Raw genomic sequence first — 57,671 nt, 5'->3', positions numbered from 1 at the left:
CAGAACCTGCTGCAGGGTCATAAATTTTATTGACTGATTTTTGTCCGTGCATTGCCAGTTGAGCAATGAGTTTGGAAACGTGTTGAGGTGTGAAAAACTCACCACCAGATTTACCAGCGTTGGCTGCATAATTGCCGATAAGGAATTCGTAAGCATCTCCAAAAAGGTCTATTTGGTTGTCTTCAAATTTTCCAAAGTCTAGTTGTTCCACGCCTTTGATGACTGCTGCTAAACGAGCGTTTTTATTTTCTACATTGTTGCCTAGTCTTGAGCTTGTGGTATCAAAATCTGCAAACAATCCTTTGATGTCTTCTTCCGAAGGATAACCATTGGCGGAACTTTCTATGGCATCAAAAATGGCTTTTAGGTCTGTGTTTAGATTGGGGTTGTTATTGGCATTTTTTGCAATGTTCACAAAAAGCTGGCTTGGATATATGAAGTAGCCTTTTGTTTTTATGGCGTCATCTTTGATTTCGGGTGTGATGACCTCATCGGATAATTGGGAATAATTTATGCTTTCGTCTCCAGCTTCAATGTAATTGGTAAAGTTTTCGCTAATGAAGCGATAAAACAAAGTTCCTAAAACAAATTGTTTGAAATCCCACCCATCTACTGAGCCTCTAACGTCGTTGGCAATCTTCCAAATTTGATTTTGTAATGCCGCTCTTTGTGCTATGCTTGTCATTTTTAAGTAAATAATTCTTTAGAAAAAGTTTATGGTTATTAAATTTCAAATATAACAAAACCGAGTCTTATTAAAAAGGGGCAAACTGTAAAATCTGCAATAAATTACAATAAATTGAAATAAAACTAATTAAATTACTTTCTTTTGTCGGTGGAGTTTTGGTCGTAGCCAAAAAGATTGAACATTTCACGCATTCGGGAGCGAAGCCTGTTTCCGTAGATGGATTCTATTTCTGCTGCAGAAAGATTGGTGGTGAGGTGGGTGATGAGTCCTTTTTCTTTGAACAGGTCATAACGGGTGAGGAGGATTTCTGCCATTACATTGCAGTCGTTTCCGTAATACTTCGATGAGGTTTCAATGCCTAAGTCATCAAAACAATAAACTTTGGCTTTTCGAGCATCGTGGGCGAAGTTTCCTTTGGAGTAGTTCTCTAGGATTTGGTAGCCCGACTGCATGAATTCTGAAACGATTTGGCGTGTGGAGACCATTCCGAATTTGTTTTTGTTTCCTATGAATTTTTGCATGAGCTTGAATAAGGTGGTTTTTCCGCAACCAATAGGACCAGAAAGGAGAATTCCTTTTTGGAGGTCGAAGTCCATTTCTTTGGCCACTAAATCGTCTTGGAGCATCCATGCAATGGTGGCGAAGACTATGGGTTTTTCTTCGTCTGGAATGAGGTAGTTTTTACCGATGTACTGGGAAGCGAATTTTTTGAATTCTGGAATGATTTTGTAATAATCATAACGGGTTTCTATGGGTGGTGTAGGAAAGTTCATAAGTTGTGGTTAAAGTGGTTCTTTGTAGCTTTTGTTGGTGGTGGCTTGGAGATTGTTGCGTTTGCCTTCGGCTCCGCTCAGGCAACGTGGTTTTAAATTATCATTGAATTTTTTGGAGTTTTTGAGCCAATTGCGTGCAGCTGCTTCCCAGTTTTTCATTTTGGATTTACCGCCCACGAGCCAGCCGTTGGATTCGTAGTGGTCAAAAAATCTTTCGGCTTCTGAAAGCGGAGTGTCTTTTTCTTCGAAAAAAAGTTTTACCTCAGCAAAGGTGGGTGGGATTTTTGGAGATTGATTTGGCGAAAGCTGTGCGCTTTTCTTTTTCTTTTCGCGCAACTTTTCTTTTTCTTTAATTTTTTGAGATAATGATTTTGGGATAATTTCTTGGAAAGGAATTGCAGGTAAAAAAGCTTGTTTAAAATTTGAACTGGTCTCGGGTGTGGTAATACAATGTTTATTGTTTATATTGTTTATATAGTTTATAGAAGGCTCCAATGCTTGTCTAATACCTGTATCGATTTTGATATGGTGCTGGTTTATTGCTTGTGCAGAGCTTGTTTGATTTTTAGCATGGTAGCTGTTCAAATTTTGCATTTCTAAATCTTCAAAATTGAATAAATGTACCAGGCTTCCTTTGTAAGGATTGAAAGAGGGTAAATATTCTATATATCCAAAATCTTGAAGGTCTTTGATGCATTTGTGATAAGTTCCGTAGGCTGCAATTTTGCTGAGCTTCATCATTTCATGTCGTGAAATGCTTATTGGGTTCTGGAAGTGGTTGAGGTTCCAGAACTGAAATAAAGCAAGGTATAAACTGATGTGCGTGGGGTTAAGGCGTGAGTCTTCGTGGATTTTTTCGTAAAATCCTGTAAGATGGCGGATGTAGTTCATTTTTTTAAATGCTGGATGTGGGATGATGGGCTGGAGAAATTCTATCCCCAACCCTAAAGGGTGGAATTTCTTTTCTCTGAAGTTTAATTTTTGGATTGGAGAAGCTTTTCAATATCCTCATAGTTGTAGTATAGTGTACCACCTACTTTAGAGTAACGGAGAGTGCCGTTAATCCTCATGTTTTGGAGAGTTCCCGAGGAAATTTTGAGGAGTACTTTTACATCTGCGCTTCTGAGCCATTGTTTTTGGTTGTTTGACTTTGGGAGCAGTAAGTTTTTGAGTTCTTGTAATAAATCATTTTTGAACTCTTGAAGGTCTTCTTTGGTAACAATTTCTAGTGCCATAATTCAATAGGTTAAGGTTAAGGTTAAGGTTAAGTTGGTTTAGAATTCCGGCAATGATTATACATCCCCGGAATTGTTTACGGCGAAATTGTGTTGTTTTGGTAAGATTTATTCACAACGGAGACTGCGTTGTGAATGATTTTTTAGAAATTTTCGTCTGTTTCCTCCATTCTTAACAAGAGTTTATCTTTGAGGGTATTGATAAATTTGGCTCTGTCGTCTTTTCGGGTTCTTATGTCTAGGAACATACGCCTGTATTGTCCTAAGTCTACATTGAAGGTTTCTTGGAATTGGTCTGCAATGTCTTTTACATTTGCAGTTCCGTTATTGAAAACGCCTTCTGTTTGGAGGGCGTAGATGAGTTCAATAAGGGCGACTTTTGAGGCCGTCCATTGGAGTTTGGATGTTTGGGTTGTATAAATCCCGTTTAGTGCTTTTTCAAGCTCTATAATCTTTTTATCTATGTAAATAGACAAAAGGTCGTTCGCCATGATTAAAGCGACTTTGCAATCTTGGGTTGTGGAGAATTTTGGGTCAAATTCGAAATAATAATTATTGAGGTTAATTTTAAAATCTACATTTCCTCGCATAAAATATTTCTCATCTAGAAAAGTACTATTCGTACGGTAGTATTGATAAAAATCTAAATTCTTATCAAAGAAATCTTTAATGTTAGCCTGTTCGGCTTCATAATAATTTTTGAGGATTGATGCACCTCCAATTGGAGCTTGAGAGGCAATTCTATAAATTGCCATGTGATAATATAGCTTGGAAGTGAATTGCGGTTTTATGGATTTAAAAAATAAAATTTCTTCATGCTTAGATTTAAATTTATGTTTAATAATCATTTTTTTCAGCTGCTCTAGAGTTTTGAGAATGACCTTGATAATCTCTTCGGATTTTTGGAGAATGTTATCAAATTCGGATTCTAAAAACTCAATCTGCCCATTAATCTCTCTTAAGAGTTCAATAGATTTCGTTTCCACAGTTAAATTTTGTTTTTAAGGGTGCTAAAAATATAATTTTAACGATAATGCAACAAAAAAAATTAAAAAATATTTTCAACAACTATAAATGGATTTTATTAGCAATTCATTATCAAATGATTATCATTAATTAAATATTAATAACGATATGTTATCAATTTGAGAATATATATCAATTTTGATATAAAACATATTAAAGTTGCTATAAATGGCTTGGATTTATTTGTTTGGATTTTCACCAAAAAGAAAATGAAGATTAAGAAATCTTCATTTTTAGTTCTTTTTGAGCTAATTTTTCTTTTAAGATATTCATGTCGTTGCTGACTTTGGAATCTAGGATTTTGGCGTAGTGTTGGGTGGTTTTTATGCTCTTATGCCCTAACATCTTACTCACGCTTTCTATGGGAACTCCATTTGATAATGTTACAGTGGTTGCGAATGTATGACGAGCAATGTGGAATGTGAGCTCTTTATTAATACCACATAAGTCTGCAATTTCTTTCAGATAAGCATTCATTTTTTGATTGCTCAACACTGGTAATAAACTACCAGTTATTTTACAATATGGGTGGTTTTTGTACTTTTCAATTATTTCCTCCGCCTTTGGCAACAAGGGTATATTTGAGAGTGATTTTGTTTTTTGTCTACATGTAAAAATCCATTTGTTACCATCAATACCTACCCCAATATTAGAATGCTTAAGATTTTTAGTATCTATGTATGCCAAACCTGTATAACAACTGAATAAAAATATATCTCTTACTTGTGAAATTCTTTCTATTTCTAAGTTCTTTTCAGATAGTTTTTGAATTTCATCTTCATCTAAGAAGCTTCTATCTACAACTATAAATTTTGAATTGTAACTTATGAATGGATCATATTTAAGCCATTTATTCGCTAAACATATTCTAATTATTTTTCCAAAATTTTTAATGTATTTCACAGCAGAATTATTAGCACAGGCTTTTTCAGTTCTTAAGTAAAATTCAAAATCTGCTATAAAAGCATGGTCTATTTCCTCAATTTCAATATCTGAAACATTATACTTCCAGTGTAAGAATTCTTTGGTGTGACTTAGGCAAGTTTTATATCTCGTATATGTACCTTTTGCAAACTCTTTTCCAATAAGTGCTTTCATTCTATCATTGTGCTCTTCAAAGATTGGAATGAGTGTTCTTTTTCTTTCATTTACCCCCAAAAGAATGTTTTTTATTACTTGACCATTGACAAGCTTTCCAGAGTGTATTAAATCCTTTTGTATCTCGTAAATTCGAGACTTTAATATATCCAGATAAGTGTTGATTGTTCTTGCTTCTTCGGAATTACCTTTCATTTTGTTTTGAACGGTACTCCATTTCTCTGGCTCGACAAATCTTTTGATGCTAAATTCTGTTCTTTTACCATCAACAGTAATACGTAAATAAATTGGTGATTTTCCGTCTGAATTAGACTTTGCTCTTTTAATATAAAAGAGAATAGATAACTTAGTGTTCATAGTGGTGACTTATAGGTTAAAATTAAACTAGCTCTATTGTACCTACAAGATGTTCAAAATATGAACTCCCATCAATACTGGGATAAAACAAGATTAGGGGTCTGTTATTTTGATAAATTAGGGGTCTCCATATTTGAAAGACACCTATATTTTCCAACAGAAAACCTCTTTCTTTTAAAGTGAAATTTTATAGAAATTTTTCACTAAAAAGATTAGAAATCGGGGTCTTTTGAAAAGGTTCTTAAAAATAGGTGACACCGAAAAAGACACCCACATATTGAGAATTATTAATAAACTTTGAAAGTCCAGATAAACAAAAAACCCTTTAGATCTAAAGATTTAAAGGGTTTTGTTGCAAATTGCATTTTTAAATGCGATCCGGACGGGACTCGAACCCGCGACCTCCGCCGTGACAGGGCGGCATTCTAACCAACTGAACTACCGGATCAATTTTTTGAAAAGTAATTGATAAACTTTTTGCGATCCGGACGGGACTCGAACCCGCGACCTCCGCCGTGACAGGGCGGCATTCTAACCAACTGAACTACCGGATCTTTTAATTAAAGAACATTGCTCTTTTTTCGTGATGGCAAAATTACAACTTTTCTTGAATACTGCAAATATTTTTATAAAAAAAATGCTCTCCAAAACGGAAAGCATTCATTTTCAATTATATTATTTTTACAAGTATGCATTTAATTTCTCTGCAATAGCCGCTTTAGGAGCTACTCCAACGAATTTATCTACTACTTCTCCGTTCTTAAAAATCAAAACAGTAGGGATATTTCTGATTCCGTAATCCATAGATACTTGTTGATTATTATCTACATCTACTTTTCCTACAATCGCTTTTCCTTGGAAATCATCATGAAGTTCTTCAATGATTGGCCCAAGCATTCTACATGGTCCACACCAAGCTGCCCAAAAATCTACTAATACTGGTTTATCTGAATTTAATACCAATTCTTGAAAGTTGCTGTCTGTTAATTCTACTGCCATAATTCTTTAATATTTGTTTCTAATTATTTATTGATTTCAGGTTACAAATTTACAATATTCTTGCCAAATTTTTAAAAGTATTGTCTATGCGAACCATTATCTTTTTCTATAATCGCAAGATTTCCACCAATGCATTAACTAGCGCATCTATTTCTTCTTTTGTGGTTTTATGAGAAAAAGATATTCTAAGCGGAGTGGTGTTTTGCTGGGTTTCTTCACTTAAAATTTTAGAAAGTACAGATGATGGTTTTGCCGCTCCAGAACTACATGCACTTCCTTGTGAAACTGCAATTCCTTTCATATCTAGCTGCAGACCAATCAAAGGATTTTGTGAAGGAAGAGACACACTTAATACTGTGTAAAGACTTTTATCACTTTCTGCACTTCTTCCATTAAAAAGAATTCCCGGAATTTTCTCTGAAAGCCTTTGGATGGCGTAATCCTTGATTTCTTGAATATGAGAAGAGAATTTTTCTAAATTGTCAGTCGCAATTTCAAATGCCTTTCCTAATCCTGCAATTCCTACCACGTTTTCAGTTCCAGCTCTTAAATTTCGTTCTTGAGTTCCACCATGAATTTGAGCTTTTAAGTGCGTAGATTTTCTGATGAAAGCAAAACCTGCACCTTTTGGTCCATGGAATTTGTGAGCACTACAACTCGCAAAATCTACCAAAGTTTTAGAAAAATCCAAAGGTAAATGTGCCATCGTTTGAACCGTATCTGAATGGAAATACGCTCCGTTATCTTTGCAAATATTTGCAACATTATCCAAGTCTAAAAGATTACCAATTTCATTATTGGCGTGCATTAAACTCACCAAAGTCTTTTTATCTGAAGATTTCAAAAGTTCTTGCAATTGGTTTATATCTACATCTCCTTTTTCATTGACATTGAGGTAAATTACTTCTATGTTTTTAGAATTTCTGAGATTTTCTACCGATTCTGCTACACATTTATGTTCTAGTTCTGTGGTAATGATTCTTTCGATTTTTAAATCTTCTACCGCAGATTTCAGAATTAAATTATTAGCTTCCGTTCCGCAAGAAGTGTAGATAATTTCTGCGGGGGAAACATGGAGTTCATGGGCAATTTTTCTACGGGTTTCTTCTAGAATTGTTTTGGCTTCTTGACCAAGGGTATGTGTAGAAGAAGGATTCCCGAAATTGTTTTTCATAACCACTACCATTGCATCTATCACTTCGTCTAAAAGTGGTGTGGTAGCAGCATTATCTAAATATATCTGTGTCATTTTTAGGAAATATTTGTGAGCATTAAGACAGAAAATCTTAATTTCTCCATTTTAGAATTTAACGCAACGAAATTAATGAAAAAATCTGTAATGAGATTCGTGAGCGAGAGAAAGCATAGGCAAATCTCCAGAAGTATCCCCAAAAGCGATGATTTTATCGTACTTTTTGCCTTCTATTTCTCTTTTAATTCGGTTTACTTTTTCTTTACCATTGTTATTTCTAGTTTTGAAATGCCCAGTGAAAATTCCGTTTTCGAAACGGGCTTCTGTAGCCAAAAGTTTCATTCCCATTTTTTTGGCAAAAGGTTTTACCCAAATATCAAGAGAAGCGGTTATTAAGTAACTTTCTGTGTTTTCTTTATCAATATTTTCGATAAATTCTAAAGCGTTTTCTCTGATGATTTCCGGATAAAATTTCTCAGCAAAATCTTGAGAAACTCTATTAATTTTTTCTTCTCTTTCGCCTTTTAGAATAGAACTGATGAAACTTTTCTTCACTTTTTCTGCATTCGCCAAATGCAATTTTACCAAAATAAATAGCGGAATATGTTTCAAAAAATTCCAGAAATATTTTTTTTCATTGTAAAACTGTAGATACAAAAACATGGTGTCTTTGTACGTAAGTGTTCCATCAAAATCAAATAGATATAGTTTTTTCATCAAATTATTATTAAAACATTAAGAATACATTAAATTCTTAAGAAACATTAAGTATTCGCTGGCGAATTTAATAAATTTAGTTGTTAAAGAACACAGCGTTTGATAATCCTGTAATCAAAACTAAAGCTAATATTAAAAACAAAAATGCAGAAATATTTTCAATAAAATATAGAATTCTTGGTAATTTCCAATCTTCTAGTTTACCTTCGCCTGTTTTTAGTTTTCTTATTAATTTTAAAACCTCTTGATATTCATATTTATTCAAGGCATAAGTTTTAATAGACTTTCCGTTTTCTAAATCTATATACGTTTTAAACGAATTTGTAATATGAGTTCCTTCTGAAAAAAGAGTTCCAGAAGTTTTAACCTCTTTTGAAATTTGTCTAATTTGTTTTATATCATCAAACTTTATTTTTATTTTATATGGAAAAAAAAGATATGATAAAACTAAATGTTCATTAGTTAATGTTAAAATTTGAATTTTGAGTAAATAAAATAATGCACCCAAAATAATAACCAAAAAACCAATAATTATTGCTAAAAAAGAATAAAATTCTACTGTGTTGGAAATTTTAAAAACTTCATTATTTTGAGAAATAAATGAATTTAAAGCAAGTTTTATCATTAAACCACAAAAAACAATTCCTATTACGAAAAATACATTCATAATAGAAATTGGATTTGATTTATACAATATTTTTTGTTTCACTTACAGTTTCAATTTCTTAAAAATAAACTCAGGAATATGAATGATGATGAGCATGATTAATCTCCAAATTGGCAAAACATACACTACATTTTTTTGTTTTTTATAGGCTTTATAAATGCATTCTGCCGCTTGTTTTGGTGTTGCAGTAAGTTTTGGATTGAGTGGTAAACCTTCGGTCATTTTGGTTTCCATAAAACCTGGCTTTACCGTCATTACATGAACTTTTTTAGAAAAAAGATAATTTCTCAATCCACTTAAATAGGCGGTAAAAGCAGCTTTTGCACTTCCGTAAATAAAATTGCTCTGTCTACCTCTATCTCCTGCTACAGATGAAAGCGCGATGATGTTTCCGCTTCTTTTGCTTTCCATTTTTTTAGCAAAATAATTGATTACAGGAACCAATTTTGCGTAATTAATATCGATGATTTTCTCGGTGTTTTTATCATCATACAAACCATCTTCGGTTCCCAAACCTAAATAACCAGTGGCACAGAAAAGCAAATCTGAGTCTACATTTTCAAAAACAGAATAATTGATTTCTTGAGTCAAATCCAATTCTATGATTTCTGATGGCTGTAGAAATTTCACATCAATATGTTGAGCAAAACGTTCTGTGGTTTCTCGGCTAGAAGTAACCAGATAAATTTTAGGAAATTTTTCACCAGCAATTAATGCTTTTTCTACAAATGCTTGTGCAACTTCTGATGTGGAACCAAGAATAATCATATGTAATGAATTAGTTATGAATGATTTAGTTTTTTTTATTAAGAACCTCTTTTTATTCTTTTGCTTTGCAGCGAAACAAATTTAGAACTGTCTACATTTTTCAGATAATTGGTGAGTGAAGGTTTACTCATGCTGTCTTTGGTCAAATAAATTCTACCGCCAAATTCTTCTACAATTTTATCTAAATTATCTACCAATTGTCTTAATTCTCTGTTTATTTTAAAGTCTAAAGCAAGCGTGTAGCCTTCAAAAGGGAAAGAATTATACGCTTCTGGATTTCCTTTGCCAAAAAGTTTAAGAACTGCTAAAAAAGAACCTTGCCCACTTCTACCAATGGTTTCTAGTATTTTTTTCATGCCTTCTTTTCCTTTTTCCTTTGGTATTACCATTTGATATTGAATAAAACCACCTTTTCCGTAGATTTTATTCCAGTCATTAATCGCATCAAGAGGATAGAAAAAAGTTTCGTAGTCTATGAAATTTTTAACTACTTTCTGTCTTTGTTTATTGAAATATAAAAAGTTAAAAGCTCTTACGGAAAAACTATTCAATACAAAACTTGGAAAATAAAACGGAATAGTAGGACTTAATTTTTTCTTTAATCTCAATGGATTTTCTTGCCATTTTTGTGGTAACTCTCCTCTCAATGCAAACTCTCCTCTCATTAAAATACTTCTTCCAATGTTTTTACCTTTTTGCAAGCAATCTATCCAAGCTACGGTATACGTCCAGTCTACTGATTCTTCGAAAAGTTGGAAGATTTCGTCTAAATTTTCCGCTTTTATTGACTCTTGACGAATGTAAGCTGATTCTATATTTTTGAGTTTAATTTTTGCCGAAAGAATAATTCCAGTAAGTCCCATTGCTCCGAAAGTAGCCCAAAATTTCTCTGCATTTTCTTCTCTAGAACAGGTAATGATTTCACCATCTTCTACCATCATTTTAAACTCAATCACGCTTTCTACAAAACTTCCTTCTAGATGATGATTTTTCCCATGAATATTAGAAGCAATAGCTCCTCCAAGGGTGATAAATTTAGTTCCTGGGGTAATGATTAAAAAGTAACCTTGCTTAATAATGACTTCTAAAATTTCTGAAATCAGAACGCCAGATTCACACTCTATTATTCCATTTAAACGGTCAAAACTGATGAATTTATTTAATTTCCTTGTAGAAAACATAGCATCTGCCAACGCGGCATCTCCATAACATCTTCCGTTACCATACGCAATAACTTCGTTATTTTGTCTAAGAAATTCTCTTATTTTATGGTAGTCTTCTTCAGCTTTGAAGAGCTTGTTTACTATGGGATGATTGCCCCAAGTAGAAACATTTTTCACGAAATTTGGTTTCATTTTTTTAAATATATTAATAACAAAAATGCTATTAGCCAAATGAGAATGGTTATCTGTATATATCTGTCTTTGTAGACAATTTTAGTAGGAGATTCGGTTTTATTATACACCAAAGTTTGTTGTAAATACCTTAAAAAAGCAAAAACGACGAACAAAACCGTATAAAAAACTCTTACCCCGAATTTTTCTTGAACTTCAGGAGTTAAGGTAAACATAAGATAACAAACAATTGCCAATGTCACCGAAATAGAAAGGGCAATATCTGCAAATTGTACGTTATAGCCGTCTAATGCTTTTCTGGTTTTCCCAGAAATTTCGGCGTTTATTAACTCTCCTCTTCTTTTGCCAATGGCTAGAACTAATGCTAAGACAAATGTTAATAAGATTGCCCATTGTGACACTGCAATTCCTGTAGCATAACCTCCCGCTAAAACTCTAAAAACAAAACCTAATGCTATAATAGAAACATCTATAATGGCCACGTGTTTTAGCTTAAAAGTATAAGCTATATTCATGAAGAAATAGGAAGCAATGATGATAGAAAATTTGGTAAAATTCTTATGAAAATAGTCTGCACCAAAGAAAACCAATAAAACAACAGATAAAATAAGAAGTACAAAAATAATTTTAGCTGCGGTTTTAGAAATGGCGCCACTTGCTAATGGTCTTTTGCATTTTTCTGGATGTTTTTTGTCTGATTCTATGTCTGTATAATCATTCAATATATAAATGGAGCTAGCTGTAAAAGAAAAAACTAGAAAAGCAAATAAACTTTTCAAAGTTAAGTCTACATGCATCACATTCCCTGAAAAAAAAATCGGAGTAAAGACAAAAAGATTTTTTACCCATTGCTCTATCCTTAAAAGCTTAAGAAATTTACTCATTAAAAATATTATCTAGACAAATTTAAGAATAAAAAAATAAAAAATCGCCTTGTAAAAAAGGCGATTTTAGAGTATAAATAAATCTAGTTATTTCGTTTCTGATTGAGCATCTTTAATCATTTCTTCATTTGCGGTAATGGCAAATTCTACTCTACGGTTTTTAGCTCTACCCGCTTCCGTATTATTGTCTGCAACTGGCTCTCTTTCGCCAACTCCCATTGCATATAATCTAGATTTTGCCAACCCCAGAGAAACTAAGTAACTCACTACAGAATTTGCTCTTCTTTCGGATAAGCTCTGGTTGTATTCATCAGTTCCTCTAGAATCCGTATGTCCGTAAATATTGATATTGGTATCAGGATTGTTTTTAAGCACACCAGCTAATTTGTTTAAGTTGGTTTTAGCAACCGAAGTAAGATTAGATGAATCAAAATCAAAGTTTACTGTATTTTCTGATAGTATAACTCTTATTCCTTCATTTACTCTTACTACTTCTGCTCCTGGTAAAGCTTCTTTAATTTCTTTGGCTTGTTTATCCATTTTATTACCGATTACTCCACCAACTACTCCACCCACTACACCGCCTAAAACGGCACCTTGAGGAGCGTTACCGCCTTTTCCTGCATTATTCCCGATTACAGCGCCTAAAACAGCACCTGCTGCCGTACCAATTACGGCACCTTTTTGAGTATTATTAGCATTCTGAATCGCTTCACAACTTGTCAACACCATTGCTGATGATAAAAATAATGCTGCTACGCTTGATTTATTGATAAGTTTCATAATTTTTTTAAATTTTAAAAAGTTATTTTTGTTCCATTCCTGTTCTTACAAAATTGTAATATACTTTAATTACATTTCCTTCAAAAGGAACGCTTTGAACTAAGGTAAAGTTGTCTGTATCTTGTTTTTCGATTTGTAAAATATAACCCGCTGTTACATTTTTAGCTTTAGTATCTGCTACTAATTTCTTGAATTTAAATTCATTATCTCTGGTTACTTCAAATTTAATAGGTTGAGTAACTGTAGGACAGTTTCCACCACCTTTTATGGTATACGCTCCAGAATAATTATTCGGGATAAGTCTCCAATGACTTCCTACGAAACACTGAGCATCTGCTCCTTCATCAAAAGGCTTTATTTGATATCCTTTATCATAATTTACACTGGTAATTTCCCAATCACCTTTCATTTTTAAAAATTCTGCTCTAGAAGTTTGAGCACTTTCTGCTTTTTTCACAGAAGAGCAAGAAACGGCAAATAATGAGCCGAGAGCTAGAGTCAATAGTACTTTTTTCATCTTTTACTTAAATTTCGTTGTTATTTATGAATGTAAAGTTATGAAGTTAATTGTAAAAACTGTGCCAATATGATAATCTTATAAACTTTTCTTAGAATTCGACAAATAAAAAAGGCTGTAAAAAACAGCCTTTCAATTCATTAGTATGATGAATTATTTTTTTCTAACTACTTTTTTCTTTTTCACTACCGCTTTTTTCACTGGCTTTGCAGGAGCCGCTTTGTAGAAATGTGTATAAGCGTATTGTGCTGCTTTGTATAAGTCTATCACTCCTCCAGATTCAGAAATCAAATCAAATCTATTGTTGGTATTGGTAGGCAACATTGCATTTACCTCCGACTTATTCACCGATTTTACTAGAGATTCTATTACTTGTTCTGGTTTCAAATTAGGCATGTAAGCCAATAAAACTGCAGAAGCTCCCGCTACAACAGGCGAAGCCATAGAAGTTCCTTGTAAATATTCATATTTACCCTCTGGAACGGTAGAATAAATTTTATCACCAGGCGCAAAAACATTCACCATTTTTTGGTTAAAATTAGAGAATCCAGCTCTTAAAAATTCATTATTATTGGTACTTGCACCTACTACAATCATATTGTTAATGAAAGGTTTTTCGTCTTTAGTAGATTTAAAATTAGTAGGAAAATAAGGATTTTCTTGAATATCTTCGTTTTCGTTTCCGGCAGCTTTTACCAATAGAACGCCTTTGTCTTTAGCATATTGAAACGCTTCCCAAACCAATTCTTTTTCAGGAGAAACTGCTTTCCCGAAGCTCATATTAATGACTTTAGCACCATTATCTACCGCATAACGAATAGAGTTTGCCACGTCTTTATCACGCTCATCACCGTTTGGAACCGCTCTTACCGTCATAATTTTTGCCACTTTATAGGCAACTCCGTATTGCACTTCATTTCCTTGAGGATAACCTGCGATAATTCCCGCAACGTGAGTTCCGTGTTGTGCATCTGGACCTTCGTAATGGTTATTTCCGTAGAATTTCTCTTTTTTGTCTTGATAATTATCTCCTACAATTGCTCTAGGATCAAAATCTAAGTTATATTGTTTTGTAGCTTGAGGTTCGAAATATTCTAAAGCTCCTTTGATTTCTTTATTTAAAAATTCTTCTACTTCTGCTTGAGATTTCCCAACCATAGCAGGATCATTTACTACTTGACTTAAAATCGAAAGATTTCTCGCTTCTTCTTGTGTAGTTGGTTTGATAGCATCTAAATTTTCTTTAGTCAGGGTTTTCCCTTTTAAAGTAGCTGCTACACTAGGAATCACTTTTGCAAATTCTGAATAAAACTGAAACTGCTGTTTAGCTTCTACACTTTTTTTATTGTACATATCCTTTGCACGAAGATACATCTCAAATTCTGTAGGCATTTTTGCTTGATTGGCTTTATTCACTTCTGAACTCGCCCCTTCAAAAACAGGTTTGTATTGTTTTACAACTCTCGTTATTTCTAAATTGTCAACATCTACATCTCCATCTTTACCTCCGATAAAGTTCCAGCCGTAAACATCATCTATATAACCGTTCCCATCATCATCTTTACCATTATTAGGAACTTCGTTTACGTTTTTCCACATATTTTTTATTAAACCAGGGTGGTCTACTTCTATCCCACTGTCTATTACCCCTACCACTACCGTTTTAGGCTTTAGACCTTTTGATTCAAAAAATTTATATGCGTTTTTTGTATTGACTCCGTAAACATTTGTTGTAGAAAAATCTTTGTGATACCAAGTCATCAAATCTTTATCATCAGTTTTGGCTTCTTGCGAAAAACCAAAATGGAATCCTGCTAAAAATGCAGCTGCAATGATTATTCTTTTCATTATGATATATTTTGTATGGATTGAGTTACTTTTTTAATATACGTAGCAGATTCTGGGCCAATGTTACAAACCACATCTAGTATTGATAAATCTTTAATAAATCCTAATTTATCACTAAATGTTTGGTAATATTCTGGCAAATAATATTCTGAATCTTTTTTGGCTGAAAAACACTCTCTTAAATCTACTGCATTTGGTGTTTTCTCGAATTCCGTGGTGAGAGAATAGTCTTTTTCAACTTTTAAAATTTGAAGAATGATTTTCAAAGCATTGAGATTAAATTCAATAAGAGATGTAGGCTGTACCGAGAAAATCTGCTTCAACTTATCTTCATAATACTCGAAATATGGCGAACTTTGGTAAGCGATTTTAATAGATTTCCAGTGGAGTTTTTGCCAATCTTCGGCATAAGAAAGCTCTAAATCTTTCATCGCACGTTTTCCGTTATGATGAATCGGCAAAATGAGCACCAATTTACCATTTGCACCGTAAATATTGCATCTGCTTCTGTAGGTTTGTTTCGGAAAATTCTCATGCTGCTCCAGAAGAATTTCGTTTTCGTCTTTTAAAAATTCTGCAAACCAAGAAACTGGTGGCAAATAAAATATAGGTAATAACGTTTTCATTTTCATTCTAAAATTGAGTGTCCAAAGTTAAAAAAATAAATGTGATTATATCAAAAAACCCTTTCTGCGTTTTGAACGCAAAAAGGGTATGTCAATTTTTCAAATTTCTATAAAATTCTACTCTTCTTCTTTATTTTTCCCTTTGAAAAGTTTTACAAAAAATTCCCAACCGAAGAATAAGATTAAAATTGCAGCTGCAACCCACCAATAAGACGTTTTTTCTTTTTCACCAGTGTTAGTTGCTTTAAACATACGTTCCCATCTTACTTTTTTAGGACCTTCGTCAAAAGTTCCTTGTAAACTAAGCCAAGTAAACATCGGGCTTCCTACAATATGCGTCTCTGGAACAAAACCAAAGAAACGAGCATCCAGAGAAGCATCTCTGTTATCTCCCATCATAAAATAATAGTCTTGTTTTACGGTATATTTATCGGTTTGAGCACCATTGATATAGAATTTACCCCCTTTGAATTCTAAAATATTCCCTTCAAATTCTGTGATCAGTTTTTTATATTCTGGTAAATTTTCTTGAGTAATGGTAATCACATCTCCTTTTTTAGGAATAGTGAGCGGTCCGTACCAATCTTGGTTCCAAGGTTTATTAATCGGGAAAATAGATTGAGAAATGTCAACTTTTTTAGACATTAAAGCATGTCCCGTTCCATCGTTTACATATTGACCGTTTTCATCTAAAACTGGATAGTAAGAAATTGCTCCTTTTCCTTTTTCGCCTAAAACTTCTTCAGCTTTTACAAATTCTGGAATGGCTTTAATTTGAGCCAATAAATCTTTAGTCAACCCTTGAAACTGATAATAATGCAATCCGTCTTTGGTTTCACCTTCATCAGTAATCGGTAAATAGGCAAGATTTTTCCATAAATAATCGATGTCTATTTCTGAACGTGTATAAATGGTATATGAACGCTGAACTTCGGCATCTGCCATTTGAACTTCTGGTTTGCCATTGATGTATAAATTCCCGGCTCTCATTTCAACCACATCACCACCTACCGCTACACAACGTTTTACGTATGGATCTTTTCTATCTATCGCAGTATGCACGGAATCTCCCGGATAATTGAAAACTACAATATCATTTTTCTTAGGCTTTTTGAATTCACCAATTCTAAAATAAGGCAATTTAACAGCATCTACATAAGATTTCGGATCATTCTTAGGATTTCCATCTTTCTGAGTATCCATAATGGTCCCCTGCAAAAAGGGGAAAGCAACTGGTCTCATTGGCATTCTGTAACCATAACTCCATTTGTTTACGAATAAGAAATCTCCTACCAATAAAGTTCTTTCCATAGAACCTGTAGGAATGGCAAATGGTTGGGTAACAAAAGCGTGAATAATCGTAGCAAAAACCACTGCAAAAGTAATAGAACCTAAGAAAGATTCCTTTTTGGCTTTTGGATCATCTACCGCAAATCTGTCTACTTTATTCAACTGAAAATAAGACGAATACGCCAAATAAATAAAAGGAAGCAACGCAGTAAGAATTTGTTCTAACACTGAAGTTCTTCCAAATTTTTTCATCAAAAACAAATGGAAAACAGTCATCATAATAGGTCCTACAATTGGCAAATAAGCCAAGATAACCCACCATTTTGGTTCGCCTACTTCTTTCTGAATGATGTAGTAATTATAAAAAGGAACAAAAGCTTCCCAGCCTTTGTAACCCATTTTTTGATATAATTTAAAAGACGAAAGTCCTAGTAAAACTGATAAAATCAGTATAAAAATAGAATATTGTAAGATGTAATCCATTTTCTATGATTAATATGTGATGTGTAATTAGTAATGTAATTCGTGATTTGTTACATTAAGGCTCAAGGTTTAAACTCAGATTAAAGTCCTAAAACTTCTTTCATTCCAAAATTTCCTACTTTTCCTGGCAACCATTCTGCAGCAATTACTGCACCTAATGCAAAACCATTTCTATTATAAGCAGTATGTTTTATTTCGATTTCGTCTACTTCTGAACGATAATAAACGCTGTGTGTTCCAGGTACTTCTCCTTCTCTTATTGCCTCAATTCCTAGAGATTCCCCTTCAGTTTCGTCTAATTTCCAAGAATTATAGTCAGAATGTTTGAAGATTCCTTCCGCAATAGAAATTGCAGTTCCACTTGGTGCATCTTTTTTATGAACGTGGTGAATTTCTTCGAGTTGACAGGTATAATCATCACTGAATTTCTGCATCAGTTTCGCTAAATTTTCATTTAATGCAAAGAAAAGATTCACGCCTAAACTAAAATTAGAACCATATAAGAATCCTGTTCCATTTTCTAAAGCTATTTTTTCGATGGCTGGTTTTTGTTCTAGCCAACCTGTAGTTCCACAAACTACTGGAATTTTATTTTCTAAACAGGTTTTTATATTGCTAAAAGCTACTTCTGGCTGCGAAAATTCTATAACTACATCTGGATTGTTCAGATTTTCTTTGGTAGGCGTTTCGTTTAATCTTGCTACAACTTCATGTCCTCTTTTTGTGGCAATTTCATCAATGATTTTGCCCATTTTTCCGTAACCAACTAATGCTATTTTCATTTTTTTAATTTTTAAAATCTAAAACTCAAAGACAATCCAGCTTTACCATTTGCTACCCCTAAATCATCGTAAATAATGGTAGGTTTAATGGCTAAATCTGGGTCTTTCTTTTGGTCGTATAAGTGTGCATCTACTACCGCATCTACAATATTTAAAATATATAAAACTCCGGTAATGGCGATGGCGTAATCTCTTTGTCTTTTGGCTCTGTCTTGTGTATTTCCTAGAACCGTAGCGTCTACATAAGGTAAATCATCAAACTCGTGAGGTTGACCATTTAATTCTGCTAAAAACGCAGTTCTATAACGGCGATATTGCTTATCATTATACACAATAATCCCTACTCCAGTTCCTACAGCTCCCCAAACAATTGGGATTTTCCAATATTTCTTGTTGTAGTACTGACCAAGGCCCGGAAAAACAGCAGAATACAACCCTGCTTTTGTAGGATTGTATTTTTGAATGGTGCTTACGTTGGCTTTTTCTATTTCCTCAACTACCTGTTTTTCGGTTTTGATGGTGTCAAAAGGTTTAATTTCTTGAGAAAAAAACAACCCAAAGAACAACAATAATATGATGGAGTAAACTGCTCTCATTAATTAAAATGTGAAAGGATTTTGTTCAGTTCATCTTCGTTATTGAAATCAAGGATGATTTTCCCTTTTTTTCCTTTTCCTGAAGATTTTATTTCTACCCCAACTTCTAAAACATCGGCCAGTGATTTTTCTACTTTTCTTAAATGATTCGGAAGTTCTTTTTCAGTTTTTTGGATAGATTTTTTAGGATTTTTAAGTTCTGAAGCTGCTTTTTCAGCTTGTCTTACGTTTAATCCTTCTTTGATGATTCTTTTGAAAAGTTCTTGTTGAAGTTCAGCATCTTCTACACTGATGATTGCTCTACCATGGCCTGCAGAAATCTCGCCGCTTCTAATCGCATTTTGTATTTCTGGACTTAACCTCAACAAACGAATAGAATTCGTAATGGTACTTCTTTCTTTCCCTACTCTAGAACTTAAATTTTCTTGAGTAAGACCTATTTCTTCTAATAATCTTTGATAAGTAAGTGCTACTTCTATGGCATCTAAATCTTCGCGCTGGATATTTTCTACCAAAGCCATTTCTAGCAATTCTTGGTCATTTACCAGTCTTATGTAAGCAGGAATAGAAGTAAGACCAGCTATTTTAGAAGCTCTGTAACGTCTTTCCCCAGAGATAATTTCAAATTTATCACCATCTTTTCTTAAAGTGATAGGTTGAATGACTCCAAGATTTTTTATCGATTGAGCCAATTCATTAAGGGCAGTTTCATCAAAATAAGTTCTAGGCTGAGTTGCATTAGGATAAATATCTTCTAATGCTACTTCTACCATATTTCCTACTAATTTTTCGGCTCCTGTATCTGTTGCAGAATTAATGTTACTTTTGCTTTCGGCACTTAAAATAGCACCCAAACCACGTCCCATTGCTCTTTTTTTGTCTTTCATATTGTATGATAAGTCATTAGTCATGAGAACAAACAAAATTTCTTCTCAATTCTAAAAATGTTATGCTTTTTGTAATTTTTCGTTTTTCAGAAGTACTTCTTCTGCGAGTTGAATGTATTGAATTGCACCTTTGCTTTCGGCATCGTACATCAAGATGCTTTCTCCGAAACTTGGCGCTTCAGAAAGTCTTACATTTCTAGAAATTACCGTTTCGAAAACCATTTCTGGGAAATGCGTATTCACTTCTTCTACCACTTGGTTAGAAAGTCTTAATCTAGAATCGTACATCGTAAGTAATAAACCTTCGATGTCTAAATCATAATTGTGAATTTTCTGAACATTTTTCACGGTGTTCAATAATTTGCCTAAACCTTCCAAGGCAAAATATTCACACTGAATTGGGATGATTACAGAATCTGCAGCAGTAAGTGCATTTACCGTAATAAGACCTAAACTCGGTGCACAATCGATGATGATGTAGTCATACTCAGATTTCACCTCTTCTAATGCTTTTTTGAGCATATATTCTCTCTTGTCACGGTCTACTAACTCAATTTCCGCTGCTACCAAATCAATATGAGAAGGTACAAGGTCTAGATTTGGAGATGAAGTTTTCTGGATACAATCTTTCACATCTGCACTGTGCTCCAATAAATTATAGGTAGAAAAATTCACTTCTTCTATTCCTAAACCAGAGGTAGCATTAGCCTGTGGATCTGCATCGATTAATAAAACTTTTTTCTCTAAAACGCCAAGCGCAGCTGCTAAATTCACTGCAGTAGTGGTTTTACCTACGCCTCCTTTCTGATTGGCAACTCCAATAATTTTTCCCATAAAAATGAATTAGTTTCCAAAAATACAATAAATAGTCATTCGGTTGAATGTTAATAACTGTCAAAAATATTAAACTATTGTGAATTAATGGGTTAAAGCATAAAAAAATTATCCACAATTTTTAGAAAATGTGGATAATTAAATGAATTGCTATCGATTAAGACAAAGTAGAAATTAAATATTCTAGATGATTATTCGAACTGCATAGAAATAGGGAATCTAAAATAAGAACGAACATTTTCGCCTTGAAATTTTGCAGGATTCCATTTTCCTTTAATTCCTTTTATCGTTTTTTCTGCTTCTTTATTAAAATCTGTATTCGCTCCAGAAACTTTAATATTAGAAATCGTTCCGTCTCTTTCTACTACGAAAGTTACGACTGCTTTTACCACCTCTCCTGTTTCATTTTCGATGACACTAGAATCAAAATTTTGTAAAACTTTTGTTCTAAAAGCATTAACTCCTCCGATGAAATCTGCTTCTACATCTACATCTCTTATGATGTCATTTGGATTAGGTTTAGTAGTTTCTTTTACAATTTCTTTTCCGTTTTCTGTTCCAGTAGCTATATGCTGATTAGGATTGGTAACAGCAACTCCCGGAGTTGTAGTCGTAGAAATTACGGCATCTTCTACTTTTTGATTAATGGTCTCCTCTTTTACAGCGTCTCTGGTTGGAGTTGGAGGAGTTAAACTTTGCGTTTTTACCTGAACTGGAGCTTTCGGAGGAATAACTCTAGGTTCTGGTTTTTCTATTCTATCGTCTGGTCTATCTACATTTTTTAGATTGATAGGTACAAATACAGGAGTTTCTGCGGCTTTAGGTTTTAGCGTATTAATAAGTAATGGCGTCATTGCTAAAAGACCAAATAATCCAACTCCTATAAATAAAGCCTTTTTTAGAACGACATTAGCTTCGTTTCGTAGAGCATACGCTCCATATTCTTTGTTTCTCTTCTCGAAAACAACTTCGTTCAGCGCTTGATGCGGGTCATAAGTAAAGAAATTTTTGCTCATTGTGTGATTTTTTAGATTAAACAAATTTCAAACACGATTATTAATTTTTTATCTTCTTGCAAAAAGTAATTAGAGTAATTCAATTACCTTGCCAAAAAATTATTTAAAATTCAATGTTTTATTTGTTTTCAATGAAAATAACACAATTTTAAAATAAAAAATCACGCCAAAAGCGTGATTTTCAATATTTTATATCAATTATGATTAGAATAATTCTTTTCTAATAATGTTTTGACTTCTTTCTGGACCTACAGATACCAAGTATACATTAATTCCTAGATATTCCTCGATAAATCCAATATATTTCTTAGCGTTTTCCGGCAATTCATCAAAAGTTCTAGCCGTAGTAATATCTTCTGTCCAACCTGGTAAATCTGTGTAGATTGCTTCGTAATCGTATAATTTCGTAGTAGAAGAAGTGAAATAATCAATAATTTTTCCGTCTTCAGTTTTATAATGCGTAGCAATTTTCAAAGTATCAATTCCTGTAAGAACATCTAATTTAGTAATCACTAAATTATTGATACCATTAATCATACAAGCGTGTTTCAGCGCTACTAAGTCTAACCAACCCGTTCTTCTTGGTCTTCCTGTAGTTGCTCCGTATTCATGCCCCACTTTTCTAATGTGCTCTCCTAAATCATTATCTAATTCTGTTGGAAAAGGACCGTGACCAACTCTAGTAGTATACGCTTTGGAAACCCCAATTAAATTCTGTAAAGAAGTTGGCGGAACTCCTGCTCCTGTACAAACTCCACCTGTAGAAGGCGAAGAAGAAGTTACGTAAGGATAAGTACCGAAATCTATATCAAGCATTAATGCTTGTGCTCCTTCAAAAAGGATATTTTTATTATCACGAATCGCTTCGTTCAATTCTAATTCTGTATCTACAATTCTATCTTGAAGTTGTTTTCCAATTTCTAAAAATTCATTGTAAATTTCGTCAAAACTCATGGCTGGTTTTCCAAAATATTTTTCGAAAAGATTGTTTTTAATTTTAAGATTTTTCTCAATTTTTTCTTTTAAAACTTCTGGATTCAAGAGGTCAATCATTCTGATTCCTACTCTCGCTATTTTGTCTTCATAACAAGGTCCGATTCCTTTCTTGGTAGTTCCAATCTGCGTTCCGCCCAATTCTTCTTCTCTGTAAGTATCGAGCATGATATGATAAGGCATAATTACATGCGCTCTTCTGCTGATAAAGACATGGTCAGTTTTATAACCTTTAGCTTCTAGCTGTCCTATTTCTCGTAAAAAAGCTTTAGGATTTACCACTACTCCATTCGCAATAATACATTTTCCTTTGCATTGTAAAACTCCAGAAGGAAGCAAGTGTAGCACAAACTTATCTTCGCCTACATAAACAGTGTGACCAGCATTGTCACCACCTTGAAAACGAACTACATAATCTGATTTAGCTGAAAGAACATCGGTAATTTTTCCTTTACCTTCATCTCCAAATTGAAGACCAACAACAACGTAAGTTGACATAAATTTTTAGAATTTTTTATTAGATTTTTACAAAGGTAATTGTAAAAAACCGTATCGCCAAATTAAGTTTTCACGAATTTACAACCTGAAAAATTTCATTCCTTTTGATAGCCGCTTTCCGTGAATATTCCTTAAATTTATGCCGCCATTTTTTTGAGTTAAAGAAATTTAGCCTTAAAATTGCTTTCATTACAAATAATAAGATTCTTTATGAAAAAAATAGTTTTAGCTTCCGCATTCGCTTTTTTAGCAAGTTGCGCATCACAAAATACCACAACTCCATCATCGTTTGATTGGAAAGGAGCCAATGTATATTTCGCAGTGACCGATAGATTCAATAATGGAAATCCTGACAATGATGTTAATTTCAATAGAACCGAAAAAGCAGCTGTTTTAAGAGGTTTCGAAGGTGGCGATATAAGAGGTGTTATTCAAAAAATAGATGAAGGTTATTTCAATAAATTAGGAATTAACGCGATTTGGCTTACTCCAATTGTAGAACAAATTCACGGAGCTACAGACGAAGGAACAGGTCTTACTTATGCTTTTCATGGATATTGGACTAAAGATTGGACCGCTCTTGACCCAAACTTTGGAACTGAAGAAGATTTGAAAGAATTGGTAGAAAAAGCGCACCAAAACGGAATAAGAATCGTATTAGACGCCGTGATTAATCACACTGGCCCCGTTACTTATGCAGACCCAGAATATCCTAACAAATGGGTAAGAACAGAACCACAATGTACTTACAATTCTTATGAAATGACCACCGCTTGTACTTTGGTTAAAAATTTACCAGATGTAATTACTGAAAGTGATGAAAATGTAGGACTTCCGCCAATGTTAGAACAAAAATGGAGAAAAGAAGGCCGTTACGAAAAAGAAATGTCTGAACTAAATGTATTTTTCGTGAAAACAGGATTTCCGAGAGCGCCTAAATATTACATTATGAAATGGCTTGCTGATTATATCGTAAAATATGGAATCGATGGTTACAGAATAGACACGCTGAAACACACTAATGAAGACGTTTGGAAAGATTTCAAAAAAGTTTGCGACCTTGCTTTTGCTGAATATAAATTAAACAATCCTAAAAAAATTCTAGACAACTCACCATTCTTCACCATTGGAGAACTTTATGGTTACGGAATTTCTCAGAAAAGATTGTATGATTTTGGAGACAAAAAAGTCAATTATTACCAAAACGGATTGAATTCTTTAATTAATTTCGATTTCAAAGGAGATGCCAATAAATCTTATGAAGAAATCTTCAGCAATTATGATCAAATTTTGCACACAGACCTTTCTGGAAACACCGTAATGAACTATATTTCTTCTCACGATGATGGCGGACCTTTTGACAAAGAAAGAAAAAGAAATTACGAAGCGGGAACAAAACTTCTACTCGCTCCAGGAATTTCGCAAGTTTATTACGGCGACGAAACCGCTAGAAAATTAATCGTGGAAGGTGCAATTGGTGATGCCAACCTAAGAAGCAATATGAATTGGGACGAGGTGAAAAACAATCCTGAAACCCAAAAAGTATTAACACATTGGCAAAAACTAGGTCAGTTCCGTAGAAATCACGCAGCAGTAGGCGCTGGAAAACATCAGATGGTTTCTAACTCACCGTATTGGTTTACCAGAACTTATAAAGACGACAAAGTTTTAGTTGGTTTGGACTTAAATCCTGGCGTAAAAGAAATTTCTGTAGCAGGAATTTTCGAGAACGGAACGAGATTAAGAGACGCTTATAGTGGAAAAACCGCAAAAGTTACCAACGGAAAAGTTTCTATAGATTCAGAATTTGGCATAGTTTTGTATGAAAAGTTATAATTAAAATTCTGTTTTTAAAAAAATATGAAAAAGTTTATCCTATTGTTTGCGCTTCTTATATTTGGTTGGGGAGTCTCGCAACAAGTTCCAAAAGTTTTGAAAACCAAGTTTTCTAAAGAAGCTTTGGCTCAAAAAGTAACCGATATTAATGGTAAAACCATCAGTATTTCTAAAATTTTAGACCAAAATAAAGGAAAAATTGTGGTACTCGATTTATGGGCAAGTTGGTGTAGAGATTGTCTAAAAGCAATGCCAAAAGCCAAAGAATTAGAAGATAAAAATCCGAATGTGAAGTTTATTTTCCTTTCTCTAGACCGAAACGAAGAAGCTTGGAAGAAAGGATTAGAAAAACATGAAATGACTCAAAAAGAAAATTATTGGTTTCATGTAGGATGGAAAAATGATTTTAATAATTACATAGACCTCAACTGGATTCCGAGATACTTAATTGTAAATCAAAAATCTGGAATTGCAAAATATTATGCGATTTCTCCAGAAGATCCAGAAATTCAGAAAACGATAGATGAGTTATCAAAATAAAAAAAGTCAGAGTTTATAAACTCTGACTTTTTCTTTACATAAAAGGCGTTTGTAAAAAATCATTGAGCGGTTTCATGGCTTTGAAAATTTTAGCAAATTTCTTAACCGCATTTTCACTGAGCAATTGTTCATCAGACACAGGGTGTGTTACAATAAAATGCTTGAGTTTTAAATATTCAGCCATTTTATCATCTTTTTCAAAACCTTGAGGCACTTTTTTCAGTTTATCTTCTACACTTAATCCTCGAAAATAATTTCTGAATTCGTCTTGTCCTAAAATCGCTTTGAACTCATCACCAAAAGCAGAAATTTCTTGTCTTATCGTCTTTAAAACCGATGGTTCTGGCTTATAAACACCACCTGCCAAAAAAGATTTTCCGGGTTCTATATGCAAATAATATCCTGAAATTTTATTTCCTTTACCCATTCCTAAACCCGCTCCGAAATTGGTTTTATATGGTGTTTTATCTTTAGAAAACCTTGTATCTCTATAAATTCTAAAAACAGATTTTTTAGCCTCTAGTTTTTCCATTTCTTCATCAAAATCCGCCATTTCTTCTATTAATTTCTCCACAAAAGAAATCACATCTTGTTGCGCTTCTTGATAAAGCGTTTTATTTTCATTAAACCATTCTCTATTGTTATTCTTTTCTAAATTTCTAAGAAATTGAAGGATGGATGATTGCATATCAAATGTTTTATTTTCAAAATTAGTGAATTTTAGAAAACTATATGCATGAGTAAAATGAAAAACCACATAAAAATTTCCTTAAATAGCCATCAATAATTTCCAACGGTTAATTAAAATAAAAAGCTTCACAACTAAAATTGTGAAGCTTTTTTATAATGTATTTAGTAAAATTTATCCTAATACTTTAGCAATAGTTTTACCGATATCAGCTGGAGAAGCTACAACGTTGATTCCGCATTCTTCCATGATTTGCATTTTTGCTTGAGCAGTATCTTCTGCACCACCTACGATTGCACCAGCGTGTCCCATTGTTCTACCTTTAGGAGCAGTTTGACCAGCGATGAAACCTACTACTGGTTTTTTAGAACCAGAATCTCTGTACCATCTTGCTGCTTCAGCTTCTAATGAACCACCAATTTCACCAATCATCACTACTGCATCAGTTTCTGGGTCGTTGATGAATAATTCTAAAGCTTCTTTAGTAGTTGTTCCGATGATTGGGTCACCACCAATACCAATTGCTGTAGAAACACCAAAACCAGCTCTTACCACTTGGTCTGCAGCTTCGTAAGTTAAAGTACCAGATTTTGAAACAATACCTACTCTACCTTTTTTGAAAACGAAACCTGGCATAATACCGATTTTAGCTTCGTCTGAGGTGATAATTCCTGGGCAGTTTGGACCGATTAATCTAGCACCTTTATCTTTAATATATTCTTTTACTTTTACCATATCAGCTACCGGAATTCCTTCAGTAATACAAACGATTACTTTAATTCCAGCTTCTGCAGCTTCCATTACAGCATCTGCAGCAAATGCAGGTGGTACAAAAATAATAGAAACATTAGCTCCTGCTTTAGCAACTGCGTCTGCAACGGTGTTGAAAACTGGCTTACCAAGATGTTCAGTTCCTCCTTTTCCTGGAGTTACACCACCTACTACGTTGGTTCCGTATTCAATCATTTGAGTTGCGTGGAAAGTTCCTTCGTTTCCTGTAAATCCTTGTACGATTACCTTTGAATCTTTATTTACTAATACTGACATGATTTATTTTTTAATTTTTGTAAAAATACTATTTTTATGATTTCACACAAAGTAAAGACCTATAAATTTTTTAATTTGACTTCTTTTTTTAGATATTCTCTAAATTCTTCGGCTAAGCTACCGAAATAAGTTTTGCCTCCTTCTAAGTCTCTGTTCACTCCAGTTTTACCTAAAAGCACCGCTCCTTTTCCTACTCTTTTGCCAGAAGCCATGCCAACTTGTCCCCAAACTTGTACATCATCTTCTATGATACAACAACCTGCAATCATCGCTCCAGAAGCTACTAAAGTTCTTTCGCCAAGTACAGTATCGTGACCTATTTGGATTAAATTATCAAGTTTTGAGCCTTTTTTGATAATGGTAGAATCTGTAACACCACGGTCTATACAGCAGTTTACCCCGATTTCTACATCGTCTTCTAAAATCACATTTCCTACGGAAAGCATTTTTCTGTAACCTTCAGCATTTTTGTTGTAATAGAAAGCATCGCCACCTAAAACAGTTCCTGCCTGAATGATACAATTATTGCCAATGACCGTTCTGTCACCTATCACTACATTCGGGAAAATCATACAATTATCCCCAATTTTCACATCATTTCCGATGATTACAGAAGGGTGAATTCTACAATTTTCGCCAATAGAAAGATTGTTCCCAGTAGTTTCAAAAGTTTGAATACCGGTAAAATGTTCATTGATTTTATTGAAGTCTCTGAAAGGATCATCAGAAACTAAAAGTGCTTTTCCTTCTGGACAAGCTACTTCTTTGTCTATCAAAATGATGGTAGCTTCGGAATGAAGCGCTTTATCATAATATTTAGGATGATTGACAAAGACTATTTCTCCTTTTTTTACGCGATGAATTTCATTGGTTCCAAAAATTTGAAAATTTTCGTCGCCTACATATTTCGCACCGATGAGTTCGGCAATGGTTTTAAGGGTTTGTGGAGATTTGAAAGTCATATTTTATAGAGATACGAGATGCGAGATACGAGATACGAGAAAAACTCGCAACTCGTTTCCCATTTCTCAAATTATTTTACTCTTTCTAGGTAAGAACCGTCTTCTGTGTTTACTTTAATTTTGTCACCAGCTTCAATGAAAAGTGGAACCAAAACTCTAGCGCCAGTTTCTACGATGGCGTTTTTAAGTGCATTCGTTGCAGTGTTTCCTTTTACACCTGGATCTGCTTCTATTACTTCTAGGTAAACAGTTGGTGGAATTTCCGCTGAAAGTGGAGTTTCATCTGCTTCTTTCATAATGATGGTTACTTCTTCCCCAGCTTTCATGAATTGAGCGTTTTCAATCATTTCTTTGTTCAAATACATTTGAGAGAAATCTTCGTTATTCATGAAGTGGAAACCATTCTCATCATCATATAAGTATTGAAATTTACGAGTAATTACTTTTACCTCATCAATTTTATGACCTGCAGAAAAAGTATTATCAATTACTTTTCCATTGGTTACAGATTTAAGTTTAGTTCTTACGAAAGCAGGACCTTTTCCTGGTTTTACGTGTAAAAATTCGATTACTTTATAAATGTCATTGCTGAATTCTATACAAAGACCTTTTTTAATATCATTACTTGTTGCCATTAATATTTATTATTTTTTAAAATATGTTTTTATTCTTTTCCTGTCCCGTATCCTTTTACGATTCCACGAGGTGAATTTTTAATAAATTCTAAAATCTCGTCTCTTTCTTCCGTAGGTGGCATTTCGTTTTCGATGAATCTTGTTGCTTGAGAAACATTCATTTTAGATTGAAAAAGATATTTGTAGATTTTTTGAATTTCGAAAATTCTATCATTACTGAAACCTCTTCTTCTTAATCCCACAGAATTAATTCCTGCATAAGACATAGGTTCTCTCGCTACTTTTACATAAGGTGGAATATCTTTTCTTACGAGTGTTCCTCCAGAAATCATCACGTGTTTCCCGATTTTACCAAACTGGTGCACCGCAGAAAGACCTCCCATTACAGTGAAATCTCCTATTTCTACGTGTCCAGCTATTCCGCAACCGTTTACAATGATGACATGGTTTCCTAAAACACAGTCGTGAGCAATGTGAGAAGTAGCCATGATAAGACAATCATTCCCTACTTTGGTATAGCCTAATGCTTTGGTGCCTCTGTTGATGGTTACACATTCTCTGATGGTAGTATTATCTCCAATAATGGTCAATGTTTGTTCACCATCAAATTTCAAATCTTGTGGAATTGCAGAAATTACCGTTCCAGGAAAAATTCTACAGTTTTTACCAATTCTTGCACCATCCATAATGGTAACATTGGGACCAATCCAAGTTCCTTCTCCTATTTCTACATCTGCAGCAATGGTGGTAAAAGGTTCTATGGTAACATCTTTGCCAATTTTGGCACGTCTGTCTACAGCGGCTAATTGATGAATCATGAGTCTAATTTGGTTTTAGCAACTTGAGCCATCAATTCTGCTTCTACTACTACGCTGTCTCCTACGTAACCGTAACCTTGCATATGAACAATGCCTCTTCTTATAGGTTCTATTAGTTCTATTTTAAAAATAAGAGTATCTCCAGGAATTACTTTTTTCTTGAACTTTACCTTATCTATTTTAACAAAATAAGTGGAATAATTTTCTGGGTCTGGAACATTTGCCAAGACTAAAATACCTCCAGCTTGAGCCATCGCTTCGATTTGTAAAACACCAGGCATTACTGGTTCTTTAGGAAAATGACCTACAAAGAAAGGTTCATTCATCGAAACATTTTTAAGACCTACCACATGAGAATCTGATAATTCTAAAATTTTATCAATCAATAAAAATGGTGGTCTATGCGGTAAAAGACGCATAATCCCGTTAATATCAAAAACAGGTTCTGCTTTTAAATCAAAATCTGGCACGTTTTTCTTTTTTTGTAATTTCCACTGTCTATTCAGTTTTTTCGCAAATTGTGTATTCACGAAATGTCCAGGCTTAGTAGCAATTACTTTTCCTTTAATTTTTACACCTGTTAACGCTAAATCGCCGATTACATCTAGCAATTTATGACGAGCTGCTTCATTAGGATAATTAAGGGTAAGATTATCTAAAATACCATTAGGTCTAATCGTAACTTCTTCTTTACCGAAAGCTTTTTTAAGTTTTTCAGCGGTTTCTGGAGTTAATTCTTTGTCTACGTAAACAATAGCGTTAGAAATATCTCCCCCTTTAATAAGACCACTGTCTAAAAGCATTTCTAATTCGTGCAAGAAACTGAAAGTTCTCGCCGAAGATATTTCTTTTTTAAAATCTGTAATATTTTTAAGAGAAGCATTCTGAGTTCCTAAAATTTTAGTCCCGAAATCTACCATTGTAGTAATTTCGTAATTTTCAGAAGGAATAATGGTAATTTCTGAGCCAGTATTAGGATCTACATAGTTCATCACTTCTTTGATGACTAAATATTCTCTATTTTGCTCTTGTTCTACCACTCCAGCTTCTTCTATTGCTTCTACGAAAAATTTAGAAGAACCATCCATAATTGGTGGTTCTGCACTGTTCATTTCTAAGATAGCATTATCAATATCCATTCCTACTAAAGCAGCTAATAAATGTTCGCAAGTATGGATTTTAACACCTAATTTTTCTAACGTAGTACCTCTTTCTGTAGTCGTTACATAATTTACATCTGCTTCCACTTGAGGATGACCTTCTAAGTCTGTTCTTACAAATACAAAACCTGTATTTTCTTTAGCAGGTTTCATGGTAAGGTTTACTTGTCTTCCTGTGTGAAGTCCAATCCCAGAAAGTGATACTTCTTTACCTAAAGTCTTCTGTTTTTCACTCATTAGTATTTTCTTTTGAGTTTTTTTCTAGATTATTTATTCGTTCAACAATTTCAGGGAATTTTCTGAAAAGCACATAGCTTCTTCTGTAATCACCAGCGTTGAAAGCAGGTGTTCCGAAGAGTGTTTCACCGTCTTGTACATCTCTATTTATTCCGCTCTGAGCTTGTACTCTAATCTGGTTACCTATTTTGAGATGACCAGCAACACCAGTTTGTCCGCCAATCATATTCCAATCTCCTATAACGGTAGAACCAGCAATACCAGCTTGTGCTGCGATAACGTTATTTTTACCAATTTTCACGTTATGAGCAATCTGAATTAGATTATCTATTTTGGTTCCTTCGCCAATAACAGTAGAACCGATAGTTCCTCTGTCTATACTGCAATTAGAACCTATTTCTACATTATTTTCTATAACTACATTCCCTAATTGTGGGATTTTTTGATAGCCATCTTTTGTAGGTTGGAAACCGAAACCATCACTTCCTACCACTGTATTAGAATGGATGATGCAATTATCGCCAATCACACAGTAATCATAAATTCTAGCACCGCTATAAATAATAGAGTTTTCGCCAATTTTTACATTTTTCCCGATGTAAACTTGAGGAAAAATCTGTGTTCCGTTACCGATTTTTGATTTATCTGAGATATAAGAATGGGCACCGACGTAGACATTCTCTCCTATTGTTGCACTGTCTGCAATAGTAGAAGGCTGTTCAATTCCTGATTTTTTTTCTTCTCTCATCTGTTGATAGAGATTCATTAAAACCTGAAAAGCCAAATAAGCGTCTTCTACTACAATAAGTGTAGGTTTATAGTTTTCTTCTTTAACAAATTTTTCAGAAACAATGATCACAGAGGCTTCTGAAAGTGAAATAAATTCTGCAAATTTTTCTTGAGAAACAAAAGAGAGTTGACCATTTTGCGCATTCTCTATGGGCGAAACACCTGTAATTGAGGCATTTTCGTCTCCCAAGATTTTTCCATTGATAAAACTTGCAATTTGAGCTGCAGTAAATTCCATATCGTGCAAAGATACGAAAATCTTATTACACTCATACAATTTTTAGTTTTTTGAAAACTTAAATTTCTCTCGGGAAAAACAGAATGTTTTTGGTGGTTGGTTGGTTGATATGCGCTGATAGAATTTGAGTTTCTGCGTCTTCCAACTTTATCTTTCTTCCGTCTCTTTTGAGCAAAAAAATCGGTTGTTTTTGATTATCATAAGGAAGCAAAGTTCTGCTGATTTGTTCCACCAATTGGTCTCCATTTTCGATGCCAAATTTCTGATTAGCTCGTTCTATTTTTTCTAAAATTTCTGATTCTTCAAATTTTTGAGAAGAAAATACCGTTTTTGGGAATTTTCTCTGAACCACCGCTTTACAGAAATAACTCAACACAAAATCATCCGCATTTTGCCAAGTTTTTATCGCGCTCAGTACATCTGTATCATCCAGTTGTGTAAAACGATTCACATCTTCTTCTGTCGCTTTTTCGAAATCAGTTTTGTACAAGAAATATTTTAAATTTCCGTAAGCTTCCACTTGTTTTCCTTCAGAAATGAGCTGTTTTGCTCTGCTCAAGATTTTCACCAAAAGATGTTCTGCCAAAGCCGAAGTTTTATGATAGTAAACTTGCCAATACATAAACATTCTTGCAGTAAGGAAATTTTCAATGGAATAAACCCCTTTTTCATCAATCAGAAGTTCATCATCTTTTACATTCATCATCGAAATAATTCTCTGCGTGTTCACACTTCCTTCTGAAACTCCCGTAAAGAAACTGTCTCGCTTCAAATAATCTAACCTATCTACATCTAACTGCGAAGTAATCAATTGGTTAAAGAATTTACGATGGTATTTTCCTTGAAACATTTCTATCGCCAAATCTAATTCACCATTAAACTCATCATTCAATTTTTTCATCAATAAAATCGAAAGTTTCTCGTGATGCCAATCTTCCATCAAAAGACTTTCTAAAGCGTGAGAATACGGACCATGACCTACATCGTGCAATAAAATAGCGAGAAGCGCCGCTTTTTCTTCTTCGTCTGAAATTTTTACATTTTTCAGTTTCAAAGTTTCTAGCGCTGTAAACATCAAGTGCATTGCGCCTAAAGCATGATGAAATCTGGTATGGGTAGCTCCCGGAAAGACCAAACTCAATAATCCTGTCTGAGAAATTCTGCGCAATCTCTGAAAATAACGATGCTCTAACACATCATACAAAATTTCGTAAGGAATTTTTATAAAACCATGAACTGGGTCGTTGATAATTTTGAGTTTATTGGTGCTCATTTGAATAGATAAATGATGATTGATAAATGATTCTTCAAATTTACGGAAATTTAGTTTAACAGATTTTTAATTCATCTCATGCTTTACGACTTCTTCTGTGACAAAAAATAAAATAAGTTTTTTTGGTTATAAAACTTAGAGTTCTCACGATGAAAGTTTACACTATTATTACGCATCAATTAGCTTAATTATTTCGCCTTTTTTTGTCTTTTTTGAGACATTTGTTCGAGTCTTGTTCGAATCAAGTTCGAATCAGCTTCGGAAAAAGGGTACTTTTTGCGAACAAAACTCGAGTTTGACTGCCACTTGATTCAACTCAAACCCTTATTTGTTTTCTTCAAAACGCCATATAAAGTTCTGGGTATCATAAGAAGCAAGTATCTTGCCTATGTCCTGCAAGTAAAGTGCAAGCAGACATTAACTACCCTTTCCTTATACATTCCTTTGACTTTCCTTTGACATTGCTTTGGATAGGGTTAAGGTTTTTTAATAAGCTTTTGAGCATCAAAAATACTTTTGTATATTTGGTGGTGTGCAAAATCCCAAGAACGGAAGTAAGCTTCCTTCTCGGAACTTCGCAAATCCGCCGAACCGTTAGCTGTAATGTTATCACAAAAGTGCATATTAAATTAACGTTAAATCAAAAAACACTTATGACGAAAAAAATACTATTATCATGTTTGAAAGTATCATTCCTTACTTTTTTATTTTTATTTTCATGTCGTTCTGAAGATGAAGTAACAACATTTCAAAAACAAGAATTGTTAACTAAAGAATATGTTAATAAAAGCTTTTGGAAAGAAGATGAAATATTTATTAAAAATGTACAGAAAATTTTTAATGAAAACCTAGACAACTCTTATTTCTCTAACAAATAGGGAAACGTTTATTGGAATTATGCAATGACTTTTGACAAATTTGACGAAAGCTTTCTCGAAGTTCCCATCATTAAAAATAATAAAGTAGAACACGTCATGTTTGTCAAAAGAATTGACAATACAATATATTTCCGTAGAAAAACGGATGATGCATCTTCTATAAAATTCTTTCAAGCTCTAATTTTCAAAGACAGAGATCATCTAAAACCAAAATTTCAAAATACAAATTCTCAATTAGCCAGAGGAATGACCTGTATAACAAGAGAAGTAATTTGGACATGGACAGACACCGTTACAGGTGAGGTTTTATATACTCAATCATATTATACAACAACTTGTGTCCAAACTGGTTTTGAAATCCCTTCAACCTGTCTTGATCCTTCTGGAGACTGCACTGGAGGAAGCGGAACTCCACCTGTCGGCGGCGGATACACCTATCCCATTGATGAACAACCAACTGAACCACAACCTTGTGAAAAAATACAGGCTGTTGGTAAAGATTCTGTAACTAAAAATAGTATGAAAAATCTTAAAACTAAAACTAATGATAATAAAGAGCATGCTTATTTTCTTTGGCAAGATAATAGTGGGAACATCCAAAACGACATTTACGGAACAGGACCTGTTGGAGAAGCTGGAGTAAGAGTTCAATTTAATGCCGGTGATAAATTTGCTGCATTTATACACTCTCATTATCAAGCTTCCCAAATTCTTTCTACATTTTCATTTGATGATTTTATTACCTTATGTACAATGATTCAACATAACGCAATTAAAGATGTAAATACTTTTATAGCTGGAGTAGTGACACCTTACGGCAGCCCACAAGGAAACCAATACTATATGGTAATTGATGATCCAAGCAAATTTGCCAACTTCGCTTCGCAGTTTTTTATAAATGGGGTGTATGATAAAAGTACTGGTGAATTCTTTAATAATATTTATGACCAAAGGGTAAACTACAAAAATACAGCTACAGAAAACGAAAAAAACTTAGTTAATTTTTTACAACTTTTTGATACAGGTCTCCAATTAATGAAAGGCGATAACGAAATGAACAATTGGTCTTTGCTTACTAAAAACAACAATGGTACAATTGTTCCTATTAACTGTAATAATTAAACTTTAAAATCATGAAAAATATACTATTTAAAATTTTAGCTTTTTTAACAATCCAATTGTTTATATCAAATACTTGTATGGCACAAGAACTTAATTTCACTCCTGGAGCAGTTAACCCTAATCCTAACCTTGATAAATTCATAGGAACATGGAAATGGCAAAGTGGGAATAAAAGCTTTACCATTGTATTAAAAAAACAAAATATTACACTCCCGCCGATTAATAAAAATGTGACTGCAGATATTATTTATGGTTTTCATCAATACAATAATGGAAATGAAATTTTTGAAAGCTCTATGAGCTTTCAAAGTACAAATTTTAATGATAAAAAATCAACAATTCTTAGTTTGGGTACGATTTCAACAAACTATAATGAACTTAATGGGACAATATCTCACCTTTCAAAAAATAAAAGTGTGAATTTTGAAATAGAATATATTAATGCTACACAAATTAAATTGGTTTCTTTAAAGAATCCACCGGGTATAAAGCTAGTAATAGGCAACCAACCAGATTATGATTGGGAAATCATACTTCCACAGAATATTATATTGACAAAACAGTAAAATTAAAAACACTACAGCTAACATTGGTAACTGTTGCACACTGTTGCACAACTCCCATTTTTAGAAATACTATTTCAAAAACATAAAATTTTGACCTCTTTAGAAGCAATTTTAGAGAGGTTTGTTTTTTAGTTAACGGTCAAAATTCTAAAATTTGGGGTGCTTAAAATTGAGTTGTTGATGCTTTGAAAGACTGTTTTCATAAAAGCAAAGTTCTTTCTTTGTTTTAGAGATAAAATTTGAGCTAAAATGGTTTTATTCGTCTCTATTTCATATTTTTGAAAAAAAACATCATGAGAAACTTAATTTTCATTTTTAGTATAATATTGGTGAGTTCATGCGTTTCAAAAAAGAAAATATCTGAATCTGAAAAAGAAAACATTAAAAAAGAACTTTCTGAAATGATAGAAATTGACCAAAAATATGCTGGAATTCCTTTTGGTTCGTACATAACTAACACTGAAAAATTCTTTACTGATAGAGATAGCATCAATAAAGTAAACAAAGAAAAGATTGATAACTACATCAAAAAATATGGTTTTCTTGGGTTTGATAAAGTTGGAGAAGAAGGTTCTAACCATTTTTGGTTAATCGTTCAGCATTCTGACAATTTTCCAGATTTTCAGAAAAAAGTTTTGAAAATGATGAAAAAGGAAGTTGACAAAAATAATGCTCACAAATCTAATTACGCTTATCTATTTGATAGAATAAGGGCTAATAAAAAACAAAAACAATATTTTGGAACTCAATGCAGCTATAATAAATTGGGACAAGCTACACCAAAATACGGATTAGAAGACAGCATAAATGTAGATGAACGAAGAAAAAAATATGAGCTAGAACCTTTAAAAAAATACTTAAATGAAAGGACAAAAGCTCATTTTGAAATGAATAAAACAGTTTTAATTTCTCAAGGCATAAAAGAACCTCAGCTATATCAATAAACTCAAGACTCATTTTCAGTTTAACAGATTTTTAACCATATTCCAATTATTTTATACAATATTTAAGACAGTTTTGGCGTATTTTTGGGAGAGATAATTTGGAGCAGGAAGTCAAAAGATGTAAGATGAAACTTCTTAACCTTATCCTTTACCTCAACCTATATCTTAACCTAAAAAATAATTTATGTCAAAAATAATTTGGATTGATGATGAAGTAGATTTACTCAAACCACATATCGTTTTTCTAGAAAACAAAGGCTATAACGTAACGCCAGTTAACAATGTGAACGAAGCGCTAGAATTAATAGAAAACGAAAAATTTCAACTCGCACTTTTAGACGAAAACATGCCCGGAATTTCTGGCCTGGAAGCCATTCCCATGCTTAAGGATTTAGATTCTTCTATAAAAATCGTGATGGTAACCAAAAACGAAGAAGAACACATCATGGAACAAGCCATCGGTTCACAAATTTCTGATTATATTCTAAAACCTGTAAATCCTAATCAGGTTTTGCTTTCGCTGAAGAAAAATCTTCAAGAAGACGATTTGGTAGAGCAAAAAACCAAGTTAGAATATCAACAAGGTTTTCGTAACCTTTCGATGGAACTCAGCTATGTAAATACTTACCAAGAATGGGCAGAATATTATAAGAAAATCTTGAATTGGGAAATCAAATTCGATAAAGTTTTTGACAATGAGTTTGCAGATTTATTACAATCTCAAAAAGAAGAAGCCAACATTCAGTTTTCTAAATTTATAGAAAAAAATTACGAAGAATGGCTTCACAGCACCGAAAAACCCATCATGTCTCACACTGCTTTTAAGGAAAAAGTAAAACCCGTTTTAGAGAAAGACAAAGTTTTACTTCTGATGGTTGACAATTTGAGATATGACCAATGGAAAGTGATAGAACCGCTTTTCGCAAGGTTTTACAACAAGGTTTCAGAAGACGAATATTTCAGTATTTTACCCACTGCCACTCAATACGCCAGAAATTCATTTTTTGCAGGTTTAATGCCTTCGGAAATCGAAAAACGTTTTCCAGATAAATGGTTTAATGACAATGAAGAAGGCAATAAAAACGAGCATGAACGCGAATTTTTAGAAGACCAAATGAAAAGAATTGGACTCCAAAACAAGTCCATGAAATATTTGAAAGTTCTGAATGCAGATTTTGAGCGCAAGATTTTAGATGATTTTAACCAACATAAAAACAATGATTTATTGGTGATTGTCTATAATTTCATCGATATTCTTTCGCATGCTAAAACGGATAATCACATTGTAGACCAATTGATTAGAGATGACAAAACTTTCAGAAGTCTTACCGTAAATTGGTTTGAAAATTCTTCAATTTTAAAAATCATCAAACTCGCAGCGGAACAAGGTTTCAAACTGGTGATTACAACTGACCACGGAATGGTTTATGTAAAAAAACCTTCGCAAGTTGTAGGCGATAGAGAAACCAGCACCAACATTCGTTATAAAACAGGAAAATCTCTCACTTATGACGAAAAAGATGTTTGGGCAATTACGAATCCAGAAAAATTATTTTTACCCAAAGGAAATCTCAGCAGCAAGTATATTTTTGCGAAAAACAACATCTTTTTGGCTTATCCCAAAAATTACAACCACTTTGTGAATTATTACAAAGACACCTATCAACATGGCGGAATTTCACTAGAAGAAATCATTATACCTATCAGTATTTTAGAACCTAAGTAGTTTTTTCATAGTTTATTTATACTTAGGCATGGAGCGGAAAAAATCAATTGATTTTTTCCGCTTTTTTACACCATAACAATTCCGTATTTTTGAAAAAATTTTCAAAAAACATGTCTCAAACATTCCAAATAGAAAAAATTGAAGATTGGCAAAAAGTAGTAGATGAAATTTTGCCCAATTTAAAACACAATATCCTTTTGCTCAAAGGAAACTTAGGTGCTGGCAAAACAACATTTTCTCAGTTTTTGATGAAAAGTTTAGGAAGCACAGACGAAGTTTCTTCGCCTACTTACGCTATTGTAAATGAATACCATTCACCGAAAGGAAAAGTTTTTCATTTTGATCTTTATCGACTCAAAAAAATAGAAGAAGCCTATGATTTTGGGATTGAAGAATATCTAGACAATGCTTTTCTCTGCATTATAGAATGGCCAGAAATCTACGAAGAAGAATTGGCAGATTTACCTCATCATGAAATGACAATTACCAATTATGGTGATTATAGAGAAATTGTTTTCCACTAAAATTTTTCTTAGAAAGAATCCATGATTTCTAAGGTTTTACCTATCCCATTTTTCGCTATCTTTGTAGATTAAAATTTAAAACAATGAGTTCTACCATATTTACACCTTTTACTGAAGAACAACTCATTCCTAAAGAGGAAAAATTAGAGGTTCTCAAAAAAGGGAAAAAATTTAGCATTGGTATTCCAAAAGAAACCTGTTTACACGAAAAAAGACTGTGTATTACGCCAGATGCAGTACAAGTTTTGGTAGAACATGGTCATGATATTATTTTAGAAGCTGGCGCTGGTGAAGGTTCGTTCTTTACAGATTTACAGTTTTCTGAAGCAGGAGCTCAGATTACAACCAGTCAAGCAGAAGTGTACGGACAAGATTTGGTTCTTAAAATCAATCCACCAACCGAAGAAGAAATGGAATTTCTAAAACCAAATGCTTATTTGGTTTCTGCACTTCAAATTAACTTAAGAGACAAAGATTATTTTAAAAAATTAGCAGAAAAAAAGGTAAATGCCATCGCTTTTGAATTCATTATGGACGAATACCGCCAATTGTCACTTATCAGACTCATTGGCGAAATCGCAGGTGGAATTTCCATTTTGTACGCTTCAGAATTATTGGCTAAATCAAATGGTTTAATGCTCGGTGGAATTACCGGAGTTCGTCCTACAGAAGTAGTAGTTCTAGGAGCTGGAATTGTAGGAGAATTTGCGACGAAAGCAGCCATCGGTTTAGGGGCAAGTGTAAGAGTTTTTGACAATTCTTTATCTAAATTAAGAAGATTACATACACTAATAGACAGTAGAGTCCCAACTTCAATTATAGACCCAAAAGAATTAAAAAAAGCATTGAGAAGAGCTGATGTAGTAATTGGTGCATTACCTAGACTCAATATGCCTTATGTAGTGACAGAAGACATGGTAAAAGCCATGAAAAAAGGCTCTGTAATTATAGATTTGACCATAGATTACGGCGGCTGTATAGAAACTACAGAAGTAACCACTCACGAAAATCCTGTTATCATTAAACACGAAGTTCTTCATTGTGGATTGCCTAATTTATCTTCTAGAATGCCGAGAACCACTACGAAAGCTATTTCTAATTTCTTCCTAAGTTATCTCCTGAACTATGACGAAGAAGGTGGTTTCGAAAATATGCTTTTGAAAAGAAACGAAATGAAACAATCGCTTTACATGTATAAAGGCAGACATACCAAAAAAGTGATTTGCGACAAATTCGACCTTACTTATCACGACATCAACCTTTTAATTTTTTAAATTTTCAACTTACTTTTTACATCATATTCAATGAGAAAACTGAAATTCTTTTTCATCGGGTTAATTCCAGGATTACTAATTGTATTCTTTATTTTGAACAAAAAAGGGGTAAGTTGTAGCGGTTATCTTCCCAATTCTAGAGTAATTGCCGAAACTTTATCGAAAGATTTTACCTATTCTGAAACTTTTCAAGCAGAAATGAAAACCATGAAAATCGACGAAAAATTTCTGAAAGACAGCATTATTACTAATGGAGAAATTAACTTTGATAAAAGTGATGCACAGAAAAAACCTTGTCCAAGTTATTTACTTACAGCGCCAGAAGGAAATCCTAAGTATGAAATTACTTTTGAAAAATGCAAAGAAAATGCTCATTTCATCAGTCTTAAAAAACTAAAATAACAACTTATGCAAAAGAAAAAATACACAGACCTGAGTGTTCCCCAATTAAAAAAATTACAAAAAGTTTTCTTAGGAATCTTTTTAGGATTGGTTATTCTTTGGATTATTGTACTCAGCATGATGTATTACAACGGAAAATCTTTTGCAACCTTTATAGCAGTAGCAGTGGCTACGTTGATTCCCAATTTTATTAATATTCTGAATATTTCTAATCAAATCAAACAAAAGGAAAAAGAACTCTAAAAAATTAATTTCAAAATGAAGATTGCTATTATTGGTGTAGGTTTAATTGGTGGTTCTATCGCCCTAAAGCTCCGCGAAAAAAATTTCGGAGCAGAATTTATAGGAATTGACAAATCAGAAACTCACCTTCAAGAAGCCCAAGAACTTGGAATTATAGACCGTTTCGAAGATTTTGAAAACGGTATTAAAAACGCAGACCTTATCATTACCGCAATTCCTGTAGATGCTACGGTTAAAATTTTACCACAAGTTCTAGATTTAATCACCGATAAACAAACGGTAATGGATACTGGTTCTACCAAATCTGGAATTGTAGAAGCCATCAAAAATCATCCGAACCGAAAAAGATTTGTAGCATTTCACCCAATGTGGGGAACCGAAAATTCTGGACCTAAAGCCGCTCAAAAAGAAAGTTTCGCAGGAAGAGCTGCTGTAATTTGCGACCGTGAAGATTCTGACCAAGACGCATTAGCATTGGTAGAAAATATCGCCAAAAACCTAGAAATGCACCTGATTTATATGAATTCAGATGCTCATGACGTTCACACTGCGTACATTTCTCACATTTCTCACATCACTTCTTACGCTTTGGCAAACACGGTTTTAGAAAAAGAACGAGAAGAAGATACCATTTTCCAACTGGCGAGTTCTGGTTTTTCGAGTACGGTTCGTTTGGCAAAATCGCATCCAGAAATGTGGGTTCCTATCTTCAAACAAAACAAAGAAAATGTGTTAGACGTACTGAATGAACACATTACACAGCTCAGAAAATTCAAATCTGCTCTAGAAAAAGAGAATTTTGAACTTCTGGAAGAACTCATCAAAAACGCCAACAAAATCCGAGGCATCTTAAAATAATTCGTCATGAAAAATCTCTTTCGCTTTCTGTTTATCCTCAGTTGTACTTTTTTATGGAGTCAAGAAAAGAAAAGTACGGCGACAGAAAATGTGAAGATTATTTCTGAAAATTTCGACGTTCCTCAACTTAAAACCACACGAAGAATTTGGATTTATTTGCCTAAAGATTACGAAACTTCTCGCAAAAAATATGAAGTGATGTATCTTCAAGATGCGCAAAATCTCTTTGACGACGCTACTTCTTACGCTGGTGAATGGCAAGCAGATGAAACACTGAACAAAATTTTTGAAAAAACCGGAAAATCTGTAATTGTTGTAGGAATAGATAACGGTGGCGAAAAACGAATTGAAGAACTTTCTCCCTTCAAAAATGCAAAATACGGCGGTGGAAATGGCGAAAACTATGTAAAATTCATCGTGGAAACATTGAAACCTTATATCGATAAAAATTATAGAACAAAAACGGGTAAAAAACACACCACGATTGGTGGAAGTTCACTCGGAGCGCTGATTTCTGTTTATGCCGCGGTGAAATATCCTGAAACTTTCGGGAAAGTATTGGCTTTTTCGTCTGCTTTTTGGTTTAATGCCGAAGATTTGAATGCATTTATTAGCCATTCTAAAGTCAATTTAAAGCATCAGAAATATTATTTTGTTCAAGGAAAGCACGAAGATGAAGACATGGAAGTTCAAACTAAACGCGTCATCGAAAATCTTAAATCTAAAAACGTGAAATCTAAAAATATTTTCCTAAAAATAGACGAAGACGGAAAACACAACGAAATGTATTGGCGAAGAGAATTTGAAGCGGCTGTTTTGTGGTTAGATTAGATTTATTTCCCACAGATTACGCAGATTTACACAGATTTTTTAGAAGTTTATTTGTCTTTCATCAAAAAAATAAATTTGTTTACCGCAGATTACGCAGATTTGCACAGATTTTTTTAAACAATTTTCTTCAAACTTCTTTGTCATTGACTTCGTCGAATCTTCGATTTCCGTAGGAATCAAAAAATCAAAATTTTACAAATAGTAATTATAGACAAAAGCCAAAAATATATTTTTCTTATTCTGATTGATTCGCTTCTTCAACAATAGCTTTTTCAGAAAAAATTCTCACTACAACGGTATTTGCAATTAAATCTTCAATTGTTCTATACTTTTTATTAGAGAAAATTTGAATTAAATTAACTACTAACCAAGACACCCCTAAACCTCCTGTTATATATTCATTTGAGACAAAAAGAATTAAAATTAAAAAAATAATATCTACTAAATTTCTCAAAAGTGCTTGATAAAAAGAGATTTTATTTTCTTCATTAAAACTCAATACTTTAACAGAAACTATCATTTTTCCAATTGTCTGTCCTCCAAAATAATGAAACAATACAAAATAAATAATTAAAACTAAACTTTTAACTGCTTCAGAATAATGAATCCAAAAATCTCTCATAGGATTAGGAATTTCTTTAATTCCGTGCGCAACATCAAATCCTACTATTGTGTATTGAGTCTCTGGAATAAATATTGTAAAAATCTTCAAAACTAGAATAACAAAAAAATAATCTATTATTCTAGCAAAAAATCTCCTGTAAAATGTGTCATATTTAAGATTTTCCATAATGTTAATCAAATTGATTCGGATGTTCTTTTTTGATTTCTTCGATGGTAGAAAGCACTTTTTCTTTCAGGCTCAATTGATAAATTTCCAATTTTGTAGAAATTTCTTCGTCTGAACTTCCTAAAATTTTAGCAGCCAAAATCCCAGCATTGTTAGCCCCATTCAAAGCAACTGTAGCCACAGGAATTCCTGAAGGCATTTGCAAAATAGACAAAACAGAATCCCAACCATCAATAGAATTAGACGACAAAATAGGCACACCAATCACTGGTAAAGTAGTACAACTCGCCACCATTCCTGGTAAATGTGCAGCACCTCCTGCTCCTGCAATGATGACTTTTACGCCTCTGTTTTTGGCAGATTTTGCAAAATCGAACATGCGCTCTGGCGTTCTGTGCGCAGAAACTACGGTGAGTTCGTAAGGAATTTCTAGAGATTTAAGAAAATCAGCAGCTTGTTGCATAATTGGCAAATCGCTCTGACTGCCCATGATAATTGAAACCATTTTTACATTTTTACTCCTTCAAAGATAGAAAAAAATACGTTTCCTTTTGAAGAGAATGCTTCTATTATTATCAATGCTTAATACAAAGAAATTGTGAATAAGATAAAACGCAAAGACGCTAATTCACTTTACCAGCAAAAACGTTTTTAAGACGCAAGAAAATCAAAGATTTTCAATTTTAACGAAGTTAAAAGTTGCGTCTTAAAAGCATAAAGATTTAAAAATTTAGATTTGCGCCATTGCGATGAAAAAATTTTGGTGAAAGATTAAGTTTTTTTCATAAAATTAAAAATTTAGAAAGACTCTTTGTTCAGAATTAAATATCTTCGTACCGCGAAAATCATTATGAACACAGAAAAAGATTTCAAACTTATTTTAGCCATTATCACGGTTGCAATAGTTTGGGGAACTACATATTTAGGAATTAGAGTTGCTGTAGAAACCATACCACCTTGGTTTGTTACCGGAATCAGACAAAGCATTGCTGCACTTTTATTGTTATGTTTTTTGGTCTATAAAAAACAACTGAAATGGATTGGTTTGAAAAATCTGAAAACTCAAATCATTCTTTCTACGCTCATGATTATCATTGCTAACGGAATGACAACCATTGCAGAGAAACACATCAATAGCAGCCTTGCTTCTGTTCTTACTGCTACTTCACCGATTATTGTATTTCTGGGAAGTGTTCTCATTGGTTTAGAACAATTTAAACTGAAATCTGTTTTAGGATTAATTCTAGGTTTTAGTGGTGTTTTGCTCATTTTTTCTGATGGTTTACAAGAATTGCTAAATCCTGATTATAGATTGGGACTTATTGTTTTATTCATTGGGATTTTAGGTTGGGCTTCTGGAACACTTTTCACCAAAAAAATAACGATTCATTCTGATAATATTTTATTGAATTTATTCTATCAATTTGCTTTTGCTGGAATTCTGCAACTTATTTTCGCCTTTGCTTTTACTAAAAATTATGATTTCGAAAAATGGAGTGCAGAATCTTTTGCTTACGTAGTTTATTTGGGCGTTTTTGGTTCAGTGATTACTTATTATGCATTTCTTTATGCCCTAAAAAGGGTAAATCCATCACAAATTTCAATGCTGAACTACGTGAATACGATTATCGCCATTTTCTTAGGTTGGCTGATTTTAGATGAAAAAATAACCACAAAATTTATTTTTGCGGCTATTCTTATTATTTCTGGAGTCTTTATTATGAACCTAAAAAAGGAAATGTTTAAAAAGTCGGAAGCTAGAAGTCTGAAGTCCCAAGATTAATGACGAAAGTTTTAAAACTCTACAACTCTCCCACTCTAAAACTCTCCCACTCTACAATTCTCCCATTCTAAAACTCTCCCACTTAAGCAATCACTCTTACCAAAGTTTTAATATGATTCAGTTTTTCTAGTAATTCTTCTCTGGAATTGGCTAAAACATTGATGTGTCCCATTTTTCTACCCGGTTTGGTTTCTGTTTTTCCGTAGAGATGAACATAAGTTTTTGGAAGTTTTAAAACCTCCTCTAAACCTTCATATTTTACTTTTCCGCTGTAGTTTTGTTCTCCAACCAAATTCAGCATTCCTGAAAATCCAAAAGCGTCTGTATCTGCCAATGGTACATTTTTCAAAACTCTGTAAAATTGTTCAAATTGAGAATTCGCGTTTCCTTCTTGTGCTTGATGACCAGAATTGTGTAATCTTGGCGCTGTTTCATTTACCCAAACTTTTCCGTTTTTATCAAGGAATAATTCGATAGCAAAAAGTCCAGCAGAATTGGCTGCGGAAATAAATTTTTCTGCAATGGCATCAATTTGAGATTGAACTTCTGATGAAATATCGGCAGGACAAATATTGAAATCCAACAAATTCAGTTTTTCATCGGCCACCATTTCTGTTACGGGAAAAGTTTTGGTTTCTCCATTTTCGTTTTTGGCAATGATAATGGAAAGTTCTTTGTCGATATCCACCAAATTTTCTAAAACCGAATCTTCTGTCCAAAGATTTTTTAAGTCATCGGCATTTTTGATGATTTGCACACCTTTTCCATCATAACCACCAGTATTGAGTTTTTGAACGAAAGGAAATTCAATCTTAATTTCTTCTGAAGTTCCATCAAAAATTTCGAAATCAGGACTTGGAATGTTGTGTTTTTTATAAAACTCTTTTTGTAGAATTTTTTGTTGGATGGTTTTGATGATTTCCGCATTGGGAATCACTTTTTTCCCTTGTTTTTCCAATTCGAAAAGCGCATCTACATTCACATGTTCTATTTCTATGGAAATCACATCTTTATCTTGACCGAAAGCCAAAACATCTTCATAATTATTAAAATTTCCTTGGGAAAAATGTGAAATATTAGCACAAGAACAATCAGAGTTGGGGTCTAAAACGTGAAATTCATCGTCGTAGTTTAATGCATTTTGAATGAACATTCTTCCGAGTTGGCCTCCACCAAGAATTCCAATTTTCATAATTTACTTTTTATTTTATTAGATTTTCAGATTTACTGCGTAAAAATACGGAAAATGAATAATTTAGCATAAACTTTAAAGGCAAATGATAGAACTTCTCTGTTTTCTCTCAATCTTTCTTTTGATATTGAGCGTTTTACCGTTCAGTAAAAACCAGCATTGGATTTTTAGAGTTCCTGAATTTTTGATGCTTCAAATCACCATTTTACAAGTCATTGTTTTTGGGATTTCTTGGTTTTGGGCAAAAGGAGAAACCTTACTTTTTGTTTTACAAATTTTTCAATTAGGATTTATCATTTATCACGTTTTTACTCTTATTCGATTTACTAAATTTTATAAAAACAAAGACCATCGCAGACCAAAACACGCTTCAGAATTGGTGAGAGGAATTGCTGTAAATGTTTATCAATTCAATACTCAATTTCAAAAAATAATTGATTTAATTACCAAAGAACAACCCGATTTTTTCATTACGATGGAGAGTAACACGGATTGGGAAAAAGCAATGCGAGTAGTAGAAAAAGATTATCCATTTTCTGAAAAAGTGACCTTAGAAAACACTTACGGAATGCATTTTTATTCAAAATTGGAAATTCTAGAAGTAAAAACGCATTATTTTGTTGCCGATGATTTACCGAGTATTGAAGCAAAATTAAAAACCAAAGATGGATATGAATTTGTATTTTTTGGTGTTCATCCTCCTCCACCAAGTCCTACTGAAGAAAAAACTTCTAAAGAAAGAGATGGCGATTTATTAAGTATTGCCAAAAAAGTGAAGAGTCATAAAATTCCTGTTTTGGTTTCGGGAGATTTCAATAATGTTGCTTGGGCATATTCTTCGCAATTATTTAGAAAAACCAGCGAACTCATAGATGCGAGAATTGGAAGAGGAATTTTCGCCACTTTTCATGCCAAACATTGGTTTTTCAGAGTTCCGCTTGATTTATTATATCACAGCAAAGAGATTTTTGTGAAAGAAATTTTCACTTATCCTAGCATTGGTTCAGACCATTTTCCATTGGGATTCAGTTTTTTTATTGACCGTGAAAATGATGAACAAAAAGAGGAAATTAAAACTTTAGAAAATGGCGAGATTCACGAAGTAAACCAACTGATTGAAGAAGGCAAAAAAGAAAAAAGCGACAACCGAGAAGAAGTCGCTACAGAAGATGAAATCTAATCACATTTTTTTCTTCTAGTATCAATGATATATTGAATTTTCCATTCATTATTGATTTTCGCGAGTTGAAAACTATTGACACCGCAATGCGAAAAATTACCTTTATAATAAAACTGATACGGAACCCAAACCGAAGCCATATTTCCATCAACCAAAATTTTAGAAATAGTGAATCTTTCGTCTAAATCGCCAGCTTGAGATGCGGCAACTTGTTTGGCAAAATCTTCTACTTTATCCGTTCTTATTTCTTGATTTTTACCAAAAGTCTGCATAATTGCAGAACCAGAAAAAGCGTTTTTCACTCCAAGAGAATCTGCAGATTTCATTGCATTGAAAAGGTTTTCAATCGGCTTTACGATTTCTTTTTCTGATACGTTTTGAGCAAAAGAAAAACTGGAAATCAGGAGAAAGAAGATTTTTTTCATATCAAAAATTATTAGATATTATTTTTATATAAACGCAAAGAAGATAAAAAATTTAAATCTATTTTAAGGAAGCAAAGAAGCGAAATAATTCGCTTGAAGCTTACGCTTAAAAATTCGCAAAGCGAAAAAACTTTGCTTTCTTTTTTTGATTGCTGTTAAAATAAAACTTTGCGTTTCAGAAATATTTGTTCAAAAATCACAAAAATTTCTTAAAAATTCAATAAATAAGTCTTTTGAGATTTTAAAAAGTTACATTTCGTAAAATTCTAAAGGCAAATCATCTGGATCTGCGATGAAAAAGAACTTTTTATCGGTAAATTCATCTATTCTGACTTCTTCACAATCGATTCCTTTTTGCAACAATTCTGCACGTTTTTCTTCTACATTTTCTACTGCAAAAGCCAAATGTCTCAAACCACAACTTTCTGGTCTGGAAGGTCTTTTCGGTGGATTCGGAAAAGAAAATAATTCAATGACATAATCATCACCAATCGCCAAATCTAGTTTGTAAGATTGTCTTTCTTCTCGGTAAACTTCTCTGATGATATTTAGCCCTAAAATTTCTGTGTAAAACTTTTTAGAAACCTGATAATCAGAACAGATAATAGCAATATGATGTATTTTCATGACTTTAAATTTATCTTACTTTTTCAGCAACTTTCGTTCCGAATAATTCTATACTTTTCATCATCACCTCGTGATTTGGCGCACCAACATCCATGTGAGCGATATATCTGGTTAAGCCAAACATTTCTTTCACCACATTGATTTTTTCAGCTACTTCATCAGAATTTCCAATAAATAGAGCGCCTTCTTTGCTTCTGCCGCCTTCATATTGCATTTTGGTGTAAGCAGACCAACCTCTAGAACTGCCAATTCTGTTCATTTGAGCGGCATAATTTTCAAAATATCCATCAATTACTTCAGGATTTTCGCTGACTAAAGTGTGAGAATGAATTCCGATTTGCATTTCGTCTGGATTATGACCGTGTCTCAGATATTCTTTTTTGTAAAAATCAATCAAAGGTTTGAACTGTCTTGGCAAACCACCAATAATCGCCACGATTAACGGCAAACCTAATCTAGCAGCTCTCAAAACCGATTCTGGAGTTCCCCCAACTGCAATCCAAACAGGTAATTTTCCGTTGTTCGTTGCTCTAGGATAAACCGTTTGATTTTCCATAGGAGCACGAAGTTTGCCTTTCCAAGTTACGTTTTCTTGAGTATTTATTTTGAGTAATAAATCTAATTTTTCTTCAAAAAGTTCGTGATAATCATCTAAATCGTAACCAAAAAGCGGAAAAGATTCAATGAAACTTCCTCTACCTACGCCAATTTCGGCTCTTCCACCAGAAATTAAATCCAAAGTAGAAAAATCTTGATACACTTTTACAGGTTCTGCTGAACTTAAAACAATAACCGCGCTCATTAACTTGATATTTTCAGTAATAGAAGCAGCTGCAGAAAGCACCATTTCTGGGGAAGAAACCACGTAATCTGGTCGGTGATGTTCGCCCAAAGCAAATACATCAATTCCTAACTCATCTGCCAATTTTATTTCCGCTAAAATCTCCTGTAATTTTTGTTGAGGATTGGCAAACTTTCCAGTTTCTTTATCGAAAGCCAAATCGCCAAACATTCCAACTCCTATTTCGAATTTTTTCATTTTCTAAATTTTCTTCAAAATTACCATTTCTGAGAAGCGAATGAATTGATGTAAGGTAAGAAATGTTCTGAATTTATTTCTAAATTAAAAAACGGGCTAAAACCCGTTCCTATTGATTTAAAACTTCATCACATCTTTTACTACTCCTCCTTTTTGCGTGTGTTGTAATAATTCTGTTTCTATGAAATTTTTGATAGCATCAGAACTTTCGTTTTCTGGGAAAAGCAAGTGAACATTTGCTCCAGCATCTAACGTAAAAAATAAAGGATGACCTGTTTCTTTACGGAAACTCCAAAGTTTATTGATAACTTCCAACGTTCCTGTTTTCATTAAAATAAAAGCGGGTTCGCTCATCATCATCATCGCATGAAGCGTTAATGCTTCGTGTTCTACCAACTTAATAAATTTCTCAAGATTTCCCGTTTTCAGAATTTCTTTAAGAGGAACAAAATTATCTCTCGCTTCTTGGAAACGTCTTTCTGCATAAGGATTGGTATTCATCAAACCGTGACCAACAGTAGAACTTACCGATTTTTCGCCTTCGTGAATGAGTAAAACCCAATCATTGAAATTTTTAAAAATCGGATGAATTTCTTCATCAGGATATTTTACCGCGTATAAATCAGAACTTCCTTCTACTTCATCCGTTTTTCCCCAAACTACAAGTCCGTTATACAAACTTCTGCAAGCACTTCCAGAACCTAGTCTTGCTAAAAAAGAAGCTTTTTGGTTGATGACTGATGGTTGATGGTTGTCAGTAGAGAAAATCTCATCTAAGCTCATCAAACAACTTGCAATAGCGCCAAAACCAGAAGCAGAGCTTGCAATTCCTGAACTGTGCGGAAATGTATTTTCGGTTTTAATAACGTATTTCCCTTTGAGAATCCAAGGCAAATATTGTTCAATATTTTTAAAATATTTCTCGATTTTTTCTGCAAATTTCAATTCTTCATTTCCTGCCAAAAAAGTCTGAACAGAAAAAGGCTCATTTGCCAAAAACTCCATTGAAGTTTGGGTATTGCAATGATTCAAAGTATATGAAATACTCGGATTTGCAGGAATTTGGTTGGCGTATTTTCCCCAATATTTGATTAAGGCAATATTTGAAGGACAAGTTGCAGACACCACTTGATTTGATATATTGAAATGTTGATTTCCTAAAAATTGATTTTCCATATTTTTTTTAAAACGCAATGATTTTTATCATTCTTTGAAAATATTTTAAGAATTCGCTAAAGCGAATTTGCAGAGTTAGACAAAGTTGAAAATCAAAGATTTTCAAATCTTCGGACTTTCGTCTTCTAGCTTCTGTCTTTTTTATAATTTTCTACATGAAAAGCTAAACTTTCTTCCAGTGGAATGAATTCGTAATTGAGCTTTTCTTTTATTTTTTTATTTGATATTTTATTGAATTCGGTAACCGATTGTACGTTTACTTTATTCGCCATTTTCAGTGGAGAAATAAGCCAACCTAAAATTGAATTCAAGAAAACTCCCGTTTTCAACAAACCTTTTGGAACGAGTTTTACAGCTTGTTTTCCTAGTTTTTGCTTGATAAAATTAGCAACGTCTTGGTATTTTTTATTTTCAGAAATTAAGATAAATCTTTCGCCAAAAATATTTTTTCCCATCAATTCAATGGAAATCTGAGCCACATCTCGAACATCTACGTAAGAAGTTCCTCCAGAAAATGTATAGGCATTTTCGCCCAATTCCTTGAATAAAGTTCCACTGCTTTCTTTCCAGTTTCCGCTACCGATGATGATTCCCGGATTTACAATTACCGTTTTTAAACCTTCTGCTGATGCACGCCAAACTTCCATTTCAGAAAAATGTTTAGAAATTGCATACGCAGAATGGTCGATTTTCGGATTAAAATCAGAACTTTCGTCTAATTCTCCGTTTTCATTCAATCCATCTAAAACTGCGATAGAACTTACAAAAAGGAATTTCTTCACCGAAGAATTTTGACAAGCAAACAGAAGTTGTTTTGTGCCTTCAATATTAGTTTGATACATTTTTTTTTCATCTTTAGGATGAAAACTCACTTTAGCGGCGCAATGATAAACCTCTTCTACTCCATTTAAGGCGTTTTGTAGCGAATGAATATCTTCAAAATCTACTTCTATCCATTCTATGGAATCAAAATATTCATTAGGAGTTTCTGTATAAAATTGAAATGATTTTCTAACCTCCTGCAGATTGCTGGATTTTCTTTTTGTAGCGCGTACTGTTTTGCCACGTTTTAGCAGTTCTAAAACGATTACTCTCCCGAGAATTCCTGTTGCACCTGTAACTAATATCATTTTTATGAAGGGTGATGGATGTTAGATGATGGATGATTTTGGAAAATATTCTTTGCAAAAATAACATTTATAATTGCAAAAACAATTAATCCAATTCTTGTAAATTTTAATTGTAAATTTTTGAATAAAAATTTACCCAAACATACAAATAATAAAGATATAAAGAATTATGTTAACTTAAACAATTAATGTTTGAATTTAGATGATAAAGTTTGTTATTTTTGCAAAAAAAAAGAATGTCTGAAACCCCTAAAACTTCATCTAAAAAAATTTATCTTTTCATACTCATTATTACTTTCATCAATCTTTTACAGGCATTTTTTACCGAAATTACTTTAGATGAAGCCTATTACTACCAATATGCGAGAGATTTAGATTGGGGATATTATGATCATCCACCGATGGTAGCATTGGTGATTAAGATTTCTCAACTTTTTTTTAATGGAAATCTGGGAGTAAGATTTTTAACCGTTTTATTATTTTCTGGAAATTTATTTCTCATTTGGAAATACCTTTTACCGAAAGACAAAGCTTCTTATGTAAATGAATTTATAATTCTATCACTGGGTTTAGTCATGATGAATGCTTATTCCTTCATCACCACACCAGATGTTCCTCTATTATTTTTTGGGACTGTATTTTTTATTTTATACCAAAGATTTACCGAAAAACAAAATTTTTGGAATGCAGTTTTACTAGGAATTTCTGTTGCATTGCTTTTTTACAGTAAATATCAAGCTGTTTTATTGGTGTTTTTCGTGGTGATTTCTAACTTAAAAATGCTGACAAAACCTTATATTTATCTTGCTGGAATTATAACTTCTTTATTGATGATTCCACATTTAATGTGGCATATTGAGCATAATTTCCCTACGTTTCAGTATCACTTGGTAGATCGTTCAGAAGATTTTGAATTTATTTATTTTCTAGAATATCTACCCAACCAATTTGCGGTTTTCAATCCGTTTATATTAATTCCTTTTGTTATTTTACTTTTTAAAAATAAATACCAAAATCTTCAAGAAAAAGCCTATTATTTTGTAAGTGTAGGTTTCTTGGTTTTCTTTGCTTTAACGAGTCTTAGAGGACATGTAGAGCCACATTGGACAGTAATTGCCTCTATTCCGATGTTAATTTTATTCTTACAATTTATCAAAGAAAAGCCATCTTGGAAAAAATATGTGCGCACGTATGTTTTGGGTTCTATATTTTTAGTTTTTCTCGCTAGAGTAGTTATTTTAACAAACCTTCTTCCTAAAACTTTAGAATTCACAGGTAAAGAACAGAAATACAAAACTTTAGCTGAGAAAATAGGAAAAACTCCCGTTTTATTTACCGGTTCATTCCAATCGACTTCTTTGTACAATTATTTTACGGGAAACGAATCTTCTACTCTAGGTTCTTTAAATGTTAAAAAAACACAATTTGACATTTGGCAAAGAGAACAAAACTATTTTGGAAAAAGAGTTTTTGTAGAAAAACCAGAATCTCCAAAAGCGATAAAATTATTAGATAAAGAACAGATTAGCTTTAATGGTTTTTATGTAGAACATTTCCAAACACCCAACCGATTAAAAATAGAATTTGAGCTTCCTTCCGAACAACTCAAAAACAATCAAATTATTCCGATTACGATTTATAATCCTACAAAAAACGTGGTAAATTTCAATCATCCTGAAATTCCAGTGACCATTACTGCTGTATTTTTGGCGCACAGAGAAACAACGGATATTCCTACAGAAATTGAAAAAATGCCAACCGTTTTAAAACCTGGAGAAATTTTCAAAACTCAGATTAAAATCAACACGCAAAACCTAAAAGCTGGCGATTACAATTTCGGCATTACCACCAATTGTATTTTGGGGAATGCTTATAATTCGAAATTTGTAAAAGCAACTGTGAATTAAGCTAAAAATTCTTTTACCGCTTGATTGAAATCTTTTGGGTTTTCGGCTTGAAGCCAGTGTCCTGCATTAGCAATAGAAACCAATTGATATTTCGGGAACTTTTGGCGCATCAATAATTCATCTTGCGGAAGAATATAATGAGATTTTGCACCTGCTAAAAACAAAGTTTCGCCCTCGAATTTTCCAAATTTTATGGCATTGGCAACGAAATCATTGTATTTTTCGGCCAAAGTATTGATGTTAAAACGCCAATTGAGTTTTTTATCTTCCGTCCAATACAAATTTTTAGTCAAAAACTGAATCACAAATTTCTCTGGAATGTACTGAGCCAAAACGTTTTCCACGTCTTGTCTTGATTTTACTTCATCGAAATTTACCGATTGAAGCGCTTTGATAATTCCCTGATGATGTGGAGGATACGCTTTTGGAGCGATATCTGCAACAATCAGTTTTTCTACTTTTTCGGGATAAGAAATTGCGAAAGTCATCACGGCTTTTCCACCGAGAGAATGCCCGAGAAGATTGGCTTTTTCGATGCCATGAAAATTCATATAATTCAGAATATCATCTGCCAAAACTTGATGATTCATCTCGTCTGAATGAAAACTTTTTCCGTGATTTCTTAAATCAATCAAATGAGTTGGAAACAATTCTCCAAACTCTTTTCCGAAACTTCCCCAATTGTCTAGCATCCCGAAAAGTCCATGAAAAACGAGCAATGGCGTTCCGTTTTTTTCTTGTCCGTATATTTTTGAATGTAAAATTTGCATATTTTTTCACGCAAAGTGCGCAGAATTTTTTATTTATTTCTAAAGCTCGCAAAGAAAAATCAATCTTTAGAATACAATTTTTCTCGCTGATTTTGCTGTTTCAGCAGATTTAAAATTTTCAATTCTCAACTATCAACTTTCAATTGAATTTACCATTTCGCCAATCTCTTTAAATACGCTTGAATGGTGTTTTCTAAACCCAAATACAATGCTTCAGAAATTAAAGCGTGTCCTATAGAAACTTCCAATAAATTAGGAATATTATCGGCGAAATACTTTAAATTGTCAAGAGATAAATCGTGTCCTGCATTAATTCCTAAACCGTATTTTGTAGCTTCTACAGCTGTTTCGTAATAGGGTTTTATGGCTGCTTCTTTGTCGGTTTCGTAATTTCTGGCGTATGCTTCGGTGTAAAGTTCTATTCTGTCGGTTCCTGTTTCTGCTGCAAATTTCACCATTACAGGATTTGGGTCAAGGAAAATAGACGTTCTAATGCCTGCATTTTTAAATTCTGCAATCACAGATTTTAAAAAATCTAGATTTTTCTCGCAATCCCAACCTGCATTAGAAGTGATGGCATCATCTGCATCTGGAACCAAGGTAACTTGCTCTGGTTTTACTTCTAAAACCATATCAATAAACGGACGATGAGGATTTCCCTCGATATTAAATTCTGTATAAACCAAAGGTTTTAAATCGTACACATCTTTTCTGGTGATGTGTCTTTCGTCTGGTCTTGGGTGGATGGTAATTCCTTGTCCACCAAATTCCTGAATTTTAATCGCTGCTTCTGTTACACTTGGTGTTTCTGCGCCTCTTGCATTTCTGATGGTCGCGATTTTATTGATATTTACTGATAATTTTGTCATTATTTTAGATTTTAGATTTTAGATTTTAGATTTTAGATTTTGACAAAATTCGTCCCACTTCTATAATCCTATTTCTAAAATTTTATATTATACTTTACTTATTTGCATGATTTCAAGGTCAAATTCTTGTGCTGCGGTAAGAATATGGTCAAAAATATCTGCCTGAATTCTTTCGTAATCTACCAATTCTGCTTTATTGGCAAAACAATAAATTTCTAAAGGCATTCCTTGAGGAGAAATTTCTAACTGACGAACCAAAACGATTTCGTCTTGATCTACTTTTGGATTATTTTTAAGGTAATTCAACACATAATTTCTAAAAAGTCCGATGTTGGTTAACTGTTGACCATTGATAATTCTTTCAGCATGTGGAATATTCTTCTTGCTTTCTGCAATTTCGCGAAGTTTTCTATCCATATATTCAGAAATCAAGTTGATGTCTTTTACTTTTTCATAAAATTCATCATCCACAAATTTGAAAGACTTGATATTAAAATAAATCGAACGCTTAATTCTTCGGCTACTACCTTCGTACATTACTTGGTGATTTCTGATTTCCGTAGAAAGCAGATCGTAGGTAGGAATTGTGGAAATGGTTTTGTCAAAATTGACAATTTTTGTCGTCAATAAATTAATATCTTGAATATTTCCTTCAATATTATACTTCGGAATTCCAATCCAATCGCCAATTTTAAGATTTTTAGAAGTAGAAACGTGAATTCCTGTCACAAATCCTAAAATGGTATCTCGGAAAACCAACAAAATTACCGCAGTTACAGCTCCTAAAACTCCTAAAACAGTCTGAAGTTCTATTCCAAAAATTACAAAAATTCCTATTAATGAAAAAACAACAGTTCCAAAAATCCTAATGGTTTCAGAAAGCGCTTTAATAGCAGTTATTCTATAATTATCTTTATTTTGAATGTAATAATTTTCTAAAGCTTTAGCGAAACGATAAGCCAAGAAAGCGATGACCATTACTTGCCCAAAAACAATTAATCTTCCCACATAAATATGCGTTTTTGGGTGAATAACGGCAAAAATTTCATCATATATAAGGTAAACAAAAAACAAAGAGAAAAAATGCCCAATAGAACGCCAAGCTTTTTGTTTATATGCTTCTTTTAGAATGGGTTTGCTTTTAAAAACATTGACCAAAAATCTAGAAAAAAATTTCCAAAACATTACTGAAATAAAATCAATAACGATAAAAACCAAGCATAAAAAAAGGATTTTAAATCCAATAGTAGCCGGCAAAGTCAATTCCTCTGTAAAATTTTCTTTTACAAACTGACCAATTTCTAAACTCCATTTTCTTAATAATCCCATAAAGCTAAATTTACGCAAAAATAAAAAATATCATTGGGAATTTGCTTTTATTTATTACTTTTAACCAAACTAATTAAGGATTTATGGAGCAAAATATTATTACCATTGTCTCACTTATCATCATAGGAATAGGAATTCTAGGAACTTTCTTGCCAGTTTTACCAGGATTAGCGGTGAGTTTTGTAGGATTAATTCTTTACAAATACGGTGCAAATCCAGATTTTTCTATTTGGTATATTGTCATTTTTGGGATTTTAACGCTCATTTCATTGGTGCTCAATTACATTATTCCTATCAAAACCACCGAAAAATATGGCGGCAGCAATTACGGAAAATACGGAGGTTTTATCGGGACGATTGTAGGTTTATTTTTTCCACCACTTGGTTTTCTTATTGGTATGTTATTAGGTGTTTTCTTAGGCGAACTTTTGCATGATAGAAACGACAAACAAAAAGCACTCAAAGCTACCAAAGGTGCTTTCATTGGCTTTATCTACGGAACAGGTTTTAATCTTATGGTAGGATTGGCAATGTTTTTGGTAGTACTTATTAATATCTTCAATTCTTAAAAATATGAACACTAAATTCTTAATATTAGCAGCAGCTACCTTTTTGGTAACTCAATGCACTTGCCAACAAAAATCTACAGAAATGAAAATGCCTGTAACCAGCTCTCAAGAAGTAAATTCTACCTATCCTACAGAAAAACCAGAATCTGGCGTTACTCGTTTGATAGAAAAACAAAATATATTTTTAGAAAATGAAAAAGTAAACATAACCTTCAATAATGTGACCGAAGACAACAGATGTCCTATGAACGCTCGTTGTGTTTGGGCAGGTTATGCTTCTGCAGAAATAGAAGTGATGAGTGTGCATTCTAGACCTAGAAAATTCATCGTTTCTACGATAGATGATGCTGGAAAAAACCTTAAAAATTCTTTCGTTTTTAAT

Annotated in this window: 60 protein-coding genes and 2 tRNA genes (2 of these 62 only partly in view); 17 read left to right on the top strand and 45 right to left on the bottom strand. The window is 33.2% G+C overall.

Annotated elements, in window-relative coordinates:
• The 26 genes from C3729_RS06845 to C3729_RS06720 form a co-directional block, all read right to left on the bottom strand.
• Window positions 1-685: the start of a type I restriction-modification system subunit M gene (locus C3729_RS06845; RefSeq protein ID WP_104793466.1), read on the bottom strand. The gene continues 863 nt to the left of window position 1, outside the view; the window shows 685 of its 1,548 coding nt (coding positions 1-685); it begins with the start codon at window positions 683-685; its stop codon lies beyond the left edge, outside the window.
• A 134-nt stretch (window positions 686-819) separates the two neighbouring features.
• Window positions 820-1,461: an AAA family ATPase gene (locus tag C3729_RS06840; protein WP_104792564.1), complete on the bottom strand. Its 642-nt coding sequence runs from the start codon at window positions 1,459-1,461 to the stop codon at window positions 820-822.
• A 9-nt stretch (window positions 1,462-1,470) separates the two neighbouring features.
• Window positions 1,471-2,352 carry a transcriptional regulator gene (locus tag C3729_RS06835; protein ID WP_104793465.1) on the bottom strand — a complete coding sequence of 294 codons (882 nt, stop codon included), beginning with the start codon at window positions 2,350-2,352 and terminating at the stop codon, window positions 1,471-1,473.
• Window positions 2,353-2,435: 83 nt separating this feature from the next.
• Entirely contained in the window at window positions 2,436-2,696 is a 261-nt protein-coding gene (locus tag C3729_RS06830) for a helix-turn-helix domain-containing protein (protein ID WP_104793464.1), read from the bottom strand.
• A 143-nt stretch (window positions 2,697-2,839) separates the two neighbouring features.
• Window positions 2,840-3,682 carry an RteC domain-containing protein gene (locus C3729_RS06825; RefSeq protein ID WP_104793463.1) on the bottom strand — a complete coding sequence of 281 codons (843 nt, stop codon included), beginning with the start codon at window positions 3,680-3,682 and terminating at the stop codon, window positions 2,840-2,842.
• A 256-nt stretch (window positions 3,683-3,938) separates the two neighbouring features.
• Window positions 3,939-5,177, bottom strand: coding sequence for a site-specific integrase (locus tag C3729_RS06820; RefSeq protein ID WP_104793462.1), 1,239 nt, complete (start codon window positions 5,175-5,177; stop codon window positions 3,939-3,941).
• A 374-nt stretch (window positions 5,178-5,551) separates the two neighbouring features.
• Window positions 5,552-5,625, bottom strand: a tRNA-Asp gene (locus C3729_RS06815).
• Window positions 5,626-5,657: 32 nt separating this feature from the next.
• Window positions 5,658-5,731, bottom strand: a tRNA-Asp gene (locus tag C3729_RS06810).
• A 127-nt stretch (window positions 5,732-5,858) separates the two neighbouring features.
• Window positions 5,859-6,176, bottom strand: a complete 318-nt coding sequence (trxA, locus tag C3729_RS06805; protein WP_069797670.1) for a thioredoxin — start codon at window positions 6,174-6,176, stop codon at window positions 5,859-5,861.
• Window positions 6,177-6,282: 106 nt separating this feature from the next.
• Window positions 6,283-7,425, bottom strand: a complete 1,143-nt coding sequence (locus tag C3729_RS06800; protein WP_104793461.1) for a cysteine desulfurase family protein — start codon at window positions 7,423-7,425, stop codon at window positions 6,283-6,285.
• Window positions 7,426-7,497: 72 nt separating this feature from the next.
• Window positions 7,498-8,085 carry an HAD family hydrolase gene (locus tag C3729_RS06795; protein ID WP_104793460.1) on the bottom strand — a complete coding sequence of 196 codons (588 nt, stop codon included), beginning with the start codon at window positions 8,083-8,085 and terminating at the stop codon, window positions 7,498-7,500.
• A 76-nt stretch (window positions 8,086-8,161) separates the two neighbouring features.
• Window positions 8,162-8,794, bottom strand: a complete 633-nt coding sequence (locus C3729_RS06790; RefSeq protein WP_104793459.1) for a hypothetical protein — start codon at window positions 8,792-8,794, stop codon at window positions 8,162-8,164.
• Window positions 8,795-9,520 carry an SDR family NAD(P)-dependent oxidoreductase gene (locus C3729_RS06785; protein ID WP_104793458.1) on the bottom strand — a complete coding sequence of 242 codons (726 nt, stop codon included), beginning with the start codon at window positions 9,518-9,520 and terminating at the stop codon, window positions 8,795-8,797. It lies immediately after the preceding gene.
• A 38-nt stretch (window positions 9,521-9,558) separates the two neighbouring features.
• On the bottom strand, window positions 9,559-10,875 hold the full coding sequence (locus tag C3729_RS06780) for an FAD-dependent oxidoreductase (RefSeq protein ID WP_104793625.1): 1,317 nt from the start codon (window positions 10,873-10,875) through the stop codon (window positions 9,559-9,561).
• Complete coding sequence (locus C3729_RS06775; protein WP_104793457.1) at window positions 10,872-11,759, bottom strand: decaprenyl-phosphate phosphoribosyltransferase; 888 nt, start codon at window positions 11,757-11,759, stop codon at window positions 10,872-10,874. The genes C3729_RS06780 and C3729_RS06775 overlap by 4 nt, the downstream gene beginning before the upstream one ends.
• An 87-nt stretch (window positions 11,760-11,846) precedes the next feature.
• Complete coding sequence (locus tag C3729_RS06770; RefSeq protein WP_104793456.1) at window positions 11,847-12,542, bottom strand: OmpA family protein; 696 nt, start codon at window positions 12,540-12,542, stop codon at window positions 11,847-11,849.
• Window positions 12,543-12,564: 22 nt separating this feature from the next.
• Entirely contained in the window at window positions 12,565-13,059 is a 495-nt protein-coding gene (locus C3729_RS06765; RefSeq protein ID WP_104793455.1) for a lipocalin family protein, read from the bottom strand.
• 153 nt (window positions 13,060-13,212) lie between these two features.
• Window positions 13,213-14,907 carry a S8 family serine peptidase gene (locus tag C3729_RS06760; RefSeq protein ID WP_104793454.1) on the bottom strand — a complete coding sequence of 565 codons (1,695 nt, stop codon included), beginning with the start codon at window positions 14,905-14,907 and terminating at the stop codon, window positions 13,213-13,215.
• Window positions 14,907-15,533, bottom strand: coding sequence for a WbqC family protein (locus C3729_RS06755; protein WP_104793624.1), 627 nt, complete (start codon window positions 15,531-15,533; stop codon window positions 14,907-14,909). Before C3729_RS06755 ends, C3729_RS06760 begins: the two co-directional genes overlap by 1 nt.
• A gap of 117 nt (window positions 15,534-15,650) precedes the next feature.
• Window positions 15,651-17,306: a signal peptidase I gene (lepB, locus tag C3729_RS06750; RefSeq protein ID WP_104793453.1), complete on the bottom strand. Its 1,656-nt coding sequence runs from the start codon at window positions 17,304-17,306 to the stop codon at window positions 15,651-15,653.
• 80 nt (window positions 17,307-17,386) lie between these two features.
• Window positions 17,387-18,088 (bottom strand): 4-hydroxy-tetrahydrodipicolinate reductase, encoded by a 702-nt coding sequence (gene dapB, locus C3729_RS06745; protein ID WP_104793452.1) that lies wholly within the window; start codon window positions 18,086-18,088, stop codon window positions 17,387-17,389.
• An 11-nt stretch (window positions 18,089-18,099) separates the two neighbouring features.
• Window positions 18,100-18,684: a DUF5683 domain-containing protein gene (locus tag C3729_RS06740; RefSeq protein WP_069797647.1), complete on the bottom strand. Its 585-nt coding sequence runs from the start codon at window positions 18,682-18,684 to the stop codon at window positions 18,100-18,102.
• Complete coding sequence (locus C3729_RS06735) at window positions 18,684-19,571, bottom strand: ParB/RepB/Spo0J family partition protein (RefSeq protein WP_104793451.1); 888 nt, start codon at window positions 19,569-19,571, stop codon at window positions 18,684-18,686. The genes C3729_RS06740 and C3729_RS06735 overlap by 1 nt, the downstream gene beginning before the upstream one ends.
• 60 nt (window positions 19,572-19,631) lie before the next feature.
• The gene (locus C3729_RS06730) at window positions 19,632-20,405 is read right to left on the bottom strand and encodes a ParA family protein (RefSeq protein ID WP_104793450.1); all 774 of its coding nucleotides are present in this window, start codon (window positions 20,403-20,405) and stop codon (window positions 19,632-19,634) included.
• A gap of 191 nt (window positions 20,406-20,596) precedes the next feature.
• Window positions 20,597-21,421, bottom strand: a complete 825-nt coding sequence (locus C3729_RS06725; protein ID WP_104793449.1) for an energy transducer TonB — start codon at window positions 21,419-21,421, stop codon at window positions 20,597-20,599.
• Window positions 21,422-21,625: 204 nt separating this feature from the next.
• Window positions 21,626-22,912: an adenylosuccinate synthase gene (locus C3729_RS06720; RefSeq protein WP_069797639.1), complete on the bottom strand. Its 1,287-nt coding sequence runs from the start codon at window positions 22,910-22,912 to the stop codon at window positions 21,626-21,628.
• Between the two features lie 210 nt (window positions 22,913-23,122).
• On the opposite strand from C3729_RS06720, the gene C3729_RS06715 reads away from it, so the two are divergent.
• Together C3729_RS06715 and C3729_RS06710 are read left to right on the top strand one after the other, a co-directional pair.
• On the top strand, window positions 23,123-24,748 hold the full coding sequence (locus C3729_RS06715; RefSeq protein WP_104793448.1) for an alpha-amylase family glycosyl hydrolase: 1,626 nt from the start codon (window positions 23,123-23,125) through the stop codon (window positions 24,746-24,748).
• 24 nt (window positions 24,749-24,772) lie between these two features.
• Complete coding sequence (locus C3729_RS06710) at window positions 24,773-25,288, top strand: TlpA family protein disulfide reductase (protein ID WP_104793447.1); 516 nt, start codon at window positions 24,773-24,775, stop codon at window positions 25,286-25,288.
• A 34-nt stretch (window positions 25,289-25,322) separates the two neighbouring features.
• Here C3729_RS06710 and C3729_RS06705 read toward each other — a convergent pair whose 3' ends face one another.
• The 8 genes from C3729_RS06705 to C3729_RS06670 all read right to left on the bottom strand — a co-directional run bounded on the left by C3729_RS06705 (window position 25,323) and on the right by C3729_RS06670 (window position 33,135).
• Window positions 25,323-25,976 (bottom strand): DUF2461 domain-containing protein, encoded by a 654-nt coding sequence (locus tag C3729_RS06705; protein WP_104793446.1) that lies wholly within the window; start codon window positions 25,974-25,976, stop codon window positions 25,323-25,325.
• Window positions 25,977-26,150: 174 nt separating this feature from the next.
• A complete protein-coding gene (gene sucD, locus C3729_RS06700; protein WP_069798080.1) occupies window positions 26,151-27,023 on the bottom strand; it encodes a succinate--CoA ligase subunit alpha in 873 nt (290 codons plus the stop codon).
• A 59-nt stretch (window positions 27,024-27,082) separates the two neighbouring features.
• The gene (locus C3729_RS06695) at window positions 27,083-27,985 is read right to left on the bottom strand and encodes an LpxD N-terminal domain-containing protein (protein WP_104793445.1); all 903 of its coding nucleotides are present in this window, start codon (window positions 27,983-27,985) and stop codon (window positions 27,083-27,085) included.
• Between the two features lie 71 nt (window positions 27,986-28,056).
• Window positions 28,057-28,620: an elongation factor P gene (gene efp / locus C3729_RS06690; RefSeq protein ID WP_069798084.1), complete on the bottom strand. Its 564-nt coding sequence runs from the start codon at window positions 28,618-28,620 to the stop codon at window positions 28,057-28,059.
• A 29-nt stretch (window positions 28,621-28,649) separates the two neighbouring features.
• A complete protein-coding gene (lpxA, locus tag C3729_RS06685; RefSeq protein WP_104793444.1) occupies window positions 28,650-29,438 on the bottom strand; it encodes an acyl-ACP--UDP-N-acetylglucosamine O-acyltransferase in 789 nt (262 codons plus the stop codon).
• Complete coding sequence (locus C3729_RS06680; RefSeq protein ID WP_104793443.1) at window positions 29,435-30,835, bottom strand: bifunctional UDP-3-O-[3-hydroxymyristoyl] N-acetylglucosamine deacetylase/3-hydroxyacyl-ACP dehydratase; 1,401 nt, start codon at window positions 30,833-30,835, stop codon at window positions 29,435-29,437. Before C3729_RS06680 ends, lpxA begins: the two co-directional genes overlap by 4 nt.
• Window positions 30,828-31,862: a UDP-3-O-(3-hydroxymyristoyl)glucosamine N-acyltransferase gene (gene lpxD, locus C3729_RS06675; protein WP_104793442.1), complete on the bottom strand. Its 1,035-nt coding sequence runs from the start codon at window positions 31,860-31,862 to the stop codon at window positions 30,828-30,830. Before lpxD ends, C3729_RS06680 begins: the two co-directional genes overlap by 8 nt.
• A 58-nt stretch (window positions 31,863-31,920) precedes the next feature.
• The gene (locus C3729_RS06670) at window positions 31,921-33,135 is read right to left on the bottom strand and encodes an HD domain-containing protein (protein ID WP_069798092.1); all 1,215 of its coding nucleotides are present in this window, start codon (window positions 33,133-33,135) and stop codon (window positions 31,921-31,923) included.
• Between the two features lie 902 nt (window positions 33,136-34,037).
• Here C3729_RS06670 and C3729_RS06660 point away from each other — a divergent pair.
• The 10 genes from C3729_RS06660 to C3729_RS06615 all read left to right on the top strand — a co-directional run bounded on the left by C3729_RS06660 (window position 34,038) and on the right by C3729_RS06615 (window position 42,503).
• Window positions 34,038-35,135: a hypothetical protein gene (locus C3729_RS06660; protein WP_104793440.1), complete on the top strand. Its 1,098-nt coding sequence runs from the start codon at window positions 34,038-34,040 to the stop codon at window positions 35,133-35,135.
• A gap of 11 nt (window positions 35,136-35,146) precedes the next feature.
• Window positions 35,147-35,701 carry a DUF6705 family protein gene (locus C3729_RS06655; protein WP_133159949.1) on the top strand — a complete coding sequence of 185 codons (555 nt, stop codon included), beginning with the start codon at window positions 35,147-35,149 and terminating at the stop codon, window positions 35,699-35,701.
• A 293-nt stretch (window positions 35,702-35,994) separates the two neighbouring features.
• Entirely contained in the window at window positions 35,995-36,645 is a 651-nt protein-coding gene (locus tag C3729_RS06650; protein ID WP_133159948.1) for a DUF6624 domain-containing protein, read from the top strand.
• A 184-nt stretch (window positions 36,646-36,829) separates the two neighbouring features.
• Window positions 36,830-38,371 (top strand): PglZ domain-containing protein, encoded by a 1,542-nt coding sequence (locus C3729_RS06645; protein ID WP_104793437.1) that lies wholly within the window; start codon window positions 36,830-36,832, stop codon window positions 38,369-38,371.
• Window positions 38,372-38,481: 110 nt separating this feature from the next.
• Entirely contained in the window at window positions 38,482-38,895 is a 414-nt protein-coding gene (tsaE, locus tag C3729_RS06640; RefSeq protein ID WP_104793436.1) for a tRNA (adenosine(37)-N6)-threonylcarbamoyltransferase complex ATPase subunit type 1 TsaE, read from the top strand.
• An 83-nt stretch (window positions 38,896-38,978) separates the two neighbouring features.
• A complete protein-coding gene (locus C3729_RS06635) occupies window positions 38,979-40,169 on the top strand; it encodes an alanine dehydrogenase (RefSeq protein ID WP_104793435.1) in 1,191 nt (396 codons plus the stop codon).
• A gap of 30 nt (window positions 40,170-40,199) precedes the next feature.
• On the top strand, window positions 40,200-40,571 hold the full coding sequence (locus C3729_RS06630) for a hypothetical protein (protein WP_104793434.1): 372 nt from the start codon (window positions 40,200-40,202) through the stop codon (window positions 40,569-40,571).
• Window positions 40,572-40,577: 6 nt separating this feature from the next.
• Window positions 40,578-40,814, top strand: a complete 237-nt coding sequence (locus C3729_RS06625) for a hypothetical protein (protein WP_104793433.1) — start codon at window positions 40,578-40,580, stop codon at window positions 40,812-40,814.
• Window positions 40,815-40,829: 15 nt separating this feature from the next.
• Window positions 40,830-41,672: a prephenate dehydrogenase gene (locus C3729_RS06620; protein ID WP_104793432.1), complete on the top strand. Its 843-nt coding sequence runs from the start codon at window positions 40,830-40,832 to the stop codon at window positions 41,670-41,672.
• 6 nt (window positions 41,673-41,678) lie between these two features.
• On the top strand, window positions 41,679-42,503 hold the full coding sequence (locus C3729_RS06615; RefSeq protein WP_104793431.1) for an alpha/beta hydrolase: 825 nt from the start codon (window positions 41,679-41,681) through the stop codon (window positions 42,501-42,503).
• Between the two features lie 235 nt (window positions 42,504-42,738).
• On the opposite strand, the gene C3729_RS06610 is transcribed toward C3729_RS06615, so the two are convergent.
• Complete coding sequence (locus C3729_RS06610) at window positions 42,739-43,293, bottom strand: RDD family protein (protein ID WP_104793430.1); 555 nt, start codon at window positions 43,291-43,293, stop codon at window positions 42,739-42,741.
• 4 nt (window positions 43,294-43,297) lie between these two features.
• A complete protein-coding gene (purE, locus tag C3729_RS06605) occupies window positions 43,298-43,798 on the bottom strand; it encodes a 5-(carboxyamino)imidazole ribonucleotide mutase (RefSeq protein ID WP_104793429.1) in 501 nt (166 codons plus the stop codon).
• Window positions 43,799-44,143: 345 nt separating this feature from the next.
• Between purE and C3729_RS06600 the strand changes: the two genes are divergently transcribed.
• Window positions 44,144-45,076: a DMT family transporter gene (locus C3729_RS06600; RefSeq protein WP_104793623.1), complete on the top strand. Its 933-nt coding sequence runs from the start codon at window positions 44,144-44,146 to the stop codon at window positions 45,074-45,076.
• 82 nt (window positions 45,077-45,158) lie between these two features.
• On the opposite strand, the gene C3729_RS06595 is transcribed toward C3729_RS06600, so the two are convergent.
• Window positions 45,159-46,268 (bottom strand): 5-(carboxyamino)imidazole ribonucleotide synthase, encoded by a 1,110-nt coding sequence (locus tag C3729_RS06595; protein ID WP_104793428.1) that lies wholly within the window; start codon window positions 46,266-46,268, stop codon window positions 45,159-45,161.
• Between the two features lie 127 nt (window positions 46,269-46,395).
• On the opposite strand from C3729_RS06595, the gene C3729_RS06590 reads away from it, so the two are divergent.
• The gene (locus C3729_RS06590) at window positions 46,396-47,448 is read left to right on the top strand and encodes an endonuclease/exonuclease/phosphatase family protein (RefSeq protein ID WP_260204484.1); all 1,053 of its coding nucleotides are present in this window, start codon (window positions 46,396-46,398) and stop codon (window positions 47,446-47,448) included.
• Here the strand turns inward: C3729_RS06590 and C3729_RS06585 are convergent.
• From C3729_RS06585 to C3729_RS06565, 5 genes are all read right to left on the bottom strand, one after another.
• Window positions 47,445-47,873: a nuclear transport factor 2 family protein gene (locus tag C3729_RS06585; RefSeq protein ID WP_104793426.1), complete on the bottom strand. Its 429-nt coding sequence runs from the start codon at window positions 47,871-47,873 to the stop codon at window positions 47,445-47,447. The two genes, C3729_RS06590 and C3729_RS06585, sit on opposite strands and share 4 nt — an antisense overlap.
• Window positions 47,874-48,122: 249 nt before the next feature.
• Window positions 48,123-48,500 (bottom strand): VOC family protein, encoded by a 378-nt coding sequence (locus tag C3729_RS06580; RefSeq protein WP_104793425.1) that lies wholly within the window; start codon window positions 48,498-48,500, stop codon window positions 48,123-48,125.
• Window positions 48,501-48,510: 10 nt separating this feature from the next.
• Window positions 48,511-49,539 (bottom strand): LLM class flavin-dependent oxidoreductase, encoded by a 1,029-nt coding sequence (locus C3729_RS06575; RefSeq protein WP_104793424.1) that lies wholly within the window; start codon window positions 49,537-49,539, stop codon window positions 48,511-48,513.
• A 117-nt stretch (window positions 49,540-49,656) separates the two neighbouring features.
• Window positions 49,657-50,715, bottom strand: a complete 1,059-nt coding sequence (locus C3729_RS06570; RefSeq protein WP_104793423.1) for a diphosphomevalonate/mevalonate 3,5-bisphosphate decarboxylase family protein — start codon at window positions 50,713-50,715, stop codon at window positions 49,657-49,659.
• A gap of 125 nt (window positions 50,716-50,840) precedes the next feature.
• The gene (locus C3729_RS06565; RefSeq protein ID WP_104793422.1) at window positions 50,841-51,845 is read right to left on the bottom strand and encodes an NAD-dependent epimerase/dehydratase family protein; all 1,005 of its coding nucleotides are present in this window, start codon (window positions 51,843-51,845) and stop codon (window positions 50,841-50,843) included.
• Window positions 51,846-52,081: 236 nt separating this feature from the next.
• Here C3729_RS06565 and C3729_RS06560 point away from each other — a divergent pair, with 236 nt between their 5' ends.
• Window positions 52,082-53,752: an ArnT family glycosyltransferase gene (locus C3729_RS06560; RefSeq protein WP_104793421.1), complete on the top strand. Its 1,671-nt coding sequence runs from the start codon at window positions 52,082-52,084 to the stop codon at window positions 53,750-53,752.
• Here C3729_RS06560 and C3729_RS06555 read toward each other — a convergent pair.
• The 3 genes from C3729_RS06555 to C3729_RS06545 all read right to left on the bottom strand — a co-directional run bounded on the left by C3729_RS06555 (window position 53,749) and on the right by C3729_RS06545 (window position 56,720).
• Window positions 53,749-54,522, bottom strand: a complete 774-nt coding sequence (locus C3729_RS06555) for an alpha/beta fold hydrolase (protein WP_104793420.1) — start codon at window positions 54,520-54,522, stop codon at window positions 53,749-53,751. The two genes, C3729_RS06560 and C3729_RS06555, sit on opposite strands and share 4 nt — an antisense overlap.
• A gap of 149 nt (window positions 54,523-54,671) precedes the next feature.
• On the bottom strand, window positions 54,672-55,391 hold the full coding sequence (locus tag C3729_RS06550) for a pyridoxine 5'-phosphate synthase (protein ID WP_104793419.1): 720 nt from the start codon (window positions 55,389-55,391) through the stop codon (window positions 54,672-54,674).
• Between the two features lie 87 nt (window positions 55,392-55,478).
• Complete coding sequence (locus tag C3729_RS06545; RefSeq protein ID WP_104793418.1) at window positions 55,479-56,720, bottom strand: mechanosensitive ion channel family protein; 1,242 nt, start codon at window positions 56,718-56,720, stop codon at window positions 55,479-55,481.
• 83 nt (window positions 56,721-56,803) lie between these two features.
• Here C3729_RS06545 and C3729_RS06540 point away from each other — a divergent pair, with 83 nt between their 5' ends.
• Both C3729_RS06540 and C3729_RS06535 read left to right on the top strand, forming a co-directional pair.
• Entirely contained in the window at window positions 56,804-57,289 is a 486-nt protein-coding gene (locus C3729_RS06540; protein WP_104793417.1) for a DUF456 domain-containing protein, read from the top strand.
• 4 nt (window positions 57,290-57,293) lie between these two features.
• On the top strand, window positions 57,294-57,671 hold the 5' portion of the coding sequence (locus C3729_RS06535; protein ID WP_104793416.1) for a hypothetical protein. It continues 102 nt past the right edge of the window; the window shows 378 of its 480 coding nt (coding positions 1-378); the start codon lies at window positions 57,294-57,296; its stop codon lies off the right edge, out of view.

Origin of the sequence: Cloacibacterium normanense (genome assembly GCF_002943105.1) — a bacterium.
In the GTDB taxonomy this organism is placed as follows: domain Bacteria; phylum Bacteroidota; class Bacteroidia; order Flavobacteriales; family Weeksellaceae; genus Cloacibacterium.
This window is presented reverse-complemented; position numbering and strand designations above follow the sequence as displayed.

Bases quoted from the DNA above. Each gene is read 5' to 3' on its own strand.
- C3729_RS06780 (WP_104793625.1), bottom strand. From the start codon at position 10,875: ATGAAACCAAATTTCGTGAAAAATGTTTCTACTTGGGGCAATCATCCC.
- tsaE (WP_104793436.1), top strand. From the start codon at position 38,482: ATGTCTCAAACATTCCAAATAGAAAAAATTGAAGATTGGCAAAAAGTA.
- C3729_RS06735 (WP_104793451.1), bottom strand. From the start codon at position 19,571: ATGAAAGACAAAAAAAGAGCAATGGGACGTGGTTTGGGTGCTATTTTA.
- lpxD (WP_104793442.1), bottom strand. From the start codon at position 31,862: ATGGAATTTACTGCAGCTCAAATTGCAAGTTTTATCAATGGAAAAATC.
- C3729_RS06740 (WP_069797647.1), bottom strand. From the start codon at position 18,684: ATGAGAGCAGTTTACTCCATCATATTATTGTTGTTCTTTGGGTTGTTT.
- C3729_RS06565 (WP_104793422.1), bottom strand. From the start codon at position 51,845: ATGATATTAGTTACAGGTGCAACAGGAATTCTCGGGAGAGTAATCGTT.
- C3729_RS06575 (WP_104793424.1), bottom strand. From the start codon at position 49,539: ATGAAAAAATTCGAAATAGGAGTTGGAATGTTTGGCGATTTGGCTTTC.
- C3729_RS06635 (WP_104793435.1), top strand. From the start codon at position 38,979: ATGAGTTCTACCATATTTACACCTTTTACTGAAGAACAACTCATTCCT.
- C3729_RS06695 (WP_104793445.1), bottom strand. From the start codon at position 27,985: ATGACTTTCAAATCTCCACAAACCCTTAAAACCATTGCCGAACTCATC.
- C3729_RS06830 (WP_104793464.1), bottom strand. From the start codon at position 2,696: ATGGCACTAGAAATTGTTACCAAAGAAGACCTTCAAGAGTTCAAAAAT.
- C3729_RS06835 (WP_104793465.1), bottom strand. From the start codon at position 2,352: ATGAACTACATCCGCCATCTTACAGGATTTTACGAAAAAATCCACGAA.
- C3729_RS06600 (WP_104793623.1), top strand. From the start codon at position 44,144: ATGAACACAGAAAAAGATTTCAAACTTATTTTAGCCATTATCACGGTT.
- C3729_RS06820 (WP_104793462.1), bottom strand. From the start codon at position 5,177: ATGAACACTAAGTTATCTATTCTCTTTTATATTAAAAGAGCAAAGTCT.
- C3729_RS06755 (WP_104793624.1), bottom strand. From the start codon at position 15,533: ATGAAAACGTTATTACCTATATTTTATTTGCCACCAGTTTCTTGGTTT.
- purE (WP_104793429.1), bottom strand. From the start codon at position 43,798: ATGGTTTCAATTATCATGGGCAGTCAGAGCGATTTGCCAATTATGCAA.
- C3729_RS06550 (WP_104793419.1), bottom strand. From the start codon at position 55,391: ATGACAAAATTATCAGTAAATATCAATAAAATCGCGACCATCAGAAAT.
- C3729_RS06720 (WP_069797639.1), bottom strand. From the start codon at position 22,912: ATGTCAACTTACGTTGTTGTTGGTCTTCAATTTGGAGATGAAGGTAAA.
- trxA (WP_069797670.1), bottom strand. From the start codon at position 6,176: ATGGCAGTAGAATTAACAGACAGCAACTTTCAAGAATTGGTATTAAAT.
- C3729_RS06630 (WP_104793434.1), top strand. From the start codon at position 40,200: ATGAGAAAACTGAAATTCTTTTTCATCGGGTTAATTCCAGGATTACTA.
- C3729_RS06555 (WP_104793420.1), bottom strand. From the start codon at position 54,522: ATGCAAATTTTACATTCAAAAATATACGGACAAGAAAAAAACGGAACG.
- C3729_RS06595 (WP_104793428.1), bottom strand. From the start codon at position 46,268: ATGAAAATTGGAATTCTTGGTGGAGGCCAACTCGGAAGAATGTTCATT.
- C3729_RS06580 (WP_104793425.1), bottom strand. From the start codon at position 48,500: ATGAAAATACATCATATTGCTATTATCTGTTCTGATTATCAGGTTTCT.
- C3729_RS06710 (WP_104793447.1), top strand. From the start codon at position 24,773: ATGAAAAAGTTTATCCTATTGTTTGCGCTTCTTATATTTGGTTGGGGA.
- C3729_RS06610 (WP_104793430.1), bottom strand. From the start codon at position 43,293: ATGGAAAATCTTAAATATGACACATTTTACAGGAGATTTTTTGCTAGA.
- C3729_RS06660 (WP_104793440.1), top strand. From the start codon at position 34,038: ATGACTTTTGACAAATTTGACGAAAGCTTTCTCGAAGTTCCCATCATT.
- C3729_RS06800 (WP_104793461.1), bottom strand. From the start codon at position 7,425: ATGACACAGATATATTTAGATAATGCTGCTACCACACCACTTTTAGAC.
- efp (WP_069798084.1), bottom strand. From the start codon at position 28,620: ATGGCAACAAGTAATGATATTAAAAAAGGTCTTTGTATAGAATTCAGC.
- C3729_RS06560 (WP_104793421.1), top strand. From the start codon at position 52,082: ATGTCTGAAACCCCTAAAACTTCATCTAAAAAAATTTATCTTTTCATA.
- C3729_RS06715 (WP_104793448.1), top strand. From the start codon at position 23,123: ATGAAAAAAATAGTTTTAGCTTCCGCATTCGCTTTTTTAGCAAGTTGC.
- dapB (WP_104793452.1), bottom strand. From the start codon at position 18,088: ATGAAAATAGCATTAGTTGGTTACGGAAAAATGGGCAAAATCATTGAT.
- C3729_RS06615 (WP_104793431.1), top strand. From the start codon at position 41,679: ATGAAAAATCTCTTTCGCTTTCTGTTTATCCTCAGTTGTACTTTTTTA.
- C3729_RS06670 (WP_069798092.1), bottom strand. From the start codon at position 33,135: ATGAGCACCAATAAACTCAAAATTATCAACGACCCAGTTCATGGTTTT.
- C3729_RS06680 (WP_104793443.1), bottom strand. From the start codon at position 30,835: ATGAGTGAAAAACAGAAGACTTTAGGTAAAGAAGTATCACTTTCTGGG.
- C3729_RS06760 (WP_104793454.1), bottom strand. From the start codon at position 14,907: ATGAAAAGAATAATCATTGCAGCTGCATTTTTAGCAGGATTCCATTTT.
- C3729_RS06625 (WP_104793433.1), top strand. From the start codon at position 40,578: ATGCAAAAGAAAAAATACACAGACCTGAGTGTTCCCCAATTAAAAAAA.
- C3729_RS06705 (WP_104793446.1), bottom strand. From the start codon at position 25,976: ATGCAATCATCCATCCTTCAATTTCTTAGAAATTTAGAAAAGAATAAC.
- C3729_RS06785 (WP_104793458.1), bottom strand. From the start codon at position 9,520: ATGATTATTCTTGGTTCCACATCAGAAGTTGCACAAGCATTTGTAGAA.
- C3729_RS06570 (WP_104793423.1), bottom strand. From the start codon at position 50,715: ATGGAAAATCAATTTTTAGGAAATCAACATTTCAATATATCAAATCAA.
- C3729_RS06540 (WP_104793417.1), top strand. From the start codon at position 56,804: ATGGAGCAAAATATTATTACCATTGTCTCACTTATCATCATAGGAATA.
- C3729_RS06730 (WP_104793450.1), bottom strand. From the start codon at position 20,405: ATGGGAAAAATTATTGGAGTTGCCAATCAGAAAGGAGGCGTAGGTAAA.
- C3729_RS06775 (WP_104793457.1), bottom strand. From the start codon at position 11,759: ATGAGTAAATTTCTTAAGCTTTTAAGGATAGAGCAATGGGTAAAAAAT.
- C3729_RS06765 (WP_104793455.1), bottom strand. From the start codon at position 13,059: ATGAAAAAAGTACTATTGACTCTAGCTCTCGGCTCATTATTTGCCGTT.
- C3729_RS06620 (WP_104793432.1), top strand. From the start codon at position 40,830: ATGAAGATTGCTATTATTGGTGTAGGTTTAATTGGTGGTTCTATCGCC.
- lpxA (WP_104793444.1), bottom strand. From the start codon at position 29,438: ATGATTCATCAATTAGCCGCTGTAGACAGACGTGCCAAAATTGGCAAA.
- C3729_RS06645 (WP_104793437.1), top strand. From the start codon at position 36,830: ATGTCAAAAATAATTTGGATTGATGATGAAGTAGATTTACTCAAACCA.
- C3729_RS06655 (WP_133159949.1), top strand. From the start codon at position 35,147: ATGAAAAATATACTATTTAAAATTTTAGCTTTTTTAACAATCCAATTG.
- C3729_RS06650 (WP_133159948.1), top strand. From the start codon at position 35,995: ATGAGAAACTTAATTTTCATTTTTAGTATAATATTGGTGAGTTCATGC.
- lepB (WP_104793453.1), bottom strand. From the start codon at position 17,306: ATGGATTACATCTTACAATATTCTATTTTTATACTGATTTTATCAGTT.
- C3729_RS06795 (WP_104793460.1), bottom strand. From the start codon at position 8,085: ATGAAAAAACTATATCTATTTGATTTTGATGGAACACTTACGTACAAA.
- C3729_RS06840 (WP_104792564.1), bottom strand. From the start codon at position 1,461: ATGAACTTTCCTACACCACCCATAGAAACCCGTTATGATTATTACAAA.
- C3729_RS06545 (WP_104793418.1), bottom strand. From the start codon at position 56,720: ATGGGATTATTAAGAAAATGGAGTTTAGAAATTGGTCAGTTTGTAAAA.
- C3729_RS06585 (WP_104793426.1), bottom strand. From the start codon at position 47,873: ATGAAAAAAATCTTCTTTCTCCTGATTTCCAGTTTTTCTTTTGCTCAA.
- C3729_RS06770 (WP_104793456.1), bottom strand. From the start codon at position 12,542: ATGAAACTTATCAATAAATCAAGCGTAGCAGCATTATTTTTATCATCA.
- C3729_RS06725 (WP_104793449.1), bottom strand. From the start codon at position 21,421: ATGAGCAAAAATTTCTTTACTTATGACCCGCATCAAGCGCTGAACGAA.
- sucD (WP_069798080.1), bottom strand. From the start codon at position 27,023: ATGTCAGTATTAGTAAATAAAGATTCAAAGGTAATCGTACAAGGATTT.